We start from the raw sequence: 57671 nt of genomic DNA on the forward strand, positions 1-57671 counted from the left end.
TTAGACTTATGCACCTCTACGACAGCTTCTTGAAATAATTCGTGCAGATGTAGGGGTACACTGGCAATTTCTGGTAAATCTGGCTTGAGGGGTTTATTAAATTCTTGCAGTAAGTTATCTAAGTCATGATTGAGATTAAATTCTGGACGTTGTAAATAATCTTGCAATAATTTTTCTAAAGAATTGGGATAATTTTGGGCTAAACGATGCCAAATAAATGCGTTAATGGTTTTATCTTCTAGGTAATGACGAATCAGTTTTTCAGCACCATCAATACTTTGCCAATCTTCTGCTGTTAATAGTGTTGCAAATTTACTATAGGTTGGTAAAAACATCTGTCCCCAACGGGGATGAGAAATGGCGGTGACTTGTTCGGCTTTTTTGAGTTCCGCAGGTAAATCGACTTTCGGCATCACCATTTTACTGGTGCTACTCTGATGATTAAATATCTGAGACACTAATTTTGTGTCAGCACCCGCTTCTTTGACTGCTGCTTGAATTTCTGCTTCAGAAACACCAGATTCTGTTGCTAATTCACTCAGAGATTTATTTTGATCAATTCCTAATGCTGCTAGGCGTTGCTCTGTGATGATCTCTTGAAATTCCCCAATTTTTTGATTGAGTTGATATCCAGGTAAAGTAACTTCATCACTACCGAAAAAGTCAATAAATTGTTCGTGGTATTGGGATACAGACTGCCAAGCTGCTGCTAGTAAGTCTGGTGCATCACTGTAAAGATAATTTGTATAATTTTCTTTGAAATTACCAATAGCTACCGCTAATTTTGGTTTACCAAGTTTGCCTAGGAGGGTATATTGCCCAAAAAATGTCCAGTAATCATCAGTAATAGGTGCAATTCTAGTTAATAATATTTCCTCTAGTTTTAAGCGTGAAATTGTCTTCAACATTTGAGAATTATTAGGCTTAATTATATAATATTTATCAGTTAACCAGTTTCTTAACTCTAAGCGATCGCTCTCAATTTTCGTAATTACAAATAATCCCATAAAACTGCGATGCCAACTAGCAAGTAACTGGCGATCGCTCTCTGTAATATCTGTATAATGTTGAATAAATAAATCTATTGGTGATTGTTCCCTAACTTTACCTTCAATAAGAAAGTTATCAATAATTAAATCTTGCTGTTGACTATCTCCACTCCCACGGCGTGACTGTGCGGCTGCATAGGTTTCTAATGCTTGTGCTAGTTCTCCTTCAGCATCCAAAACAAAATCTAATAAAGCTTGTTTAAGTTCCTGCGATCGCTCTAATATTCTATCCACAAGTCTATCTCTCGGTGCAACAGTTGTAGATTAAGGCATACAACAGAATCACAACATCTAACAACAGCTAGATTTGCCATAATATACATTTAGTAAGTTGACTAATTAACCATAGTCAACACTCAATAGGTAATAGTCATTTTTCCCTAAACCCCTTGAAATTCAACAGGAAATATACTTAGCTAGTATAGACTTTCGTTGTGCGATCGCAGACGTATATGAAGATGTAACCTTTGAAATACCCCAACCCCCAGCCCCAGAAATTCCATTGATAAATTAATCAAGTTTATCTGGAATTACCCATGCCCAATGCCCAATGCCCAATACCCCATGCCCATAGCTTATGATGAACTGAAGACACCACAAGGCGTAAGTTTATGACAACTGTTGTTCAATCACCCTACAGCAGCGAACAGATAGCCGCTTGGTTGCGGGGACTGCTAACCATAGCTTGGGCTGATGGTAACTTTGACGAACAAGAACAGCAATTAATTGCTAGTATCACCAAGGATGAATTAGCTCCTTGTTTAGAATGGGACTCACTAGAAGTCATTACCCCAGAAGAACTGGCAACAGTTTTAGGTAAGCATACACCAGCTGCGGAGAATTTTCTGCGTACAGCTGTAATGGTAGCGATCGCAGATGGTACATATTCCCCCAGTGAAGATCAAGTCCTCCATCAATTTTGTCAAGCCCTAGGCGAACCAGAAGACATCCTAACAGCACTACGTCACACCCTAGAAGGCAAACAACCAGCAGATCCTATCGTCGTCGCCACACTCACAGCCCCACCACCGGATGCGCTGACACCCCTGCGCGACTGGCTAGATGGGTTAGAAGTACAAGATCCCAGAGTTGCCCGGTTTTTGTGTAAAATGATTCCTTCCCAATGTCCTTTTGAGCGAGATGTCACCCTATTTGGGCGCAAAATCGTCCACATTCCGCCATTGTGCAAAATTAACCCCATATATGAACAACTCGTAGGGTTACGCTTCCGCGCCCTCTCCTATTTAGCCGATGAATGCCAAGAGGATGTCTCGGAATATATCTAGTTGCTAGAGACGCGATTCACCGCCTCTATTTGGCATAATAGTAGTAAGAAGGTCTAACACAAAAAAGACTAGTTAAAGAACATAGAATGTTGAAGGTGCGTGCATGGTAATGACGCACCATTATTATCAATAGATAAAATTTCAGCAACTAAATAACTATTGACCTTTGACCATTGATCATTGACTAATTATGCAATTTATCGACCAAGCAAAAATTGAAGTTGAAGCGGGAAAAGGTGGGGATGGTATTGTCGCCTTCCGTCGAGAAAAATATGTACCGGCTGGTGGCCCCTCTGGTGGGAACGGTGGACGAGGTGGTTCAGTAATTTTCTTAGCAGTAGAGAACCTACAAACCCTGTTAGACTTCCGTTACAACCATCTATTTAAAGCCGACAATGGCGGACGTGGCGGCCCCAATAACTGCACGGGTGCATCAGGAAAAGATTTAATTATTAAAGTTCCCTGTGGCACAGTAATTTATGATGCCGAAACAGGTGATTTTATAGGAGATTTAACTGAACCTAACCAAAAGCTAATTATTGCTGAAGGTGGTAAAGGTGGTTTAGGAAATCAGCACTTTTTGAGTAACCGTAACCGCGCCCCAGAATACGCTCTCCCAGGACTACCAGGGGAAAGAAAACTGCTACGTCTAGAATTAAAACTGTTAGCAGAAGTAGGAATTATTGGTTTACCCAATGCTGGTAAGTCTACCTTAATTTCCTCTTTATCAGCTGCACGTCCCAAAATTGCTGATTATCCGTTTACCACTCTCATCCCCAATTTAGGTGTAGTCAGAAAACCCACAGGTGATGGTACAGTTTTTGCTGATATCCCTGGACTTATTGAAGGTGCTGCTGAAGGTGCAGGTTTGGGACATGATTTCTTACGCCACATTGAACGCACACGGGTACTGCTGCATTTAATAGATGCTACTAGTGATGATGTCATCCGAGACTACACAACAATTCAGCAAGAATTAGCAGCCTACGGACGCGGTTTGGAGCAAAGAATGCAAATTTTGGCATTAAATAAAATTGATGCCGTTGATAGGGAAACTGTAGATTTAGATGCACTGGCTACAGAGTTAAATCATCTATCTCATGTTCCTGTTTTCTTGATTTCTGCGGTAACTCGCACTGGCTTAGAACCGATGTTACAAGAACTTTGGCACATTCTCGACCAAATCAATGCTATGGAAGCAGCAGAGGTTTTGATATAGCAAAAGAAGTCAATCAATTTTAGATTTTGCGGAAAGTTCTGTAGGCGGGTTTCCCGCCGTAGGAAACTTTTCAAGACGGATTTTAGATTTTAGATTCAATTGGCAATCCAAAATTTAAAATCTAAAATTCGGAGGGTCAATTAGTCTAGCTTGACTCCCCGAATTATCACCCGTAACCACAGCCATCCTAACCCACAGCCAATAAAATAATAGGGGAAATCTGCCCAAGTAAAGGCGTTACCGATTAACATTTTGCCCCACCAAAATGAGCGTATAAAAACTAAAAATGGTGGATGCCACAATTGCATAAACTCCAATAAGCAAGTAATTACTAATACCCATAAAGGAATTTTCCAAACAGCAGAACGAGTACAAATAAATAGAAAGGCGAATAAACACCAAAATATCTCATAAAAAATTCCTCCTATTTCTTGGTTTAACCATAAAGCAGAATACCGATATTTGCTGTACAAAAGCCCAATGGGAAGAATAATAGCTAAAGAAAAAATACAACGCCTGCGAATTTTGGTAAGTAGTGGCATTATCTAGAGTTTCCAATAAATTATAGGACTTACAGCATTTTTGAAGTAATTGAGGTACAGCATGAGTAATGAGTAATGAGTAATGAGTAATGAGTAATGAGTAATGAGTAATGAGTAATGAGTAATAAGTAATGAGTAATGAGTAATGAGTAATGAGTAATGAGTAATGAGTAATAAGTAATAAGTAGGACTTACGCAACTGGGATATTTTTTCTGTAGGGTGCGTGACGCAGCAAGAATATTTGAACGTAGTCATGAGATTTATAGCGTCACGCACCAACCATAGATGGTGACACTTGGGTAAGTCCTGAATTAACGTGAGTTCGACGACTGGAAAAAACCCCTCTCCATAGCTTGCTTCTCGTAGAGTACCTCTCACGCCAGTTGCTTCTCTACGAGACGCTACGCGAACAAGTCGGCAAAGCCGCCCAACGCACTGGCTCCCCTGCAAGGAGAGAGGCTTTAAAACCTTGATTTTTCCTTGATATATCATGCTTTTTACTCCCCTCTCCGCGTCGGAGCGAAAAGTCTGAGCGGAGGTTTCCTCCGATGGCTTCGCCAACGCCAAGGGCGAACAGAACTTTTCAAGAGAGAGGGGTTGGGGGAGAGGTCAGAAAAGACTTGTCGAACTCACGTTGAATTATTTTCCCTCGCTAAAGGCTACGATATACACACAAACGAAGAATTGTCAATATTGATACTCCGAATTTTAGATTTTAAATTTTGAATTGCCAATTGAATCTAAAATCTAAAATCCGTCTTGAAAAGTTTCCTACGGCGGGAAACCCGCCTACAGAACTTTCCGCAAAATCTAAAATTGATTGACCAGTATTAAGATGCACGTTTAACTACTCTAGAGCAGTGAAATTACTCACCCCAACGATGCCACTGACGAAAATTAGTGCCAGCACTCATAGCTAAACCAATTTGATGTTGTGAAGATAGTTCATCATGACCACCTTCATTTGCACCAATATAATACATACGGAAACTACCATCATCTATTGGGACTATACAAGGTGTACCAACTGCCCTAGCATCCCAACGACCAGAACCTTTGGCAGCATGGGAAAAGATAGCACCTCCAGTTAGTTCGCCTGGCTGTTTTTGCCAATGAATCCCGTCCTCAGAAATGGCTAAACCAATGGAGTGATAACCACTGCTATTAACACCTTCATAAAACATGACGTACTCTCGATTAATTTTTAAGACATGACGAGTGCCAATACCTCTTTCATCAAAACTTCCAACTTCACCTGCTCCTAAAATTTCACCCATTTTTTCCCAGTGAAAACCATCGCTAGAGACGGCTAAACCAACTAAGAATCCTCTTTGTGGGTTTAAGGTGTGATAGTACAATTTCCATGTGCCATCATCATCAGGCAAGACTTGAGGCCAACCGCAAAATAAAGTATCAAACTCTCCCTCCTTGCCTATATCAAGAAATGCTCCTCGATAAGTGCTTTCTAAACGTACCCAATTGATCCCATCACGGGAGATAGCACAACCAGGACGCATATTTAAGCCTTTAGCTTGAAAGCTTCCCATCCCTACAACTGTATTGTCGCCACCAAAATACCACATCCAATACAGACCATCGCGGAAATAGACATTACTTACACCCACATGGGCTGAGTCAAAGCGATGAGGATCTGGGTGCGGCTCAAATACAGCCCCCATAGTTAATGATCCCTGGACGCGTTGCCAATTAATGCCATCAGTAGAAATCGCTAAACCACAGCGACCAGTGGGTAAATTAATTTGCCTATCAAAAGAGGCATCCCGTCCGTAATACCACATTTTCCAAGTTTTATCAGGACAGTACAAAACCTGTGGTGAAGAAACTCTTTCGGAATCCCACCAGCCGTCTGAACCTGGGGCGAGAACTAGTCCGGGTTGATGAATTGGGGTTTTTGCGTCACTCATGCTCAAATTAGATGGTTATCTGCTAAATATGGATTATAGGTATAAAGCCACTCTTCAAATTGGCGATCGCTTAATTGGGCTTTCTCCATGATCCCACGCAGATATACCTCACTATCAGTTTTATAGGCGCGGTTAGCCTGTACAGCATTGCGGATTTGAATGATTTGTGTACGGGGTTTACGTCTAGTTTCATAGCTAGCTAGGGCAGCTGCAAGGGGTTCACGGGTAAGAAATTGAGAGAGTTCCCAAGCATCTTCAAAGGCTGTATTTGCTCCTTGTCCTAGTAAGGGAACCATTGGATGGGCAGCATCTCCTAACAGCGTTACCCTACCTTGACTCCAGGTGGCTAAGGGTGGTCTATCACAGATTGGTCGTTCCACAATTGCCTCAGCATCAGTAGCTTGTATAATTGCTGGTACTGGTTCTGCCCAGTTAGCAAAGTAATCTTGGACGCGAGACTTAACATCAGCAAGACTTTGGTTAATCGGTTTTTCGGGTGATAAAGCCGCAGCACTCCACATGATATATCCATCACCCAAATCAAAGAACCCAAAGATTTTGCCATCGGGTGCTGTCATTGACATCACTTCCTGGGAATGCAGGGTTTCATGATTGTACTGAAGAACAGCCCGCCAAGACATCCTGCCAGCATACCGGGGTTCTCCATCACCAATCAAGGTTTGTCTAACTATTGAGTTCAAACCATCAGCCCCAATCAATAGTTCTGTCTCTACTGTCTTTTTTCCCTGAAAGTAGACTTTCACACCTTGGTCATTTTGTTCCCAACCAATGCACTGATGATTCAGATGGATATTTTCAGTTGGTAGTGCAGAAGCCAGAATCTCTTGCAACCGCGACCAGCGTATTTGTAACATTGGCTGACCATATTTTTCCCGTAATATTACGGCTTTTTGGGCAATGATTTCGCCAGTGCTTTTTTTTAAAGTCAACATTTGAGTTTCACTACCTGCCTCTTGAAGCAAGTCAGTGATTCCGGGAGCAATAGCAGCGAGACTATACAAGCCGTTGGGTAAAATACTTAAACCCGCACCAATGGGGCGTAAACAACGGGCTTTTTCGTATATTTGGGCATTTATACCTTGTTTATGAAGTGCGATCGCTACCGCTAAACCGCCTAGTCCAGCACCAATAATAGCTACTTTCTTAACCATAATTCTACAGATGAATATAGGAATTATCGTCACTTCTCTACGAGACGCTACGCGAACGCTTCTAGATGTGGGGAATACCTTGAAAAATGTTCACACCCCGCCGGGCAAGACAACGTTAGCGGGAAGGGACACTTCGTGAACAAGTTATCCGAAGGGTATCCCCATCTACCCGTACCCTACACCCTGTTCAATTCTTTCTAAAAGAACTTACAAAAAAAATCATTCCTCTGATGATAGATTTATTGATAAGTCTTTAGAGATAAACAATTCTCAAGACTAAAGTCCTGGCTATGAACTTGATGAGTATAATTTGACGCTGGTTGAGAAGTGCTATTATGATCAGACTCTAATGAACCAGTTTTGGCGATACATGATCACAGCCACAACCCACCATAAGAGAACAGTGACTAGGGCAAATAATAATGAACCGTTGAAAGTTCCTGCCCAGGAAGCAAAGATGTTTTGATATATCCAGTTGTAGGTAGTGATGGCGGTTTCACCTGTGCCGATTTTGGTTCTCACTAAGATTTTAATTAGTAAAACTGATGCGACAAAAAGAGCGATCGCATTTAAACCCATAATTTCAAAAGGTTTACTCCACCGTCTGATTAACCTGACTTCAATTAACTCATAACAACCAGCCAGTAGCAATAATGCCCAACCGCTAGTAAACACAACATAGGAACTTGTCCACAGTTTTTTATTAATGGGAAATACCCAACCCCACGCCCAACCAATAATTAAGCAACCAATCCCAAATAAAGCCAATCCGATGCTCGTGCGTGTTTGTACTGGTTGTTTGCGTATCCAATCGCCCGTAAAGTAACCAGCCATCACACTGGCGATCGCAGGTATTGTACTAAAGAGTCCTTCGGGATCTCCCAGAAAATTAAATCCATCCCCCTTATACAGATGGGCTTTGGGGATAATCAGGCGGTCAATATAAGCCCCAAAGTTACCTTCTCGTGTCAGCACACCAGCCCCATAATCAGGTACAGGAATATACATCATTGCTAGCCAGTAACCCAGGAGTAATCCACCAGCTAATAGCCATTGTCCTGGCCGTGGTAATTTTAGCACCGCTAAGGAAGCCAACAAATAAGCCAGACTAATACGTTGCAATACTCCCATAATGCGAATGCTGCTGAAATCAAAAGTCCAAATTCCTTGATTCCAAAAGCCATTGAGTAGTAAACCTAAAATAAATAGTATCGCCGCCCGGCGAAATATCCGCCAGTAAACCGCCGGGGTGGGTTTGTTATCTGGGGTGTATTTAGATAGAGAAAAAGTCATTGCTACACCCACAATGAACAGAAAAAACGGAAAAACTAAATCAGTCGGGGTGCAACCATGCCAATCAGCATGAGTTAAGGGAGGATAGACATCATCTGCAACTCCCGCCATATTAACGAGAATCATACCGGCAATGGTAATGCCACGAAAAACATCAAGTGAGGTGAGACGCATGGACAGAATTTTATGGTTAATGAGGATCTAAACTACCGCGCTTATTCGTGCTAATCAATTAAGATTTACATTACATATCAATACCAAGATGATGCACCTAGTTATACCAATTTTGGATTTTGGATTGAAAGCCTATATTCATGGGCTTTAACGTCATTAAACAGGAAATTTATTATGATTGTAGTCATGAAAGTTGGTTCTCCCGAAGCGGAGATTAATCGCATTAATGAGGAACTCAGTAGTTGGGGTTTGACACCAGAGAAAATTGTTGGTAAACACAAAGTAGTAATTGGTTTAGTAGGTGAAACTGCGGATTTAGACCCACTACAAATTCAAGAAGTCAGCCCTTGGATTGAGCAAGTATTGCGGGTAGAACTGCCTTATAAACGCGCTAGCCGCCAATATCGCCACGGTGAAGCCTCGGAAGTAGTAGTTAATACCCCCGATGGTGCGGTGGTGTTTGGTGAACACCATCCCTTGGTAGTGGTGGCTGGCCCCTGCTCCGTGGAAAATGAGGAGATGATTATTGCCACGGCGCAACGCGTCAAAGCAGCCGGAGCGAAATTTTTACGCGGTGGTGCGTACAAACCCCGGACTTCCCCTTACGCCTTCCAAGGACATGGGGAGAGTGCCTTAGAATTACTAGCCAAGGCGCGGGAAGTAAGTGGACTGGGGATTATTACAGAAGTCATGGATGCGGCGGAACTAGATATCATTGCAGAGGTGGCTGATGTTATTCAGGTAGGCGCAAGGAATATGCAGAACTTTTCCCTACTCAAAAAAGTGGGAGCGCAACCAAAACCAGTCCTACTCAAACGAGGAATGGCCGCTACCATTGAAGATTGGTTGATGGCGGCTGAGTATATTTTGGCCGCAGGCAACCCCAATGTAATTTTATGCGAGCGTGGTATTCGTACCTTCGATCGCCAATATACTCGCAACACCTTAGATTTATCTGTAGTGCCAGTGCTACGGAAATTAACCCACCTACCAATTATGATTGATCCCAGTCATGGCACAGGTTGGGCTGAGTTTGTTCCTTCTATGGCGATGGCAGCGATCGCAGCTGGTTCTGATTCTCTCATGATTGAAGTCCACCCCAACCCCAAAAAAGCTTTATCAGACGGGCCGCAATCATTGACTCCAGAAGCTTTTGACCATCTCATGCAAGAATTGGCCGTTATTGGTAAAGCCGTAGGACGTTGGCCACAGCCAGCCGCAGCTTTAGCTTAACAATGTTCGTAGTAAGCACTTGTGTTGATGGTTCTAAGCACTAAAGTGCTTACTACAAACTTGGAGTGAAGCATAATAAAAATTAAAAAGTTATTCTTTTAGCTAATTTATGAGTAACTTACAAACAAAACTACCGACTGATGCTTGGGTAACAGCAACTTGGGATGAATATATTCAAGTCATCGAAAATCCTGCTTATCAACAAGCAAAGGCATACTACTACAACGGTAAAATGAGGGTTGAAATGCCACCAGTAGGAAATGATCATGCTAGCGACCATACGGTTGTTATCTTAGCAGCTAGTAACTATGCAGCTATTAAAGGTATTCCCATGAATGGGAAAGATAATTGCAGCTATCGTAAAACTGGTTTTAAGGAAGTACAACCTGATGTGTCTTACTATATTGGCGACAATGCCGATGTAATTCCTTGGGGAACTTCTATTATTAGTCTTGATGATTATCCGCCACCAAATTTAGTAATTGAAGTTGCCAATAATTCCCTAGCAGATGATAAAGGTGAAAAACGTTTACTTTATGAAGAATTAGGAGTAGATGAATATTGGATTCTTGATGTTCAGAATATTCAAGTGATTGCTTTTGCTATAGAAAATGGTGGCAGTCGTCGAATTAAACAATCTCAAGTTTTACCAGGATTAGAAATTGCTATTTTAGAAGAAGCCTTTCGGCGGACTCGTCAAATGAATCAAAGTCAAGTTATAGCTTGGTTGTTATCACAATTTAGCGGGTAATAACAATTCAAAATTCAAAATTCAAAATTCAAAACAGTTGGAGTCGGGGATTTAAAACCAAACTCAACTGATACTACGTGTAGACGTAGGGATCTTAAACCGTTGAATTGACGATAAACTGCAAGACTCAAATACCCATTTTTAACCATGCAAAAACTTGATTGACAGTTAGCTTCAGTGGAATTTCTGGTAAAACAGGTAAGGAATCTTCTCCTTGAAGTAAGGTTGGCTGTTTTTCTGGTAAAAAGATCAAAATACTGAAGTCATCGGGGTCAAGAAACCATCCTAGACGGCTACCATACTGGAGACAGTGAAGGATATTACCAATTACTTTGTTAGGTTTTTGCTCAGGTGAGAGGATTTCAATTGTCCAGTCTGGTGGTATTTGAAAATTATCAGGTACATCACCATCAATAGTGAAGGGGATGCGTTCCCATTGAAATACAGCTAAATCAGGAACAATTGAGCGATTACCAAAAGTACACCGTAATTCAGGAAATCCGTAGGCGATTTTCTGCCCCTCACTAACTTGATTAATTACCTCAATCAGTTTACCTTGCAAGCGGCTGTGTCTACCTTTTGGCATAGGTTTTGGAAAAATCTTACCATTGATATATTCACTGGCTGGTTTTGTTTCTGGGAGCTTGAGAAACTCTTCTAGAGTCAGTGTTTGGGTAGTTGTAGCGTTCATAGCTCCTGAAAGCTGGGGGATGATTTTAGTTTAGCAGGCTGATTTAAAACGCATTATCTCGATATGAGTAGCGATCGCCAATATTGATATTATTCTGCATCAAAAGGGCGATCGCACTATCCAATTATATGTAACTACTTCATACCTCAACAGCGCGGATATATTCTACACCATCTTTCATCTCAGTTTTTTTAACTTCAAACTTAGTCCCAGGCATCAACAGCACCTCTTCTTCGCTAGGTATTTCTGAAAAATAAGAGATGTCTCTACCACCTTTTCCTGTTAGTTGCAATTCCAGCAATACGGGATGGGATAACTTACCACCAGAATATCGTTGAGCAAAATCTTTGGCTTGACCAACGTCTTTACTAGTACTTGTAAACTGTTTAAAAGAAAGTGATTTACCACTATACATTAAGGAGACACTTCCTTTCCAATCTCCTCGATAAACTGTAATTCCAGTAGCCGGTGGGAAACTTTGGAGTGCTTCGACTGTCATATTAGCGTGCAGTTTCAACTCCGAATACAGAGTTTCAGCGATTTGAGCAATTTGGTTGTCGAGACTCCTGCGCTCTATCTCACGCTCATCAGCAGAAAGTGTAATATCTGCAAGCTCATTCTCCACTTTATTCTCGAGTGGATCTAACGATGCTGTCCATTCCTCATAGTGTTCGCCTAGATAATCCAACCTCTGTTGTAATTTATCTATCTCTACCTGTAATTGCTTTTTCTCCTCAGGATCTATGGAGAAATTAAACTTATCCTGCAAATCATTTCGCTGATTTTCCAGAAGGTTAACCTCGCTGTGGTGATCTACAACACTATGTAGCTTATTCCTTAATGTGAATTTAGCCATAGGAGCAGGCATTGTCATAACTGCATTTAAAAGTGCGTGCATTCCCCCTGTATAGCCACCTATCGCTGTCAGATGGGCAGGACTTAACTTGCCGTACAATTCTTGCGGGTTAGTACCTTGTTTTTCTAACTCTTTAGAAAAATCGCTTCTGTTAATATCAGTCGGATCGTAGTTACCCGCCTCTTGTTTTAGAGCTTCGTACCTGTTTTTAGCATTATCTACAATTTGTTTACCTGGTTCGATTAGCCTTGGTTTATTGTCATCAGTTTCCTCTGCCATCTGCATATACAAATACTCATGGGGGAACATCCGATCCTTGCACACAGAACTCCGTAGTTCTGCTATGCTCAGGGGCGGAATATTCATATACATATCTATGACATTTGATGTGGTTTCTTGACCACCATTGACACCAACAATATGAGAACCTCGGAAAATCTCATACAGTGAGTGATCCCATGAAGTTAGCATCCATCCCATAATAGCCAAGCGAAAGTCTAGCTCGCTGACCCCTGGCACATTTAACCATTTAAACGCACTCAGCATTCGAGAGGTTGTGCCGGAAACACCTGCAACTACAGGCGCGCCCAGTTGGTCATGTACCTGTTTATACCAACTAGAATTAGGATCAATTGTAAACCAAGCCGTTCCCTCTACCCATTCCAAAGGCAACTCAGGCCCCTCTTCACCCGGTTGCAGATCGGATTGCCGCACGTTATTGATCGTTTTTGACGCAGGTATAATCTTCAAAACTTTCTGAATTTTGGGCTTACCTTTGTCATTCAACACAGGTTTTTTATCAACCCCATATTCATATTGAACTTCAATGCTTCCTCCTTCAACCTTGAACTTGTCTAACAAAGCATTGCCATCTGCGTCATATTCGATTTGGTCGTTAGGGACTTCTTCGATATCAAATCCCATCGTCGTCAATGGTTTGTTTTGTGCAGTCAGAAATTGCCTCTCTCGGTCGGAAAGCGGCGCACCCATGAGTTCGTAATCTCTGGGAGTTTTCTTCTCAGGCCCCATTGCCTTATCTTCTGCTGAACGGTCTTTGCGATCCTTTTGGCTCATTGTCATCTCATAGGTAGCCCAGGTATCATTTGACTGGGCAGTCAAGTTACCTAGAGCAAAAATGTCTTGAGTATAGTTGTAAGCCTTATCAGGTTTGAAGAAATTTACAATACCGTGTTTAATTGCTCGACCTGTTCCTTTGAGATATGCAGATTGACTACGGAGAGCAGTTTCATTCAGGTCAAGGTCTTTAGCTGCCTGCCAATTGTCATTGAGGGTGATATCGTGCAAGATAGCTTTAAAACTTTCACTCAGGTTTGCGCCATAACCTCCCTTATAATAAGCTGCATTATAAAAAGCAGTCATTAGCTCCCGAACATTACCATTGTCAAATAGGTCTTTGATGGCTGCACTACCGAGAGCTTCACCCACCTGTCCGGCACTGGTGGTATCATCTTTGAGGAATGCCTTTTTCTGAATCTCTTCTTCTGTGAGTTTATCTTTGTAATACTGTTGCAAGACAAGATTGAGCTTGTTCACAGACGCTTTAGCAGCAGCGCGAGATTGAGAATGATTGAAACAATAGCCACCGAGTCGTTGTTCAAAATTTTCAGCTTCTTGATACCACTGGGGATGTTGGAGAACCTGTTGATACCCTTCATTGAAGGGACGCTCTCCCATAGCTAATCGCTGAATAGCTGTACTGTTACCATTTTGCTGCACCACATGGGTTAATTCATGTGCCAACAACTCTTGTCCGCTCTGACTTCCAGGGTTATATGTTCCTTGGCGAAAGAAAATATCTTGCCCTGTAGTAAAAGCTTTTGCCTGAATGGATTTATTCAATTGGTCAGATTGAGTATCAGTGTGGACTTTCACCCCACTGAAATTAGCTCCAAATGCCTGTTCCATTGGTTCTCGGATACTGTCTGCTAGTGGCTGTCCACTACCCCTTAAACCTTGGATTGATGCTTCTAAATCCGGTGGTGCAGCCATACCACCTGCATTCGACATACGCTGCACCAGTGGTTTCATTTGCAGTTCATCTTCATCTTGTGCTAGTTCCTGACGCTGCACGGGAAAATTCTCAGGTGCATTAATCCTTTGGACTACATCTGCTGCTACCCGATCCGCTTCTTGTTCATACTGATCCCCTACTTTACCAATGGTAAGCTTCATCTGTATTGGGGATGGCGATCGCTCACCATCTGGCGGCAAAATTGATATATTTCTCAATAAACTATCAGACGGTGCTAATTTCTCGTCCTGAGCCTGTAAATCTGGTGTTTGTGGTCGGGGTTGGACGACAAAGCGACGTAATTCTAAGGGATTTGAGGCTGGTGTATCGGATGACTTGCTAGAATTTTTACGTGTTTTGTATTGTCTGCTATACATTGATTTCATGCTCCCAGTATTTTGCGGTGTGCTTTGTCGTCCAGATATAGCTAGTTATGATCATTACACGATACATCAGGAAGATGTTAGCGATCGCTATTATTTGTCATATAACCAATCAGTAAAATTACTGCTTTGCTTACAATATGTGAACAAATATGTTTAAATTTTAAATTATTGATATGAGTCAACAATAATAAATAAGGGGCTATATGCCCCTATAAGTTTGAATTTTATATTTAGTTGTTTTCCAAAAAATCAACAGAGAAGTTTTTCATATTCTCAATTGATTAGCGTCTCCTGCCAAAACTGCTAGGACGACGACTGGAAGAACGACCACTACCAAAACTGCTGTTACTTGGGCTACGTCTGGTGTTAGTTGATCTACCGGAGGATTTTAACGTACTGCTGCCAAAACCAGAACCGGAGGGGCGAGTTGTGCGTGTTGTAGAACGAACATTAGAATTACCAGAAGACCTTCTAATTGTGCCTGTGGTTCTAAAAGCTGTGCGATTTTTTACGGCTGCTGGTGCTGAATTATAGCGAGTGCGGTAACTATCAACAGCTTGGTCGTAGGTTCTACCATAGCCGCCATAACCAGTAATTAATCCACCGGGTTGATATACGGGAGGGACATAATACTGGGGTCTAAATAACAGGCTACCTAATGCTTGACCAGCTAACGCACCAGTAAAGGGGGCCCAAAAACCACTTTCTCGACGCACTACAACAGTTTCTTGTTGTCCAGTATTGGGGTTGGTTTTAGTTTCGGTGACGTTGTGGACGTACTCAATTTTAAAATCTTCTGTTAAGTATAAAACTGGCTGTCCGTTGTCTACTTTGAGATAGCTTTTCTTACCCTCTTTGATTTCATCATCAGTTAGCCTGGCCATTTGCAAGTTTTCCGTTGCAAAGGTGGGGGGTTTACTGTTGAGTAAAAATAAAGTGTACTCCCCAGAGGCATCATCATAAGTAGCTTGTTGAACTGGGTATTGACCATCGCTCAACTTAGTAGGAGCAGCAGTTTGGCTGACTTTGGGATTTGTCGAGGTAGTTTGGTTTCCTCCTCCACAAGCAACAGTCGTCAAGCACAAACTCACAGCTAAAAGCAAAACGGTAACTTTGCGTAATATGGACATGATCATGGCATTGTTATCTTATCTTTGAGCTTAACAAGTTATCACTGGGGATAGTGTAGGGACAACCCTACCAGTAAGTATAAGCAGGGTGGTTTCATACAATGTTAGAAAAATGAGAATACTAATAAAGATATTTAAGCATCTATGGTTGTACAAGTTTGACATCCTCCCACCGCTAACCCTTGCGGGTGTAGCGGGGGATTCCTAAGACTCACGACTTAGGTTTCTGTTTCCTTCCCTTACGGGTTTTTCGCAGTTGCCCTTTAACACTATGGTTATCAGGTCTTACACTCGCTTCACAGACTGTAACGGTGTGTCCCACCGCCAAAATATTTTTAGCCGCATTGATAACCTACACCTGGATTTCTCACGAGTGAGAAATCCAGGCAGCGTAGGGAGTGTGGGGAGAGGGAACGAACGGACGAAGTGTTCCCCGTTGCTTCAACCCCCAACCCTCTCCCGTTGGCGCAGCCTCTCGTAGAGAAGGGAGTTGAAAATTTAAATTAAGAATTACAAATTTTGAAAAGATAGGGTGTAGATATAGGATGTATATTTAGGGCAAAATTATTAACTTTTTAGAATATTTAAAAATAATAACGTTACTAAAAAATTAACAGCCAAGTTGATTTATATTTGTAGTTCGCTGTCAAGGAAAGGTTCGTGGGATTTTTGAATATCTTTTAGGCTGAATCCCCACCCATCAAATCGCTACAACATTATGAGGGGGAAATGATCATGACGATCGCCACTAAGTTAGCATTAGTCTCAGGAGAAGTTCCACCAAGCCAGGGAATTGCATATTGTCTAGTCCATAAAGTTCCAGGGAGGGTGAGATTTCGCATTCCTTTGCTAGCTCGTGATTCCTATTATGCCCAACGCCTACAAGATTTACTAGAGTCTGATAATCGCATCATCAAAGTGCGTGTAAATCGTGCGGCTGCATCTATTGCTATTGAATATCAATTATCTGATGCTAATGCTGACTTAATTACAGCGTATTTAGCGCGGATGTTGCCAGTAGCTCGGACAAATCAACCGCTAAAAACCAAAAAGCAACCAGTAGAAACCTCAGAAGATGGGGGCTTAAAATTGCCTGTTTTCGCTACGGTTTTGGCTTTATTGGGGTTGGGTTTGCCGATTCCCCCAGCGATGATTGCCGCAAGTGTGGCATTAGCGGCTGTACCCATTGCTAAACGCGCCTATGCAAGTATTACCCAAGAACAGAAGTTAAATATTGATTGTCTGGATTTAATGGCGATCGCGTTAAGTTCTAGTCAAGGTAATCTCCTGACTCCGGCTTTAGTGATGACACTGCACGAAATTGGCGATATGATCCGCGATCGCACCGCCAGAGTTACGGAAAATAACGCCGCCGATTTACTCAATTCCCTCGGACATTTTGCTTGGGTACAACAACCAGACGGAGACAAAAAACGCATCTTAGCTACAGAAGTGAAACTAAAAGATACAGTCATTGTCTACCCTGGTGAGCAAATACCCGTAGATGGTCAAATATTGCGCGGTCGGGCTTTAATCGACCAGCAAACACTCACAGGGGAATCTATGCCAGTGATGCGAGAGGTAGGACAAGCGGTTTATGCTTCTACTTTAGTGCGGGAAGGAGAGATTTACATTCAAGCCGAACGTGTAGGTAATGCTACCCGTGCCGGGGCTAGTATTGAGTTAGTGCAGAAAGCCCCCGTTCACGATACCCGCATGGGTAATTACGCCGCCGAAGTTGCAGATCAAGCCATTATGCCTGCGTTGATTTTTGCGGGATTGGTATTAGCTGCTACAGGTAGTCCCGCTAGGGCGGCATCAATTCTCACCCTCGACTTTGTAACGGGTATTCGCGTTTCCTTGCCCACAACATTTTTAGCTGCATTACACCATGCTACTAGACACGGGGTGCTGATTCGCAGTGGTCATGCGTTGGAAAAATTAGCACAGGTAGATACTTTAGTATTTGATAAAACAGGCACATTAACCAAAGGCGATATTGAAGTTGTGGAGGTAGAAACCGTCACAGGCAGAATGTCTAAAGAAAGATTATTACAACTCGCTGCCGCCGCCGAACAACGCCTAACTCATCCAGTCGCCGCCGCCGTGGTAAATTATGCCGATAAATTAGGTATAGAAATTCTCCCCCGTCAAGAATTTGTGTATGAAATTGGTTTAGGGGTGAAAGCAGAAATCGATGGCGAACAAGTCTTAGTAGGCAGCGATCGCTTTTTGCGTAAATATGGAATTACCTTAGATTGTTTGTATGAAGCCCATCAATGCAACCATGCAGATTGTCCCCAGCATCTCAACTGTCGCATTTCTGCCGATGATTCCTTATTGTATGTAGCAGTTAATCAACAATTCCAAGGCGTAATTTATTACACCGATCCTCTACGTCCAGAAAGTCCCGCCATCATTGAACAATTACAAACAGAATACGGCATGGAAATTCACCTATTAACAGGGGATAATCAACAACGGGCTATAGCAGTCGCCGCCCAATTAGGTATTCCCCTATCTCAAGTTCATGCCGAAGCCTTCCCAGAACAAAAAGCTGATATCATCAAGAAAATACATCAAACTGGCAAAACAGTAGCATTTACAGGGGATGGCTTGAATGATTCCATCGCCTTAGCCTATGCTGATGTTTCCATTTCCTTTAGTAGTGGTTCAGAAGTAGCCAGAGAAACAGCCGACGTTGTCCTAATGGATGATAACCTGAGCAGTTTTGTCGAAGCAATAGCGATCGCCCGTGAAACCCAAACCGTCATTCAGCAAAACATCGGTTTAGCCGTAGTTCCCAATTTAGCAGCATTAGGCCTAGCTACCACCGTAGGACTACATCCCCTAGCCGCCACCGTCGTTCATAACGGTTCAGCCATTGCAGCCGGGTTGAATGGTTTGCGTCCCCTTATGCACCAAGATCCACCGAGGTAGGGGTGTGGGGGTGTAGGGGTGTAGGGGTGTAGGGGAGACAAGGGAGACAAGGGAGACAAGGGAAATTTTTAACCCCATGCCCAATGCCCAATGCCCAATGCCCAATGCCCCATGCCCCATGCCCAATGCCCCATGCCCAATGCCCAATGCCCAATGCCCCATACCCTATGATCAAACTTCTACCTGAACATCAGCAAACTATCTTTAATCATGCTGAAAGTACTTACCCTGATGAATGTTGTGGGTTAATTGTGGGATATGTGGCGGATGGGGTGACAACTATAGTTGAGGTGATACCAACGGCAAATGTTTGGAATCGGGAAGCAGATAACTTTACAGCTGAGACAAGCAACTATAGCACTGAACGAAGATATGCGATCGCTCCTGAAGTGATGTTACAAGTACAAAAGTCAGCACGGGATAAATCACTCAATATTATTGGTATTTATCATTCTCATCCTGATTGTGCCGCTATTCCCTCAGAATGCGATCGCCTCTATGCTTGGCAAGGATATTTATATATAATTGTTTCCGTGAAAAATGGTGTAGCTGTTGACATCAAAACTTGGAGTCTTGATCACAATCATCAGTTTCAATCTGAAACATAAATCAATTAATGGACGAACTCAAAGCCAAAGCCTTTGAACCTCAACGATGAACCTTTGAACCTCAACGATGAGCCTTTGAACCTCGACGATGAGCCTTTGAACCTCAATTACCAGCTTAAAAACCAATCTGACTTTTCACGTTATGTGGAAAAGTTAACGCAAAACCTAACCCCCTAACCCCCTTCCCTAGTAGGCTATCCATTAGTCACATCTTTCTTAATAAAGGCTGAAAAGCAGTTATAGAGGGAATTACAGGAGATGGGGTTGCCATAAAGATTAGACAAAATTCAGAAAGTATGCGTTGAGATTTGATGGGCTAGTTTCCAAGTGGCAGCAATATCGTGCAATCGTCGTAACCCTCGCCAAATAGTCTTGACACCGGGTTCCCCATCACCTTTACGACCCAGAAAACCACCAAGTCGAGCAATCATCCGTACAGCTTGTGTTAATGTTGGTGGCTCGGCTGGTGGAATTGGGTTCTTGTTCACACTCACACATAAAGATGAGCCAGCGCCGTGGGCGGGTTTCCCGACTTGAGGCGACTGGCGTTGCCATTCAACTGTAGTGAAAACCGTTTGACAACTTTGTTCTGGATTGTGCCTGGCTTGGTAAGTTAACCATAATAATCGCCATGCCACAATCGAATATGTAGCTAATGCCATAGATAGCCGTTTTCCTGTCTCCAGTTGTAATTCCTCGATGCGACAACCGCTTTTCAACGTATAGTGATAACGCTCGATTAACCAACGATATGTATACCATTCAACACATTTTACGGCATCTTCAAGGCTATGAATTTCCCATGTCGTTAACAATAACCAACTTATTGATTTTACATCCGGTGGTGGATTCTTTTCTTCTGCTAAGATTACCTGTAGTTTTACTGGTTTTAGTTGAGAACGCCCGAGCTTATTTTTTGGTACTTCTATTTCAATAGTTTCGTATCTAATTGTTAATTTTGCTATCCGTTCTGGTCTTTGTGGATTCCTTTTTACCGTGACTTCTACTTCTCCCTGTTTTGGACTTGACCGTATCGCTTCATGCAGATAATTCGCTGTATGGTTGACTTTTCTATTGTGAGTTCCTCGAATTAGTAAGTGACTATTTTCTGGTCTTTCTTTGTTAAATAAATCAAATATATCTGCTTCCGAATCTGCTACTGTTATGATTTTTATGCCTGCTGGTAACAATTTATTCGTTCTCTCTACCCCTTCTAACCATCGTTGGCTTTCTTTTTCTTCTGTTTGTCTTTTTCTCCGGGTTTTTGCTATTCCTAAATCTTCAATATTTCTTGACCACACTTGTTGGTCTATTACTCCCAGTGGCACTCCTTTTTTGCTTGATAATAATGTTGAATGCACTTTTAATCCTAAACTTTTTCTATGGTCTAGATATCCGATTCCTTCTGTTGCTGGATGACTTGTTACATCCAGGTTTGTTGTATCTTGTATTGCTAATACTATCTCTTGCTCTTTTGCCCTTTCGATGTTGATAACTTTGCTGCAACATCTGTGTGATTTGTGCGGAGGGAACGGGACGACTAAAGTAAAATCCTTGCCCTTCGTGACAGCCACGTTTTTGCAGATAATCAAGCTGTGCTTGGTTTTCTACGCCCTCAGCTGTGATTTTTAATTGGAGACTCTTGGCTAAAGCAATAATTGCATCTGTAACGGCGGCACTATCAGTATTAGAGTCTACATCCTGTACGAAGGAGCGGTCAATTTTGAGCATATTCACAGGAAAGCGTTTGAGATAGTTGAGTGAAGAGTAACCAGTCCCAAAATCATCTAGGGCTAGCCATACACCTAGTTCTCGTAATTGTTTTAAGGTGGTGACAGAACGCTGTATGTCACTCATCAAAAAGCTTTCTGTCACTTCTAGTTCTAGGAAAGATGGGTGTAGTTGAGTTTCTTGGAGAATTTGCTGAACTCGTTCTACTAATTTGGGTTGTTCAAACTGTCTTGCTGATAGGTTGACGGACATTCGCAGAGGGGGATATCCAGCAAGTTGCCAAGTCCGATTTTGAGCGCAAGCCTTTCGTAATACCCATTCACCAATGTCGATAATTAAGCCATTGGCTTCTGCTATGGGGATAAATTTGGCGGGGGAGACTAAACCCCGTGTGGGATGTTGCCAGCGCACTAATGCTTCCACGGCTTTTATTTGTCCACTGGGCAAATCTATGAGGGGTTGATAATAAACTATGATTTCGTTGCGTTCTAATGCCCCGTGTAATTCATTTTCTAGTGCTAACCTTTCTTGTAATTGAGCATTGATTTCAGGGGAATAAAACTGAGATTGACTACGGCCTTGCTGCTTAGATTGATATAAGGCTATGTGAGCCTGTTGCAAGAGCTGATCAACATCATGGCAACTATTCATGGTAATACCGATGCTAGCTGTGATGCGAATTTGAGTATTTTGAATAGTCAAGGGTTTGGCTAGGGTACTCAAAAGCAATTGGGAGAGTTTGACAATGCTTTCTAATGATGGTATCTCTGTGCGTGCGATCGCAAATTCATCTCCATTCAAATGAGCCAAGATATCATTCGCACCTATGCAACTATGTAACCGCTTCGCTACTGCCCTTAACAACAAACTAGATTGCTCAGGTTCTAGGGCATGACTTACACCTGTAAAATCATCAATAGCCAGCACCATCACCGTTATGACTTTATCAGCATCTTGGGGGCAGATACTTTTCTCTAGGCGATTAATGAATAGTTCCCGATTAGGCAGTCCTGTCACTTTGTCATAATGGCTAATCTGGTCAATCAACTCATCTAATTTGTGTAGCGTATGAGAAGTATCTGCCATGAGTGTACCTGCTTCGTCTACAAAGTTGGTAGGTAACTGCGGCAAAGTTTTGCTATTGAGATAATCTTGTAATGCTTTGGATGTCAAATTGACGGGAGTTAGCAAGTGATGTAGTGCATAGAGTGTAACTGCTGTACCTGTCAAAGTTGCTATCAAAGCTATGACTAAAACTCGAATTGCCATCTCCCAAGAATAGGAATTAGAGACAACAAAACTAAATAGCAATGCCAATAGCGGTATGTGAGTACCCAGAAAAGCTACAGACATGATTTTCGCAGTATAACTTTTCTGGAGCAATTTACAATGAGCTAAGAAAGAGTATAGGTAAAGCTTTTGAGTCAGCTGCATAGACTATATTATGGGTGTTGATAGTTAGCTGGTGATCCTGTGCCACAAATCAGCTTGTATCGGATTCACCGGCTCAACTGTATTTGGTTCTTTCTTATACTACTCATAACAAAAGTTCACAATATTCTCATTTGAAGATCTTCTTAATATATTTAATTTAGGCATTTTTACAAAGATATTATTTAAGTAAAATTACTTAAATCACTTTAAAATTGATTATGTCTTTACACAGAAAATAATTCGTAAATATCCGATAAGGTTCAGAACACCTCAAAATCTTGGTGTCGAGACGCGATTAATCGCGTCTGTATCGGGTTTCTACTGACTATTTCACTAATAATTCTGCAATTTTATCTGGAATTAATTGCTCAACATTACTGAAAACCACTGCTGCACCTGCTGTTAGTAATGTTTGTGTATAAGCTTCACATCGGCTTGTTGTTTCTTGCACATGAGGCGGTAATATACCTACACCAACCCAATTGCGGTGCGGTTGCAGTTCTCTGGCTTTAGTGACAGTGTACATATCTGCGACGGTATCACCAACATAGATTACAGTTGAGGATGATTCTAAACTGTTTTCTAACTGACTGAGAGTGGCAAACAACCCTGTAGGATCTGGTTTACCCGGTGCATCTTCCATTGCAATTAACACAGGAGACTGTAAGCCAAGACGTTTTTCTAACACATAGGTAGCAGAGGCACGAGTAGCACCACTGAAAAAACCCCAAGGAATACCAGCTTGTGTGAGTTGCTCTAAGTAACTAGCTTGTAATAATAAGGGTTCATCACAAATATATCCCGTCCAGTTGTTGGGATCTGTGCCACGATAACGAGATTGAAAAAAGGCAACTATCGTTTCGTATGTTAGTGGTAACTGTTCACGAGGCTTTCCTTGACTAGCAAAGTAGCGATAGATCAATTCTTGGGAAGCATCCCAGTCATTATTCCAGATACCTTCTGATTTGAGTTGGTCAATTTCAAGGGATGTAGGACGATAGGCGTTATCAGTAAAATACTCTACCGTATCTGCTAGGGCGCGACGATAGGAACTACCAACATCACGCACAACTCCGTCAATATCAAATACAGCGATCGCTTTTTTTGTCATCATAATATGGGGAATGGGGAATGGGGAATGGGGAATGGGGGATGGGATAGAGTTAAACTGTGTACCTCTGCCTTGTCTGGATTTGTCGCTTCTTGTATTTGGTGAAAGTTTCTATTTTCTAATTTCTATTGCCTATAGATTTTAAATAAGCATTTAGTTTGGGTAAGAGCTGGTCAAGGATGGGTTTAAATGTTGTGACATCCTCATTTTGCAATAACTGCCTAGCATAAGCTAATCTTAACCAGCTAATTGTTTCGTACAAAGAACCTCTGGCAATTTTGATAAAACGCCGATTTTATTGGTCACTATATCTGCCTCGTCCTTCTGCAATGTTGGCACAAATACTATCAGCAGAACGAATAATTTGCTTGCCAACAGTATCTTTAGCGAAATTATCCCATGTCTTGACAATCTTCCAAATTAGATTAGCTAATTTTTCCGCAAGTTGATAAATCTCCAAGTCCTCAAAATCAGGTCTATTCACAACTATCTCTATGTATAAAATTATCTTTAATATTTAAAATGCCCAATTCCCCATGCCCAATGCCCAATGCCCAATTCCCAATTCCCAATTCCCAATTCCCAATTCCCAATTCCCAATGCCCCACTTGGTTAATTGGTGGGTATTGCGTTAAAATAAGCGATCGCAAACTTAGTAATTAATAGCCGGATATTCCCCGGAGGTATAATTGTCCAAGTTCATTTTGAAAATTCTTTGGCTAGACGAGAACGTTGCCCTGGCAGTTGATCAAGTTGTTGGTAAAGGTACAAGTCCTTTGACTAAGTATTTTTTCTGGCCGAGAAATGATGCCTGGGAAGAGTTAAAAAAAGAACTCGAATCCAAGCACTGGATTACTGATATAGACCGTGTTGAGTTACTCAATAAGGCTACAGAAGTAATTAACTACTGGCAAGAGGAAGGTAGAAACCGTCCAATGGCGGAAGCACAGTTAAAATTCCCTGAAGTTGCTTTTACGGGTAGTGCTTGATTTAGATATGGGGCATTGGGCATTGGTGGTTGGGTGTTAGTATTTTTACAACTCAACAATCAACACTCAACTCCCATAATTTGATGGTTTTGTCCCGGCTGCCACTAGCTATGAGTTGTGTAACTTGGCTAAGGGCAACTGTGGATACTGAGTCTACATGACCAAAAAGAGTTGTGATTTGTTGTGTTGTGTTGACTTGCCAAAGCTTGATGGTTTTGTCCCAACTTGCACTTATCAGGGTTTTGTTGTCGGCGGTGAAAGCTAGTGCCACTACTGTCCAGGAATGGCCTAAGAGTGTGCTAATTAGCTGACAAGTGTTGACATCCCACAATTTAATGGTGTTATCATCGCTGCCTGTGGCTAGAATTTTACCATCTGGACTCCATGCGATCGCTAAAACCGCCCTTGTATGACCTGATATTTTTGCTAACAGGTTATAACATTGGCGGTTTTTAAATTGCCAGAGGCGAATTGTTCTATCAAAGCTAGCACTAGCTAAAAGTTCTCCGTTTGGACTAAAGGCGACTGCACTCACTTGTAGTTGATGCCCTGATAACTGACAAATTTGTCTACCAGTTTCCACATCCCAAAGTTTAATTTGTTTGTCCCAACTCCCACTAGCGATAATTTCCCCATTAGGACTAAAATCTACTGATTTGATAGCGTGTGAGTGTCCAATTAAGGTGTTAATTGCTTGTGATGTGGCTAAATTCCACAATTTCACGGTTTTATCATCGCTAGCTGTAGCTAAAATCTCACCGTTGGGACTGAAAGCAACCGATGTCACACTTTGAGAATGTCCTGCTAAAGTCTGAATTAATGTTTTTGTGTTTAAATCCCATAATTTAATGGTTTTGTCTTCGTTGCCACTAGCTAAGATGTTGCCGTGAGGACTGATAGCGAGGGCATTAATACTATGAGTTTCTGTAAAAGTATGGGTGCATTGCCACAGACTTGGAGGCTTGAAACTGCTGCTAGAAGTAAATTTATTAGTAATACCCATTGCCAACATCAGAGCATCAGCTGATTGATAACGTTGACTAATGGTTTTTGAGATTAACTGATTGAGGATTTGGCAGAGGCGATCGCTAATCTTAGTGGTAAGATATTGTTGCCACACCCAACAATCATTGGCAATGTCGAATAAATCAAAGGGTGGGATTTGAGTCAATAGATAAATACAAGTTACACCCAAACTATAAAGATCACTAGCAAATACTGGCTTACCCGCGATTTGTTCAGGTGCAGCATATTCAGGACTAGCCGTCATGGTATAATTGTACTCCGCTTCTGAAGCAATTTGAGCATTGGCAAAATCGACCAAGACAAACTTGCCTGAGTTAGTGCGGATGATATTTTGGGGCTTAATATCACAGTGAATCAGATGGCGATCGCTAATAAATTTCAGAACTGGTAAGATATCTTGTAAAAGTTGCCAAACTTGAGCTTCATCCCAAGCACCTTCTCGTGCCAATACCTCAGCCAAATTCCCACCCGATATAAATTCTTGTACTAAATAAAACTCATTATGTTCTAAAAAGTCTCCTAATAAAGCTGGAACTTGAGGATGTTCTCCCACTTCCCTAATTAAATTTACCTTTTGCTTAAAACCATCTAATTTTTGATGTTCATAAAATAGCTTCTGTACCACACAAACCACAGCCGGAGATTTACCCTCATCTACAGCCAAGTAAGTTTGACAAAAACCTCCTTGACTAATTAAATTAACTATACGATAACGGTTTTGTAAAATCTTCAAAATACCTCTATCCCCAATCAAACCTCCGCGCTCCTCCGCGTTAACCTTTGCGTTCCTCTGCGTTTCCAAATCAACCTAAATTACTCACCAAAATCCCACTCCCTGCCGAACTTCATCTAAATCTAAATAATCATAAACAAAAGCCTTTCTTAAAAGTAAGTGAGGAATAAACTCATCATACTTTTGCATTGACGGGGCTTCTGCCGAACTCACTAAAGCTTCAGGAATAATTCGTTGCTCACACAAAGATACAATTTCTTGACGAACCTCCTTAAATTTATTTTTACCTAATTTCAAAGTTAAATAATAAGGATTAACCCCACCAATACTACTAATTTCCAAAGACTCCCGACAAAAGTTATTAATTAACCTTACTAAAGTCCGATAAGCAACCGTTCCCATCCAAGGAAAAATACAGCATTTACCTTTATCTATTAGCAAAATATTCTGTTTATCTAACCCAGCTTGCCGTACTAGCTCCCGGACTTTCTCTAACCGATAACGCGCATTATTTTGCAAATAGCTATATTCTACATCTTCTAGTAAAACCTGCCGCATTCTTTGCAAAACTTTAGTATGAATCGTACCCCCACCACCGCGCCAGTAACTACTAGCTTTACCTGCCACTGGCTGCACAACAATATTTCTTTTTTTAAAGTCAACTTCTAATACTTCCCAACTTCTACCAGCCAAAGCAAACTGACTACCAACAGTAGGCGGCATAATAATACTACCAATAGCTGTAGAACCTTGTTTGACAGTATATTCTTGGTTATCAGCAAACACAGCATAAAATTGAAATCTACCAACTACTTTCTCAGCAGCTAAACCCAAAATTAACTTTCCTTGCTCAGTTCTTTGAATATGTCCAAGATCAATTAAATACCGCAGCAATAATTTATAATCTTCCTGAGAAATATCCGCAAATGGTGACAGATTTAAAACCTGTTTAGCTAGTGCAGCCGGAGAAATTTCCTCGGCTGCTACCAAAATACTCATTGTTTGGTGATACAGTAAACTTAAAGGATATTGAACTGGCTTAATTGGTTCAATCCAACGTTCTTCTAAATAAAGTTGAATAATGGCAATACACTGTAAAAGTTGCCAAGGAATTTGTTCTGGTAAAGATGTTTCTGGTAATAGTTCATCTTCAGCACAAACAAATCGCATATCAGCCGCTTCGCCTCTTCTGCCTGCACGTCCTAAACGCTGTAAAAAACTAGCAACAGAAAGCGGTGATTCTAACTGAATAACCCTCTCTAAATGACCAATATCTATCCCTAATTCTAAAGTGAGAGTCGCCGCCGTCACAGCAGGTTGGTGAGGTTCGCGCATGGCATTTTCTGCCACCTGGCGTAAACTAGCAGAGATACTACCGTGATGTACATGATAAATGTCTGGTAGTGATTTATCAGCAGCGATTTGACGCAAAGATGCAATAATTGACTCAGTTTGAGTGCGATTATTTCCGAAAATTAAACATTTACGTGATTGACTCAAATTAAAGATATATTGCTCATAGTCAGTTATTTCTGATTCATTATTATGAAGATAAAAATGCTCTAAGGCTAGTTTAACTTGCCGCTTTGCTGCTGTAATTTTGGGTGTAATTACTTGCTTATCAGTACCAGAACGTAACCACTCTTCAGCCATTGCATAATCACCGAGAGTTGCTGATAAACCAATCCGACGATGTTGTATTTGTGTTAAATTCGTTAAACGCTGTAATTGACAGATAATTTGACAACCGCGTTCAGTCCCCATAAAAGCATGAATTTCATCAATGACAACAAACCGCAAATCACCAAATAAGCGCACTAAATCTTTGTGTTTATTAACCAATAAACTCTCTAAAGATTCTGGCGTAATTTGTAATACCCCTTGAGGATTTTTTAGTAGCTTATTTTTGCGACTTTGAGGCACATCACCATGCCAATGATAAACCGGAATATCGGCAAATTTGAGTAAATCGTTGAGCCGTTCAAACTGGTCATTAATTAAAGCTTTAATAGGGCCAATATACAATGCACCTATAGTTTTACTAGGGTTGTTATGTAAAACAGTTAATATAGGTAGAAAAGCGGCTTCTGTTTTCCCCGCAGCAGTAGCAGCAGCAATGAGTAAATGAGCATCCGTATTAAATATCACTTCACAAGCAGCCGTTTGGACTGGTCTTAATTCCGTCCAATTGTGATGATAGATATATTCTTGAATAAAAGGTGCAAGTCTGTTAAAAGCATCACTCATACTTATTATTTCTCACCCCTCAACTTCCAAAACTCCGCGCCCCCTACCCTGTGGGAACACCTAACAAAGAATGGGTGAACCTCCGCGCACCTTTGCGTTTAAGAATAAAATAAATCTCAGGACTAAAGTCCTTACTACAAACTAAATTCGGCGGCATTATCTTCGTTCAAACCTGAATCCTTACCTACAGTAGTAGGATGAAATTGAGAACCATGAATTAGCTCACTAAATTGAATTGCTGGATTATGATGTAGGATATTCAAAACACTAATAAAATCGCGGATAATTTCCCCTGGGGTGAGTAATGCTTCTGCTCCTAAACGGGTGACTATTTCTTGGACAAACTCCTGTAATTGCCGATTTGTTAAAGTCTTCTCATAACTAAAATGAGTAGCATGAATCTCTGTTAAACGTTGCAATAAGCTGAGAATTTCTACTTCGCTTAAAGGGTTAAGTCGGATAACTGGCCCTAAAAATCCTTGCACATCCGCTTGGCTAGCAAAACGGCTTTCTTTGGTGCGTCTGCGCCAGGCTTGGTCTGCAAATAGTCCTCGGTTGGGGTCTTCTAAAAACTTAGTTGTCCCACCCATAAAAATCCCTAAATGTTCGGCTTTGCACTGCATAGTATCATTAAACATTGCTAGCAGTCGGTTATAATTTTTCTCACGAGTGACTGTAGTTGAGATTTGGTAGATATTAACTGCTTCATCAATTAAAACTAACAATCCTTTATAGCCAATTTCGGCAACGAATTTAGCTAAAAGTTTAATATAATCATACCAACTATCATCATCAATAATTACACGCACTCCTAGGGCTGCTTTTGCTTCAGTTTTAGTGTTAAATTCTCCTCTAAGCCAACGTAAAGCAGAATTTTTTAAGTCATCATTATCTAAACGATAACCACGCCAGTAAGCAATAATGACAGTACCGAAGTCAAAGCCATGCACTAGGTCTTCTATATATTGAATAACTTCTCTAATTTTTGCCTCAATTTGGTCATCAAAACCTTCGTCATGAGGACGTAATTCAGTTTCTTTAACTACTTCTTGTTGAATTTTATTAATCCAGCCTTCTAAAATTGAAACTAATGCTCCCCCATCAGGACGAGTTTTAGTAGAAAGGTGACTCATTAATTCTCGATAGGTAGCCAACCCTTCATTGTTACTTCCTGCTAGGCGACGTTCTGAAGATAAATCAGCGTCAGCTACAACAAAACCTTGCTCAATGGCACGGTTACGAATCATTTGCAGCATGAAGCTTTTGCCAGAACCATAGTTACCAATGATAAACCGAAATGCGGCGACACCTTCTGCAATATCATCGAGATTTTGTAATAGGCTTTTGAGTTCTTTTTCTCGACCAACTGCTATTTGTTCGACTCCTATTCTGGGGACTACGCCTGCACCTAGTGAGTTAATTAAAGCAGTTGAAGTTTTTTTCGAGATTTTGAGCTTTGCCATGTATTTTATTTTACTTGATGTCAATGCCAAGGTAAACGGATATATTTATGTTAATACTTATTTTACAACGAGAAATCGTATTTTAATTTGATGAGGCGTGTCTGGTCATCAGGTTTTCATACAAGGCAATCATTTTTCTAACATTAGTGATATGCTCTGGATAAATTTCTGGTTTCTCCAAAGTTGGATCAATGATTAATTCACCTATAACATTACTCGCCCGTTCATTGATAGCATCAATTAAGATGTTAGGCATGGTAATATTAGCTTCGGAAATCTTTTTAATAGTTGTGTGAGGGTTATCTTGCTCTGCTATGGCTTTTAATACTTGAAATTCGTGTCCTGGTAATTGATTAAAAAATCTATCCCATGTTTCAGGTAGAATATCAGAGTCTACAGTTTCTATTAAGTCAGCGAAAGGAAATACTTCGATATTTTCTACTTCTTCAGATATAGCTTCTTGATTAAATGTTTCTACTTGGTGGAGTAGTTCCCAAACTTGGTTTTGTAATAAGTCGCGCTCCTGTTGCAATAGAGAGATTTCATTTTTTAATTGCTGTAGCTGTTCTTGTTGCTGTGATTTTTGGTTTTGTAAGGAATTGATTTTAGCTGCAACGTCATCTTTTTCATGGGTTGTTTCTATCAGGATTTGATTTTGTTGATTTTTCTCGGATTCTAAGTTTTGAATTTCTAAGCGTAATTCATATAACTTTTCTTCTAATTGGGGCTTAATGCGACCTAAAAGAGTTAAATTACTCTCAAGTTCTTTTTGTTCTTGTTTTAGTTCATATATATGAGTTTGCAATTGATTAATTTCTGCATGGGAAGTATTGTATTGCAATTCAAGGCGACGTTTTTCTGATGTCAAAGCCGATAAAAAGTTATGTAATTCGGCTTGATGTTGTTCTAAATCATAAATTTCTGTTTTTAGGTTGCTAACTTCGGATTCTAGTTGTTTCTTTTGAGCAGCAAAATTTCCTAGTTCTCTATGTAAACTATCTCTTTGATTACGACATTCAAGGATGTGGTTTTGCAGTTGTTTGGTTTCGTTATAAAGTAAATTACGATGGGCTTCGATTTGCTCAATTTCTCTAACGACGCGATATTTTAGTGCTTCCCTTTCTTTAATACGTTTGCGGAGAGAAGCTAAAATTAGGAGTTCATGGGTTCTTCGCCGTTTATCTACACATAAGGCGGCTGCATATGTAGCAATGACTGTAATTACTCCAGTGAAGAAAGCTTGGTTAAAATCCCATTTTGGGACTAAACTAAGACCAAAACTAACACTAAAGGCAATTATACCTAGGATGAATCGATTACTAAACATTACTGACTGCATATTGTAATTCGTAATTCGTAATTCGTAATTCGTAAGTTTTTGTATCGGTTTGTGGGTTTTAGGATTTGGTATTTAAGAGTGATAGTTCTGCTTTTAAAAAGTCAATGAACTGTCTGGCTGTTCTTCCAGAACGTCCATTATGACGGGTAGCCCATTGTAAGGCTTGAAATTCTAAGTCTTGTTGGTTGAGATTAATTTCAGCTTGTGTTGCTAGATGTTGAATAATTTCTAAATATGTCTTTTGGTCGGCGGATTCAAAGGTTAAAGTTAAACCAAAGCGATCGCTAAACGAAAGTTTCTCCTGCATAGTATCCCAGGCATGGATTTCTTCATTATCTTTGGGAGTCGGTCTATCGCTAAAAAATTCCCGAATCAAATGGCGACGATTTGATGTAGCATAAACAACTACATTCTGTGGTTTGGCTGTTAAGTTCCCTTCCAAAACTACTTTTAAGGCTTTAAACGCGTCGTCATCTTCTTCAAAGGATAAGTCGTCCACAAAAATAATAAATTTCTGTGGCAAGCCCCGTAACTGTTCCACAATAGTTGGTAAGTGCTGTAAGTCTGATTTTGCCACTTCCAACAAGCAAAGATGGCGATGACTGTATTCATTTAACAAAGCTTTGACTAAGGAAGATTTCCCTGCGCCACGACTACCATATAGTAATACGTGCAGTGCGGTTTCACCCGCTAATAAAAACTCTGTATTCTTGATGAGGGCATCTTTTTGGGACTCATAACCGACAAGATGATTGAGCTTTACAGAGTCAGGGTAAGGTATGCCGATAAATTGATTGTTTTCCCAGCGTAATGCCCGATATTGGGCAAATAAGCCTGTACCAAATTGGCGATAGTAATTTGCTAAATCTTCGACAATATTTGCCCAGTGTTCTAAATGGTGCAGAGACAATGCTAATTCTGGTTGAGTGGTGATGTCCTCTGGTTCAACGTACCACACTACAGGAGACACGGCTAAATGGGCTACACCTTGTACCCATTCACTTAAAATAGCACTGCTGCATTCATACAAACTCTGTAAGATTTGTAAATCATGCTGGGCTGCGGCTACTAAAGCGGGTGGTAAATCTGGAAAATCTCGCTGTTGAGCCAGCTTTGTAAAGGGATTTTCTGCTATGAGAATTTGACTGATGAGGTAGTCTTCCCAAGTTTGCTGTTTATCGGCTAAGGCATGAAAGTAAGTGCCGTAAGCTTGCAAGCAACCCCGCCCATCAGCATCACTATAGCGGATAGCTTGCAGCAGCTCTAGAAAGGAAATACCTACTTGATTTTGCAGCACTGATTGATAAAGTAAAAGTGATGCTGCTTGGCGTTGCAGCAGTTGAACCTGGGCATAGGAAGAACTAGTTGCCGTGGGCATGGCTAAATTATCCGTCAATCAAAGAAATTCAAAATTCAAAATGAAGAACTGACCATTGATCACAATTCTGGCTACACACTGTATATAGATTCCATGTGGAACAAGTTGATTTCCTGGAAGTTTTGGGTAGCAAAAGCAAAATCTACATAGGTTTTAACTATGAATTTAAGTATAATTGCTGCGATCGCCTATGGTATGTTAGCCATTATTGGTGGCATTATTGGCTACTTTCAGGCAAATAGTCAAGTTTCCCTCCTCAGTGGTATCTTTACTGGCTTACTACTAATTATTGCCGCTTACTTGCAACTTCAAGGACAAACTTGGGGTTTGATGCTAGCAACTTGCATTACGGCTGTTTTAGTCTTATTATTTGCATTTAGACTGGCTAAAACTCGCAAATTTATGCCTGCTGGATTAATGACTATTTTAGGTATGCTGGCACTGACAGTTATGGTTAAGCAATTCTTTAGTGTTGGGTAACGCCGTGTGCAACTTTCTCTAAAACCTAACCCCCAACCCCTTCCCTTGTAGGGAAGGGGAGCAAGAATCAAAGTAGAGACGTTGCATGCAACGTCTCTACAGTTACAGGGGAGAGGTACTCTACGAGAAGAGCTTTGCTCTATGGAGAGGGGTTTCAAAAATAAGTTGCACATCGCGTTGGGTAACAATTGTTTACCTCTAGATAGTACATTTATATTACTCTACACCAAAACTGAAACTATAGCTGATGGTTTTATACCAATTGCTAGAAGGCGTTGGTATACCCACCACACTACACCTGATAATTGATACAGCAGATTCGATGTTTATGAGGTACAGCAACTGATTGAAAAAAGTAATGAGTAATGAGTAATGAGTAAGAAATTTACTTATTACGCACTACTTATTACTGATGGTGTACCTCACTTGTTTCAAGTGTATTTTATTTATCCAAGGTGTAGTCATCATCTAAGTAATTTTTTCTTGAAAAGAAAGTTTTATTTTATACACATAAGTATTTATTTATTATAATATTACGTCTGGATACCCTTTAAAATTAATATATTTACAAACATATTAAGCAATATTATTTAATTAATCCAGTATAGAAAGTTACCAATAAATTAAATTTCCTAACCTTATCATTAACATTATCTCTAAAAAAATAATTACTCTCTACGAAAATATCCGGTTTGTTTGGCGTGATGATGATAAATAAAAATATAGCTGTCGAGTATCTAAGTTGTATATCTTTTGCTGTTGGCTGTTAACCGTCAACAGTGAACAAGCATAATTGATCAAATAAACCCTAAATTGATATTTATACTGCACAATCTCATAACATAGCAAAACTAAAATAATCTCTGGGAGAGAAAGTAATAGCATTGACTTACATCTACCTAGAGATAGTTTTTGTAGTAGATGCTGATTAAAGCAAAAAAATTTATAAGACTGAAATACTATTATCAGTTATTATTTAAAATCATGCAAATTGTGTATTAAATAATACAAATATATTTAAGTATTAAGCTAAAATTTGATAGTGACATGAATCTGTGAATAGCTCTAGACAAAGAATAAATAGATGTAATTAGCTAAAAATTGAATTATGCAACCTCTAAAAAATAGGGTATAATTTTAAACGCGAACACAATATTTTCTTGGGGTAAAAGTGATATAAAATCTGAATTTAATCGTTTTATTTTTTAATTAATTAAAAAATATAGTATAAAGATTCAGTACAGAAACAATTAAAAAATAAAGTAAAATTAAAAGTAATTACTGCCATATTGGCAGGTTTGATTACACTAGATGAGATATGAATATAAGAGATTCAAAAAATACTGATATATAAATACTTGTTGTTATCTACCTCAATTGCTACAGCAAAAATCTGCCTGAATTGCAGAGATTTATCGGCAATCTTAGAAACTAGGAAATAATATTATGTTATCACCACTATCTGCTCAAAATGTTATCCAGTATCTGCACACAGCAGGTCTGTGTAGCTTAGTAGACGGCACTTTTGAGGCTTTAAATTTGCCAGAAACTAATAAGAAGAATCGTAATTTAGTGGTGAAGTTAGGAGATAATCGCCAAGTCCTAGTTAAGCAAGAACGCCAGATTGAAACTGATATAATTAATCATGAATTGTTCAATGAATGGCTGTTTCAGCAATTACTGCAAAAGTTTCCAGTTTTAGGTAATATTTCTGCGATCGCGCCCTTAGTGCTACATTTTGATGAAGAAAACTCCATCCTAGTGCGTAGCTATCTCAGTGAATACTTAGATTTAAATAGTTTTTATCAACACCAGAATATTTTCCCTGTAGAAATCGCTTCAGCTATCGGGACAACATTAGCAGCACTACATCGTGCTACTTTCCAAGGTAAGGAATACCGCGATTTTATGGCGACTGCACCCCAAGGACAGTTTCGCTATAGTTTTTACAACCCCGCACAAGGGATAGGTTCAATTACTCCAGATATTTTCGCTAAGATTAAAAGCGAAGCAAGGCAATTCTATGCGTTCTATCAGAATTGTGAAAGTTTAGAAGCAGCCATTGCGGATTTAGCCTATGAATGGAATCCTTGCTGCTTGACACACAACGATTTAAACCTACACAACATCTTAATTCATTCCCGATGGAATCAGTTAGATAACTGTTTAGTAAGATTAATTGATTGGGAAGCTTGTGGATGGGGAGATCCCGCCTTTGATTTAGGAAATATATTAGCGAGTTACTTACAAATTTGGCTTTCTAGCTTAGTTATAGATCCAACTTTGGAGTTAGCAGAATCTCTACAATTAGCTATGACTCCATTAGAGGATATTCAACCTTCATTAGTCGCATTATTACAAGCTTATCTTAATACTTTCCCGATGATTTTGGAGTATAGCAGTGATTTTTTAGGCAGAGTTATCAAATTTACAGGATTAGGATTAATTCATCAAATCCAAGACATTATTAACAATTGCCAAAGCTTTGATAGTTCTGATATGTATAAGTTACAGTTCGCCAAAAATATCCTGACTATGCCTGAGAAATCTATAGTCAGTATTTTGGGAATTAATGAATTAGAAATGATCAGTTCTGTAGTTAATAAGAATAAAATACCCCAACCAGAAAAGGAAAACCAATTAATTCCTCTATATTACGAAAAAACTCGTCTGCGTGGCTGCTAAGTAAGGTAAAAGGCACTATTCCCCCAAGCCTGTTTCCCCAACCCTCGAATGTAATTAATGCTAAACTATTCTGCTAGAACGATGCTAAATTACTTGAGCGATATTGCTACCAATATCCAAATCGAACCCAATTTTTGTATCTATCATCCGAATTATCAGCCCTTTGCTCTACCCTCTAAAGTAGCAGATAGATTTCAGCATAATTCGCCTGACATCCAACATAAATACCTCAATTTATTATTACGTAATTTTATTTACGGCATCTATTACAACGGAGCTTTACAAAGCTGCTTGGCAGTTGATTCTAGTAATGCTAACTATCAAGTTTCACACAATTTAGCAACTAATTCGGTTGTAGATATTGACTGGAAATTTTACGAACAACTGCAAGCTAGTAATCATGGTAGAGGTTATTTTGACCCTAGTTGGGAAGTGCTGCGAAAAGAACCTGATGGTAGTATGGCAGTAGCTAAAGATGGTTTAACCTTATATATAGAGCCAGATTGTCATCTCAAACCTGGAAAAAAATCTGCTCAAGTTGGGGAATCAGTAGCAATTTGGATGCCGAATAATCGCTTGCAAAACGGCTATTATCTAGCTGTGAGTGATGTGGGACAAGAACAGCACAGCAGTCCAGATGTAAATTTAGGCACAGGTAGAATCTATTTTAATTTTAGTGCGGCTGGTGCGATCGCGCTCATGGATAGTCTCACCCAGCAACTCAACGCCAATACTATTCCTTTTACCTTTCAAGTCCTTTACAATCCTAGTGCCTACGAACGCTACGATGCTGGGGTACTTTATTTTGAGCGTCATGACTATTCAGAAATTCACAAAATTTTGCAATCGGTTTATCGAGAAAATCAAGCTTATTTTCGCCGAGAAATCCCGTTATTTACCAAGTTTTTAGCACCCGGTTTAGGACTAGCTGAAGAACCGACTCAAAAATTTACCGCACAAGAAAGTTTTGGGATGAACCGTTGTCAAATCTTAGCGAATGCCTTACTAGAAGCCTGGCAAAAAGGTAAAAACGCTGTAGAAGAACGGATGAAAGCTATTCACCAACATTTTCAAAGTCATTCCATTGATTTGCAGCGTCCCTACCTCAACCCTACATCTGAAGATATATATTTACCCATCAAGTAATTTGGATTGACATTACAGTAAAATTAACCATGAGAGCAGGTATAGCACCTGCTATTTTTTTATGGTTGAAATTTATGTCTTTTAGTTATCATCGCACTGTTCGCTTTCAAGATACAGATGCAGCCGGTGTAGTCTACTTCGCCAATATTCTGAGTATTTGCCATGAAGCTTATGAAGAATCACTCAGAACATCAAGTATCAATCTCAAAGATTTTTTTACTGCTCCCGAAATTGCATTTCCTATAGTTCATGCTAGCGTCGATTTTCTGCGTCCTATATTTTGCGGAGACAAGTTATTAGTTAGCCTAATGCCGCAAAAAATTAGTGATGAAAAGTTTGAAATTCACTATGAAGTTGCCTTGAGTGATGTAGTGGTAGCTAAGGCAATTACTCGCCATGTTTGTATTAGTGCCAATACTCGTAATAAGCAAGCATTACCTACTAATATCGTTCACTGGTTAGAAAGACATCGTAGAGAAACAGAAGAGGCGGAAAGAAGAAAAGCCAGAGAAGTTATTTCATGAAATAATTAGGTTTGTAGTAAGGACTTTAGTCCTGAAAATATTAAGGACTGAAGTCCTTACTACAAACTATAGTTAAATTTGTCGTATTATAGCGGTGCGTTACGGCTATATTTCATTTGTTAACACCCTCAAATCCTTGCGTAGCCGTAACACACCCTACTCATGATTTAGTTGAGTTTCTCAAAAATTCCATAGCGATTTGTTGTAATGTTTGACGATTAATTTTACCTTGGGCATTACGCGGTAATGTATCTAAAGAAATCCAATATTTAGGGATTTTAAATTTGCTGAGTTGATTTTTTAGTGCAGTTTTAATTTCCTCAGCAGTAATATCAGTATTTTGCGGAATATAAATAGCTGTTAATGCTTGTCCCCAATCTGGATCAGGTATACCAATTACACAAACATCATTAACCATTTGTGTTTTGAATATAGCAGACTCGATTTCTATGGGGTAAATATTTTCTCCACCGGAAATGATTTTATCACTATTACGTCCAACAATTGTTAAATAACCTTGCTCATCTAAATAGCCTAAATCATCTACAGAAAAATCATCTTTTTGATGCCAAAAATCTGGATAATAACCAAGAGCTAAAGATTTAGCTTGAATTATAATATTACCGATTTGATTAGGCGGTAAAATTTCTCCTTGATTGTTGTAAATCTTCACTTGAGCATGGGGAAGAATTTGTCCACTACCAGTTTTACCATTGAAAAAATCATCTGGTTTAAGGGTGACAATTTGAGAAGCTGTTTCTGTCATCCCATAGGTTGGTGCTAACCTAATACCGTGAAACTTAGCTTTTGCTAATAATTCCTCTCCAGCAGGCGCACCACCTAAAAGAACAGTTTTAAATTGAGCGAGCCATGCAGTTAATGCTTGATTTTGTAGCAGTCTTTGTAATTGTGTAGGAACTAAAGATATAAAAAAATCTTGATAGTTAATTTGGTATTTTAAACCTAATTCTATTGATTTAAAAGGCAGAATTACTAATTTACCGCCAGTAATGACAGCACGCATAAACTGCATTAAACCGCTAACATGATACAACGGTAAAACACAAAATGAGTTAACGTTTTCTAACTGAAAATATTCTTTAAACCCCTGTACCGATGCGGTGAGAGTTTCCCAAGTGTGCATGGTAAATTTTATCTTGCCCGATGAACCTCCGGTGGGAATCATGATTAGGGAATGGGGCATTGGGCATGGGGCATGGGGGAGGCAGTGCGTTGCGGAGGTTTCCTCCGTTGTAGCAACTGCCGTCATGGGGCATTGGGTATGGAAGAATTTAGGTAGGGTTTCTATGCCTAAAATTATGTCTGGTTTTACTAAGTTAAATACTTGCTCCCATTCTTGTTTTCCCCAGTCGGGATTACATAAAAATATTTGGCAATTGGCTGCACAGGCGGCGATAAAACTAGCTAGAAATTTGACTGGTGCGCGTTCGGCTAGGATAATTTTGGGTGAGGGATTTAATATTGATAATTGGGTGAGTTTGGTGTAGATTTTGGTGGCAATTTGCTGAAATTTTTGGTTGTCTTCACCAATTAGTAAATCATGGTGAATTAGCTGATGAAAATAAACTTTCTGGCCAGGTGTCATCTTCTGCTTGGGTAAAAAAATGATTGATGCCAAAACCAACAGCCCGATCGCGGTGAGATAATTCTGCTGCTAATCTGAGTGCAGCTTGTCTAGCGATCGCAGTTTCAAAGACTGATGAAAATACTGCGTCAATTTCATGCTGTTGGCAAAATTTCCTCAAACGGGAGGGATAACCCGCAATAGCTGGTTTAATCACAAAAATTCCCCGCCAACCCTTCTCATAACAAGCCGCAAGTTGTTGCAGTGTGGCAACAGATTCATCTAAAGCGATCGCAGTATCATAAGACTGACTCAATACCAACATCGCGCCAAAATCAGCGACAGGTAAGGGTTGCTCAATAAATTCAATTTCAATTTGTGATTTAGGTTTTTTTCCCAAATTATCGCAAGTTTTCAACCATAATTGCGCCTGTTCATAGTTCAATCCCCCGTTAGCATCTAAGCGCAGTTTGGCTTTAGCTGGTAAAGCTTGTGTCAGTAACTCAAACATCGAGAGTTCTTGACTAATATCATTTACCCCAATTTTCCATTTAAACGTGCGATATCCCTGCCGCCAAAGATTCTGCCATTGATGTAACGCTGCTTCTCCAGATGGCAGTAAGGCACTGTATTGGGCATTGGGCATCGGGCATTGGGCATTGGGGAGGCAGTGCGTTGCGGAGGTTTCCTCCGTTGTAGCAACTGCCGTCATTGGGGTAAATATTTCTCCCTTGTCTCCCTTGTCTACCTTGTCTCCCCCTGCACCCCTGCACCCCTGCACCCCTGCACCCTGCTCCCCAGTCCCCAATCCCACCAACGCTGATTCAAAGCCAAATTGACAGGCTGGCAAATCATCGGGAATAGAAAAAATATTTGCCTCTGTAATTACTTGGGGGAGTTGGTGACAGAAATCTAAAGCTTGTTCTAGAGTTTCCGAACCGAACCAACTAATGGGGGCGATTTCTCCCCAAGCGACGTTACCGTTAGCATCACACAACCTGAGAATAATCGCTTCCCGTGTTTCCCAAATCCCGTGACTAGTGACAAGCGATCGCACAAATTCCTGTTTTATGCTACGAAAATCAAATTGGTACATCGTATTGGAAACTGCGTAATAACCTCCCCCTGCACCCTGCCCTCTACCTCCTCACACTCCTGCGATCGCAAATCCTACACCCAATAACAAGCAACTCCAAAAATGCACAGCGACGGCAATAAATTTACAATTACTGACTTTTTCGGGGTGGTTGTGATGTTTTTGAACGTGGCGACACAATTTGAAGGCGTAGGGAAGACTGAGCCAACTTAAAAGTGTCCAGACGGGGAAAATACCCAATACTACAAACAGCAAATTCAGGGGGTAAATGCTACCTGTAAACCAAGTCAGGACTTTCGCGCCTGTGGCTGTACCTAAACGAACAATGGGCGATCGCTTCCCGGCGGCAATGTCATCTTGGACTTGGTGAAAGTGTGAGCAAAATAACACTAAACTGGTGACAATACCGACAATTACGGAGACGGCTAAAGCGGTAAGTGACCAAGTTTTAGTTTGACTGTAGTAAGCGGCTGTGATGCCCAAAGGACCGAAGGCAAAAAAGCAGAGGATTTCGCCTAAACCTTGGTATCCTAGACGAAAGGGAGGCCCTTGATACATATAGCCTAAACCACAGCACATCAAAATTATACCGATGACCGTGGGGTCTTGTTGCCAGATAGCGATCGCTAATATCCCCAACAACCCCCCAATCAAACACAAGTTTCCTAACCAAAATACTAAAGTCTTCTTACCAGTTAAATTCACCAGCGAGTGGTGTTTATTTATATCAATACCTGTTTCCGAATCAAAGACATCATTACTAATATTTTCCCAGGCCAGAATCAAAATTGCAGCTACTACAAAAGTAGAAAATATTCCTACGTTAAAACTTTTAGTTTCTGCAATTGCTACAGATGTGCCAACCCAAATTGGCATAATTGCCACGCTGTACATCGGCGGTTTAATTGCTGCCATCCATAATTTACTCTTGGGACGAGAAATTTGTTTTGTAGTCATCAGTCCTGATTAATTAAACTAACAAAAATTTACTCATAATTTATTTAGATTGAGTGATGCGTAATATACTTTCTATTTAGTTGAGTGTATTACTTGAAAGTAGGCTGAATACATTTTCTCTAATCACTCAGAACCCGCTACCACTAACCGCACTATGTTACAACTTCTTAACCTCCCCGTGGCAAATTTTACATTTCTTAGTTGGCAGGGCAAGCATCAGCCTTGCTTGTCAGGGTTTGGGAACACCCTCAACAAAGCAAGCCATACTCTGGTGAAATGGTGACTGAATATGCTACCTGTAGAAATACGACCACGTTTAATTACACTTTAGGAAGATAACTTAAAAAAAATTTACTATTTCTAGATTTATGACAGTTTCACCATGTCGTAGTAACTTTGTAGTAGAGCAAAAAGACCTCTACCAATTTTTGTTAGCTGTTCAAGAAAATTGCATCAAAAATAATTGTCGGCAAATAGTCAGCATTTCCCTAGAAATTGATTTAGTTGATCCGCTAATAGTATTGGATAAATTAGCGCAAGCAAATGAAATAAAATTTTACTTTGAGCATAAAGGCAAACGAGAAGCGATCGCGGCCATCGATGCAGTCAAAAAAATCCAGATTAATGGCGAAGATCGCTTTAATCAAGCTGAATATTTCATTCAATCTCATGTCAAAAATATAATTACTTTCGGTGATACAAAAACCGGATTTACTGGAGCGCACTTTTTTTGTTACTTCAGCTTTTTTGATCAACCCCACCAACTCGATTATCCCTTTCCCTCGGCCACGGTTTTTTTACCCCGTTGGCAAATCTCTGTGAAAAAAGAACAATGTTTTTTAGTAACCAATACTATTATTAATGCTAATTTTAATATTCAGTTATTCTTACAAAAACTCAGTCATAAAATAGAAACTATTAATTCTTTAAAGCCTTATTCCCCTAATATCGATTATTTTCCAGCAATTTTAACGAAAAAATCTGTTAAGAATACAGAACATTTTAAGCGTTCTGTAGTTTCAGCTTTAGAAAAAATTAATTCTAGTCATCTCAGTAAAATTGTCCTAGCAGATGTCTTAGATGTCAATTCCAATCAGAATTTCAATTTATTTAACTCCTTAAATAACCTCCGCAAAATTCATCCTAATTGTTATATTTTTTCTACTAGTAATGGCAAGGGACAAAGTTTTATCGGTGCAAGTCCAGAAAGATTAATTAGTATTCATAATCAACAATTAATTACTGACGCATTAGCAGGTTCTGCACCTAGAGGTAAAACCCCAGCCGAAGATGCAGTTAATGCGAATCGCTTACTTAACAGCGAAAAGGAAAGACATGAACATTTATTAGTGATGAATTTCATTACCCAACGCCTCACGCAACTAGGTTTATTACCCCAAGTATTAGCCCCACGTCTCAGACAATTATCTAACATTCAGCACCTGTGGACACCAATTAGTGCGATCGTTCCCGCTAATGTACATCCTTTAAAAATTGTCGCCCAATTACACCCCACACCAGCAGTAGCCGGTGCAGCCAGAGATGTCGCCTGTGCAGAAATTCGCCGTTATGAAAACTTTGAGAGGGGTTTATATGCTGCGCCTTTGGGTTGGGTAGACTCCCAAGGTAACTGTGAATTTATCGTGGGGATTCGTTCTGCCTTAATTGATGGCGATCGCGCTAGACTTTATGCAGGTGCAGGTATCGTCGCCGGTTCTGATCCTGAACGAGAATTTGCGGAAATTCAACTCAAGCTTCAGGCGTTGTTAAAAGCATTAGTTTAAACGCAGAGTAGCGCAAAGGTTCACGCAGAGGGGCGCAAAGTGCTATTCTCCGCGTCACTTTGCGTTTACCTCCGCGTTCCTTTGCGTTAAACTAAATCTCTATGAGTAAAAGCTTGAGCATTTGCCCCGGTGTAGGTGGCGACAATATGTCCATCACCAGTCAATTGATATTTATATGTAACTAAACCCTCCAAACCAACAGGGCCGCGGGGAGGCATTTGTTGAGTGCTAATTCCGACTTCTGCCCCAAAACCATAACGGAAACCATCAGCAAAGCGAGTAGAACAATTATGAAAAACTCCGGCAGAATTAACTAAGCCAAAAAATGTTTCTACCGTCGCTAAATCTTCAGTAACAATCGCATCTGTATGCCGAGAACCATATTCATTAATATGAGCGATCGCACTCTCCAACGAGTCTACAATTTTCACCGCCAAAATTAAATCACTGTACTCTGTTTCCCAATCAGCATCAATAGCAGGAGCGATATCAGGCAATATCTTTAAAGTCTGTTCATCACCTCTTATTTCCACATCAACTGCTTGCAATGCTGCGGCGACTTTCGGTAAAAATTCTGGTGCGATCGCCTGATGTACTAACATAGTTTCAATGGCATTACAAGCAGCAGCATATTGAATTTTAGCATCAACAGCAATCTGCACAGCCTTATCAATATCAGCCGCTTCATCTATATATAAATGACAAATTCCATCAGCATGACCAAGTACAGGAATGCGAGTATTTTCTTGTACAAACCTCACAAAAGAATTAGAACCTCTAGGAATAATTAAATCTACATATTTATCTAACTTTAAAAGTTCTAAAGTTTCTTCTCTAGTTGTGAGTAATTGCACCACATCAGGACTAACATCTGTTTGTGATAAACCTTGTTTAATCGCTTTAACTATCGCCTCGCAAGAGCGTACAGCTTCCTTACCACATTTGAGAATTACCCCATTACCAGATTTAATCGCCAGCGAGACAATTTGAATCGCCGCTTCTGGGCGCGCTTCAAAAATAATTCCCAACACCCCCAAAGGACAAGTTACCCGCTTAAGAACCAAGCCAGAATCAAGCTCACGGTGAATTTGCACCTGTCCCACAGGATCAGCTAGCTTACCAACATCCCGCACCCCAGCGATCGCATCTCTTAATTTATGTTCATCCAACTGCAATCTTTTATAGAGGGGTTTAGCGATACCCGCAGCCGTCGCCGCTTCACAATCAGCAATATTAGCTGACACAATCTCATCCTTAGCCGATTCTAACGCTTGGGCAACAGAGGCGATCGCTTGATTTTTCGCATCAGTCGAGAGAATAGCCAATTTACTAGCAGCTTGGCGAGTTTGTTGGGCAATGGTAGTCAGAGAAAAAGTAACTTGCAGAGTAGTCATGATTAAACAAAACTGTGATTGATAGCACAAAACTTTAGCCTTTCCCCATCCTATCAACACTGAATATCTATTAGTCTGCCTGACTCTGACTTTTCCTGGATTTGGTTGGGAAACGCCTCTCCATAGAGCGAAGCTCTTCTCTACGAGACGCTGCGCCCCGCACGGGTACACTAAAAACCGGGTGAGAGAAAAAAGGTGTGGGGAGTGTGGGGAGTGTGGAGGGTAATTTTTTGGATACTTAGCTAGAAATCCCACACAAAATTTCGTTCACCCCTAAAAACCTTTAATTATTGACTCTGTTATACCTAGCGCAACCTTCTAAAACTGTGTTACCCCTAATAAAGATAGCTGAATAGGGATATTTGATATCAGACATTCCATCGCTACAAGACGATACTTTTTGAAGTATCAAAGTATTGTTTATATTGTTTTTATCTCTCAATTGATAAACTCTTACTAAGTCTACAGGGCGACCAGATGCCTGTAATGGCGCAACATAAGGAAAGCTTTGGCGATATTCTGGAGTAGCATAAATAATTTCTTTCTTGCTGACTGTCACACTCCAAAATGGCTCTGTTCCACTAGCAATAAATTCTTTTTTAATGTGATTTTTATTGTTAACTTGACCCAGTAATAAATTATTATTATTTGCTATACTGGGAAGGCTGGCTAGTAAACTGATGCTAATTCCCATGAATAATACTGGTGCGATTAATTTTTTCATGGTTCTCTGTAAATAACTCTCAATAAATATAATCAATTTGTTTAGAGACAATTTCGTAAATTCATCATATAAAAGTAATTATTTTCTCAATTGTTTAGTTTTGTATAATCATCTGTGCTACTTTCTCCATAATTTGACTAAAGGGATGCTCTGGATGTCTTAAACAAAATAGATCGCTACTAGCTAGTTGAATCAACTCTTCTGATAGAGGTAAAATACCCGCCACAGGTGCGTTATATGTTTTTTCTACTTGTTGACGTAAAGCATCAAAATCTAGTGCTGGCAGGGCTTTATTAATTAGCAGTAGCATTTTTGGTATTTCTAATTTCCTGGCTACTTCTACTGTGACGGCTGTACCTTGAAAATCTTGGCGATCGGGTCGGAGAATTAATACTAAAATGTCAGAAATGGCAATAGAAAGTAATGTTTCTTCATTTAATCCTGGGTGAGTATCAATAAATAGATAATCTAAATTTAAAGTAGTGAGTAAATCTTGAAAGCCTTGATTCAACAAATTAAAATCTAATCCTTCTCTTAAAATTTTAGTGATATCTCTGGCTTTAATACTGGATGGGATTAAATAAATGCGGCTGTTTTTGCTTAAAGCTTTATTTAATACCGAGGTAACGTCATAAGCTGTATCTTCAATAGCACAACGTCCCCACAAATAATCGTTGAGGGCGTATTTCATTTTTTGTTCATCAAATCCAAAGAGGACATGAATACCTGGGGATTGAATATCGGTATCAATAATCCCGACGCGATAACCAGCACGAGCAACTATTCCGGCTAAATTAGCAGTAGAATTTGATTTACCTGTACCACCGCGAAATGAGTGGATAGAAACAATTTTCGGCATGATGATTTAGTTCTTAGGAATTGGGAATTGGGTAAAAATTAAGTAGAACAGGGTAAATAATTAAAGGTTCGTAGTGGGAACTTTAGTTCTCAAATAATAAGGGTGTAGGGGTGTAGGGGACTTTTTTATGATGGCTAGTTAAGTATCTAATTTATCCCAGATATTTTGAGGTAGGTTACTTTTTTTTGATTGGATCAAATGAGGTTTATAGTAGGTGGTATTGCTATCACTTACACACTGAATGAATCCTTGGGATATGAGGGTTTCAATCTGCTGTTTGGCTTGTTGTTCAGGAATATTTTGAACAGTTGTAATTTCAGCTAAAGTTACTTGTTGTTGGCGAATTATCCAATTCATTAATTGGCGTTCTTCATCGGGTAAGTTCGCTATATCAGTGAGGGTTTTAGTTGGTGGTGATTCCATTTCTTTCAAACGCTCCAGACGCAGAGTTTATTGTTTATGTTCTCTGAGTTTTTTGGTTCTGTTTTGTAGTTGTTGCCAATATTCTATTTCTTCTTGTTCTTCTACTGGTGTGGGTTGTGGTGTGACTTCTAAGTTATCGGTATTATTGTTATTTTCTTCGAGATGGCGTTTGTTGCGTCTGTCACGCACTGGTTTTAAATAATCAATTTCGCCAATTGTTGTGATTGATTCAGTTAGTTTTGGTGGCAAAATTTCTTGGGGAGGGAGATTTTGGATTGGGGAATTTTCGACAATATCCGGTGTAGGTGTGGGTTGACTCTCTCGATTCCGCAAGTCTTTGGCTTTTTGCTGCAATTCTAAAAAATAATCGCTTTCGGTGATGGCGGCTACTTCTTCATCTTTTTTTTCTTCATCAATATCAATGTTGATTTTTAAGAAGCCTTTGACGGTTTTAACAATGGTGGCTGCATATCTATCTATTAAGACTACACCGCCAGCTGTAGCTAGGAGTCCCAAGGCTGGGGGTACTAGGGGTATCCATCCAGCTTGGAGAAATATCAGATAAGTACCGCCAAGTAATAGCGCGATCGCAATTCCACCACCTAAAATTAATAACCAAGGTTTGCGAATCCGCCAGGCTAAAAAGCCTCCTACTAATGACCAAGCAAATATCCATAACCCTTCAGGTAGCTCATGCCAATGCCACAATAATGGTCGTTTGTCTAGCACTGCACTCAATATTTGACTCGCATTTTGCGCGTGAATTACTACCCCTGGCATTTTTTGGCTATCGGATGCCCCTGCACTATAAGGGGTGTAAAATGTATCTTTAACAATGGCGGCAGTATAACCAATTAGGACAATCTTATCCTTAATTAACTCTGGTTTAACTTGATCGGCTAACACATCCCTGAGAGATACTTGTGTCACTGCTTGCTTCTGTGAACGATAATTCAACAGCATTTGATAATCGCCGGTATCTACTTTGTGATATCCGCCGGCGTTGGGTGTTAAGCGTCTGAGAACCGTGTTACCTAATTTAATTTCACCAGACTTGGTAAGTTCTGGTTCAATTCCCATCTCTGCTAGGTAACGTGTTGCTAGTTGAAAGCTGAGAGATGGTAGTTGATTTTCTGCACTAACATAATTGCAGATATGTTCACTGGGTGCTGGTAGTTTTGAAGCCTGGGGAATTGTGAGGATCATTCCTTGGCGTACAGTTCCACCAGGATCTACAGGAAAATCTGCCACGCCAACCCGCTCTTCAGGAATCCCCGGTGCGGCTGCAATACCGGGGGAGTCAGCTTTACTGATAGCACAAACAGCAATGATGCGATCGCTTTTTGTTAACAAGTTCACTAATTCGGCTCTACCAGTGGCACTACCTTGCTTCACGTCCCTTAAAATATCTATGCCAATAACTCGCGGTGCTTGCGCCTCTAATTTCTCTAATACCTGAGCTAGTGTCCCATCTTCAATCGGGTACTCTTTACGGGTTTGGATATCTACATCATCAATACCCACCACTAAAAACCGATTATCTTCTTTTTCATCAGGACGCGATCGCATTAACCAATCAAACGCGCCTAACTCCATCCCTTCTAAGCTACCGAAACTCCGCAACCCTACAATTAACCCGGTAATTACCAAGCTAGTCAGCACTACTGTACCACTAGCAGTCAACGCTGCTTGGGAAAAATTACTAAATTTTGACTTGAGATTTTGCATCTGTGTTTTGTCTCCTCAACTACAGCTAGGGTGTAAATAATTCCGATGGCCTCCCTAGCCGGAGAAAATCAATCAATTTGGGATTTTAGATGGTATCCAAAATTCCAAATTCCACATCTCAAATTCGGTCGGTCATCAGTCAATTAGCTAGCACTTACATAACTCACATATCTTTTATGTAGGGGAGGCAAAAAGCAGTGTGGACTTTCCTCCCCACCGAACTTTAGATTGGCGGCCGCCGCCGCTCTGAGTTCTCGCTTTATTGCCGTTGTGTGACGCTGTCAACGTATTTGAACGTAGTCATGAGACTGATAGCATCACCCACCAACCATCAATTGTGACACTTGCGTATTAGCTCAATTGATATTTTAAGTAATGTTAACTAGTAACTTATTGATATCTTGGTAATTTTATAACATTTAATTGGCTATTTCTTAGTAAATTTCTAAAAGTTTTTATGGTATATCTACTGATATGACTGCCATATCGGAACTTTCTAGTTTATGGGAAAGTCACTAATAAGTAATTGTTGTTAATAAAACTCATTAAATCTTTAACAGATTGAATAATTGCCAAGGCTGACTATTATCAAAAATTATGCTAAAAAAGACTCTGCTATTAATCACACTAAGTTTAACTTTAGCTCCACAGGTGTTGTTGACTACACTTACAGCCACGGCAACATCAACAACTAACAAAACAAACTTAATTTCCCAAATTCCACAACCCAGGTTTACCCCTCGTCGTCGTTCCCTATTAAGATTTAAAGTACCTGGAATTAGAGGTTCTCGCAATTTAGAAGCAGGAGCAGCAAGAGGTCAATGTACACCTGAAGCTATTGGTGCAGTCTTACCGACTAAACCCGCCGAAATGTCAGCTACAGAAATTCCTGTAGAATTAACATTAAGCGATCGCCCGACATTTTTTGTCAATGTCCCTGAAACCTCTGCTCAACAAGCTGCCTTTATGTTACGGAATGAGTCAGGAGACGAAATCCTACTAGAAAAGACATTGACTCTCAAAGCTAACAACGGCATCATGAGTTATACCCTACCGGCTGATTTTTCTGGGTTAGAGGTAGGTAAAAAATATCAATGGCGATTTTCCTTATTATGCGATCCCACAGGAGGCGATCGCAGTGGCGATTCTATAGCCAGTGGTTGGATAGAACGAGTAGAACCCACCGCCGAAATAGCTACACAATTGCAAACATCAACACCCAAGCAACGGGTATTCATCTATGCAGAAAACGGTTATTGGCATGATACCGTCAAAGCCTTAGCTGATTTACGTACAGAAAAACCCAATGACTTTACTTTAATTAGAGATTGGATGGACTTATTTAAATCAGTAGGTTTGAGTACAATGGCCAATCGTCCCATAATTGCACTCACAACCGATTAAATCAGTTATTCAATTTTAGATTTGGGATTTTAGATTTTAGATTCAATCCCAAATGCAAAATTTAAAATCTACAATTCCGAGAGTGAACAGTTATCAGCTATAGTTCAAGATTCTTTGCTGATAACTGATAACCGTCAAAACCCTCATCTTAATTACGAATTACGAATTACCAATTATTTCCGCCGACGCAATAACCAGCCAAACATCGGTATAATTCCCAAACCAAACATAGCACCAGGCTCAGGAACTAAAGCAGAACGTACTTTAAATGCCGTGTCGGGATTATCGCTAAATACCCCATCAATGCCAGTCTTGTAAAACTGTCTGTACTCTTCTTCGGGATTATTTTGTAAATTCGCAGGTAAGAAAACATTCTCATCCCGAAATGTCCAAGCGTGAACGAGTAAACCAGCCGCATGAGCATCATCAACTAAAGTTGTCGGAGAAGATAAATTACCCCCAACTCTAGGAATAATCAAATTTTTGTTAGCACCAATCCCATTAGCATAGGTAGCGATTTCTGCCAACCCTAATGGTGTAATTAAATCAGCATAAGTACGAGCATCTCCACTCAGTACAAAATCATAGGGTTTACCACCACTACTAACAAGTTGTACTAAAGAGACATCAGTTAATGTATTCAAATCTTTTAAATTGCTGACTTCAAAAGATTGAATGTAAACTGGTGCAGTTTCATCAGTATAGCCATTGGCATTTAAAACACTGACCAAAATTTCTTCCATTGATAAGCCAATAGAATCAAAGTAACTGGGGTGCTTAGTTTCAGGATAAATACCAATAGTACGTCCCAAGGATGCGCTTTTTGTCTTGGCTAAATCAATGACTTCTTGCAAAGTTGGCACTTCAAACAATCCATCAAAAGCCGTGTTATCTGGACGAATAGCGGGGATTCTTTCAATAGCGCGGAGAGTTTTCAACTCAGCTAAGGTAAAATCTTCTGTAAACCAGCCTGATATACTTTGCCCATCAATCACTTTAGTTGTGAAACGGTCAGCAAACTCAGCAATGCTAGCAACGTTGGTTGTTCCAGAAATTTCGTTTTCGTGACGCGCTACCAAATAACCATCTTTAGTGGCGACCAAATCAGGTTCAATATAATCAGCCCCCATTTCAATCGCTAGTTCATAAGCAGCTAAAGTATGCTCAGGACGATAACCACTAGCACCTCGATGTCCGATGACAATAGGGGGTTGACCCGTTAATGTTCCAGCGAGAACTTTTTCAGTTGGCATAATAGATATTGTAGCCATTCCCAGCAAAAAAGCTCCTAAGAAATGCCGCATGATTTCTCCTCACAAGTATTTGGTTACAGGTAGATGACTTAAATCAGTTGTCAGTTATCAGTTATCAGTTATCAAAGGGATGGTGTGGTGTGGAGAGCGCACTAACGCCTACCAGCACTAGGGGACTTAGCTCCAGGGATTTTACTGATAACTGTTTACTGTTCACTATGGGTAAGTTTCCGTAAAAACACTTGAGTTAGATTAGAAAACAAACGTTAAAACTCAATTAAACTTTAATTATGTAAATCTTAAATTTATCATCCAGTACAAACTATAAGAGTTGATTCGTAAAAACTTGGATATTTAGTAGAGTACGTAAGTACTGACGCACCATAGATTTTGGGTATTTCTTTATCTGCGTCTATCTGCGTACATCTGCGTTTAATACTCATTACTCATTACTCATTACTCATTACTCATTACTAACTGCCTCAAAATATTATTAATGAACATTTTTGAGTTTCATATAAATCAACCTAAGTTACTTTTTAAATTACCAATAAGTGATTATTAATAATATTTATATTCTAGCCAAGATAATGGTAATTTTAATCACAAATTAACAATTAACGAATGTTGCGATCGCACATTTAAATATTTTGTATATGCCATATACTAAAACAGCAAGGAAGGATACATTATAAAAGACTTGTTTTTGCTAATCAAATAAATTTAAAAAAAATTTGAATAAGTTTTGACAAGTATTGAAAAAATCCTTAAGCTAATAGATAGGTCTCCCTAAATCAACAAACAACAGCAATTTTGTTAGGTAAATTAAAAATCGTTGTTGTAGCTTATCAGTATGAACAAATCAATTAAACTCAATCCTTGACTATAAATAATAGCCTCACAAAATGTGACAACAAGTGGGCTAATCATAGGGTGATCAGATTTCGCTACGACTATCTGATTCACTAATTCTGGTCATGGATGAATGCCTATCTTGATATGAGTTGATGCCGATTATTGAGATGAAACTGAGGTGAGGCGATATGCCTAGGAGAGTAGAATGCTTGATTATCTTACATCTTTGAATGACCACAATTTACCCTACCCAGACACACTTCATCCTATCGTTGTTCACTTTGTGATTGCGATGGTTTTGTTTGCTTTCGCCTGTGATGCCATTGGTTTTTTTACAGGTAAAAGCCGTTTTTTTGAAGTAGGTTGGTGGAATCTATTTGTAGCAACCATTGCCATTTTTGTGGCCATTATTTTTGGTCAATTTGAAGCTGGTTTGGCAAAACCCTACGAAGTGGCTAAGTCAGTGCTAAACCTACATACACTCATTGGCTGGTCACTGTCGGGTATTCTGGCGGCGATAACAGCTTGGCGTTATGTTCTCCGCATCCGTGACCCCCAAAGAATCCCCGTTCACTACTTGGGAGTCGGGTTAATTTTAGTCTTACTTGTGGGTATGCAAGTCTACCTCGGAGATGAACTTGTTTGGGTGTATGGGCTGCACACAGTCCCAGTTGTTGAAGCTGTCAAGGATGGAATGCTGCCATGAACTCAGAACTAATTGACCAATTAAATATCCAATTAGGAGCTAACGGATTACCTTACACCATTCCGATTCATCCTAACCTAGTCCATTTGACTTTGGGCTTATTCATCATTGGCATTACCTTTGATATCGTTGCTGTTCTCTTTCCCTTCCAGAAATGGGTGTTCAAATTTTTGGGGTTGAGTGTAGAACGGGAAAACCTCTTTGATGTTGGTTGGTACAACATGGTAGGTTCAACCGTCATCACCTTTTTCACAGTAGCCGCAGGCTTTTATGAAATGTTCCTCGCCACCCCAACCCCTGATATCAAAAGTGCTTGGGGATTACAAGCCATGCAAACGATGCTTTGGCATGGAGTAGGGGGTGTATTTCTCTTAGGGTTGATTGCTTTGATGACTCTATGGAGAGCATGGCAGCGTTATGTATGGTCTGACGGCAAAGAGCAACAAGTGCAGTGGGGCTATTTAGCCGCAGGTGTATTCATCATGTTCATTATGTATCTCCACGGCACTTTAGGAGCGCAACTAGCTGCTGAATTTGGCGTACACAACACCGCCGATAGCCTACTGCGCTTGGGAGAAAACCTCAACACCGTACTTAAGTAGAAGAAAGCAGAGGGAGATAAGGGAGACAAGGTAGACAAGGGAGACAAGGTAGACAAGGTAGACAAGGTAGACAAGGGAGAAATATTTACCCCAATGCCCAATGCCCAATGCCCAATGCCCAATTCCCAATGCCCAATGCCCAATGCCCAATGCCCAATGCCCAATGCCCAATGCCCAATGCCCAATGCCCCATGCCCATTGACTCGTGACTATTGACTATTGGACTATGAAAATCCCCCAATTTCTCAATATTTTGATATTGGTAGTAGGAGCGATCGCTATTTCTACTATCAGTCTCTGGATAGGTAAAGTAGCCTATTCCTGGTTGCCCCCCCAAGCTGCTGCTGAATCTCACCTGATTGATGATTTATTTAGCTTTTTGGTGACTCTGGGCGCGTTTATCTTTCTGGGAGTAACAGCCGTTCTGTTTTACTCCTTACTGTTCCACCGGGCAGCCGCAGACGATTTGAGTGATGGCCCTCACATTGAGGGTAATGTCACCCTAGAAGTAATTTGGACAGCTATCCCTATTTTCTTGGTATTTTGGATTGCTGGCTATAGCTACCAAATTTATGAACAAATGGGGATTCAAGGTTCTACAGCCTTGGTACACCTACACAACCCAATAGAAATGAAGTCAGCTTATGCTGCAACCAATGAAGAAGATGAAGCAGGTTTAGCTGCACCCAGCGAAAAAATTGACGTTCTCGCTAAACAATGGGCGTGGGTGTTCCACTATCCCGAAAAAGATGTTACCAGTACAGAGTTGCATTTACCAAGCGATCGCCGTGTACATTTAGCTTTACAATCCCAAGATGTCCTCCACGGCTTCTACATCCCTGCATTCCGCGTCAAACAAGACATCGTTCCCAACCAAACAATTGACTTTGAATTTACCCCCATCCGGGAAGGTCAATATCGTCTGACAGATTCCCAATATAGCGGTACATACTTCGCCACTATGGAGGCGAATGTAGTTGTGGAATCTCCAGAAGACTATGACAAATGGTTAACTAAAGCTGCCACTCACAAACCCATGCCAGCCTACAACCAAGCTGCGGCTGAATATGCTCAAACAGCCACTCAGTCAGTCAAAACAGGTTGGGAAACCGTTGCACCCGCACCTGCACCTTTGGTTAATTATCCTGGCTAGGACAATTCGTAATTCGTAATTCGTAATTACGTTTTGTAGCGGGGATTTTAATTAGACATCACAACGGGAGATTTAAACCTCCAAACTTGGTTAAAAGGAATTTCAGCGATGACAAATATCCCTATAGAAAGGCTTAATCTCCCTGTGGAGAAGCCGCACCACGGTTCTGGCGGTGACTGGAGAGAGTATTTTAGCTTTAGCACCGACCACAAAGTTATAGGTATTCAATACCTTGTTACTTCTTTCATTTTCTTTCTCGTCGGCGGTATATTCGCCATGATTCTGCGGGGAGAATTGATTACCCCCGAAGCAGATTTAGTTGACCGTACCGTCTATAACGGGATGTTCACCATGCACGGCACTGTGATGCTGTTCTTGTGGACTTTCCCTTCTCTAGTTGGTTTAGCTAACTACTTAGTACCCCTAATGATTGGGGCGCGGGATATGGCTTTCCCTCGCCTCAACGCTGCCGCCTTTTGGATGGTTCCTGTTGTGGGGATTCTCCTCATGGCTAGCTTTTTTGTCCCCGGAGGCCCAGCCCAAGCTGGTTGGTGGGCTTATCCCCCTGTGAGTATCCAAAATCCCACAGGCCGCTTATTTAATGGGCAAGTAATTTGGCTATTGGCAGTTGCTATCTCTGGTGTGTCCTCAATTATGGGGGCTGTGAACTTTGTGACTACCGTAGTCAAAATGCGTGCGCCAGGGATGGGCTTCTTTCGGATGCCTCTGTTTGTTTGGGCAGTATTTAGCGCGCAGATTATCCAATTATTTGGTTTACCTGCCCTAACTGCCGGTGCAGTCATGTTGTTACTTGACATCACCGTTGGCACTGGCTTTTTTAACCCCAGTAATGGCGGTAATCCGGTGATGTTCCAGCATTATTTCTGGTTCTACTCTCACCCTGCGGTTTATGTAATTATTCTGCCCATTTTCGGGGTATTTTCAGAAATTTTCCCAGTTTACGCCCGTAAGCCTCTATTTGGCTACAAAGTAGTTGCCCTTTCCTCGATGCTGATTGCTGTAGTCAGTGCCATTGTTTGGGTACACCATATGTATGTGAGTGGCACACCAGCTTGGATGCGGATGCTGTTCATGATGACTACGATGTTAGTATCTGTACCCACTGGGATTAAAGTATTTGCTTGGGTAGCAACTATCTGGGGTGGCAAAATCCGCCTGAATACACCCATGTTATTCGCTTTGGGTGGTTTGATTATGTTTGTGTTTGCGGGTATCGTCGGGATCATGCTTTCCTCTGTACCCGTTGATGTTCATGTTAATAACACTTACTTTGTTGTTGGACACTTCCACTATGTCCTCTATGGAACAGTGACGATGGGAATGTATGCAGCCATCTATCACTGGTTTCCCAAAATGACTGGACGTATGTACCACGAAGGTTGGGGCAAAGTACATTTTTGGTTGGCATTTATCGGTACGAACCTCAACTTCCTGCCAATGCACCCCCTAGGATTACAAGGGATGTTACGCCGGGTTGCTTCCTATGCACCAGAGTATCAAGACTGGAATATTCTTGCTAGCTTGGGTGCATTCTTATTGGGTATGTCTACATTACCCTTCATCTTCAATATGTTAGTTTCTTGGATGCAAGGTGAGAAAGCACCTGATAATCCTTGGCGCGCCATTGGTTTGGAGTGGTTGGTATCTTCTCCCCCACCAGTAGAAAACTTTGAAGAGATTCCTGTAGTGATTTCTGAACCCTACGGTTATGGTAAATCTGAACCGTTAGTTGCAGAAGCACATAGTCATCAAGATTAGGAAGATGTAATTGAGGAAGAGTTTCCAGACGAGAAGAATGAGTTTTTTCGTCTGGTGTTTCCCTAACAGCACTGACTGAACTAAGACAATTAGCATGATGCAGCAAGGAGTTGTAGGTTGGGTTAACGGAAGGAAACCCAACATGGATATTGGTGTTGGGTTTCCCTTCATTCAAATGCCACTCGCCCCAAGCCAGGAGATCCATCCAAGGCTACATCTAATGCACTAACAGAAATTACAGTACACAACTAATAATTGCACCAATGGATAGCTCTATTGTTTCAGATGAATTGCAACAACCGTTGCATCACGCAGGTGGTGAACATGGACACGACGAAGAAGGCAATAAAATGTTTGGTTTTATTGTGTTCTTGTTATCTGAGAGTGTGATTTTCTTAAGCTTTTTTGCTGGCTATATTGTCTATAAACTCTCAAATCCTGATAATTGGCTACCACCCGGTATTTCTGGTTTAGAAGTTAAAGAACCGGCAATTAATACTGTGGTACTGGTTGCTAGTAGTTTTGTAATTTATTTTGCAGAAGTCGCCCTCAAACGCCACGATTTACGATTATTCCGCATCTTTTTATCAATAACAATGCTGATGGGTGGCTACTTTTTAGTAGGACAGGGCATTGAATGGAGTAACCTAGAATTTGGGTTTACTTCTGGTACATTTGGCGGGATGTTTTACCTGCTCACAGGTTTCCACGGTTTGCACGTTTTGACCGGGATTTTGTTACAGTTGATGATTCTTTTGCGATCGTTTGTTCCTGGTAACTACGATAATGGCCACTTTGGTGTTAATGCTACTTCTTTGTTCTGGCACTTTGTTGATGTGATTTGGATTATTTTGTTTGTCATGCTCTACATTTGGCAGTAGAGTTTACCAGGGTGTAGGGAAGACGACGTTGGTGGGGGACTTGTAATACCATTTCACAAAAAATATGATGCAAATGTAGGTTGGGTTGAGGAACGAAACCCAACACATCAAAGTCTTATGATTGTTGGGTTTCACTTCGTACCCCTACGGGGAAGCAAGCTACAACCCAACCTACGCATCTGTTTCATTATTTTCATGAATTGGTATAACCCTATGGTTGTTGAGTCTGTCTATCCACCCTAAACCCCGCACCCTACCCCCTACACCCTGTTCATAATTGCGTCAGTCTTGCTTAAATTAAGCAGTGAAATATTTCGCTATTGGGTGATAGCTAATAATCGCTGTTGTAGACTGTTCTGGATAAAGTTGCTCACTTTCATCCATATATAAATTAATTCTGTCAGTCTGCAATAACTCCAGCTGCTTGTACTGGTCTTGAATATTCGGACAAGCCGGATAGCCAAAACTATACCGTGAACCACGATAACGCTGTGCTAAGATATCTCGAATATTATCCGGTTCTTCCCCATCAAAACCTAACTCACAGCGAATCCTGGCGTGTGTCCATTCAGCTAAGGCTTCCGCGACTTGCACAGCTAAGCCGTGAAAATACAGGTAATCTGTGTATTGATTATCTGCAAATAATTTTTGTGCGTATTCCGTAGCAATTTCCCCGACAGTTACCGCCTGCATGGGGAAAACATCAATGATTCCTGAGTCTTTAGGGGCAAAGAAATCTGCAATACAGAGCCTTTTTGATGACTTTTGGCGAGGAAATTCAAACTTAGCTACTTCTTGAGATTGTGGATTATTGCTTTCATAGATATACAAAGTATTACCCTCAGATTGACAAGGAAAATACCCGTAAATTACTTGGGGATGCAATAGATTTTCAGCAATAATGCGCTGTTTCC

General features: G+C 40.4%; 45 protein-coding genes and 2 pseudogenes (2 of these 47 cut by a window edge). 20 read left to right on the top strand and 27 right to left on the bottom strand.

Going from position 1 to position 57671, the window contains the following annotated elements; genetic code table 11:
• Nucleotides 1–1283 carry the 5' portion of a DUF7986 domain-containing protein gene (locus tag ACPZ3T_RS28610; RefSeq protein ID WP_490272802.1) on the bottom strand. It extends 52 nt beyond the left edge of the window, so 1283 of the gene's 1335 nt are visible here — the first part of the coding sequence; its start codon is at nucleotides 1281–1283; the stop codon falls past the left edge of the window.
• Nucleotides 1284–1660: 377 nt separating this feature from the next.
• On the opposite strand from ACPZ3T_RS28610, the gene ACPZ3T_RS28615 reads away from it, so the two are divergent.
• Both ACPZ3T_RS28615 and obgE read left to right on the top strand, forming a co-directional pair.
• The gene (locus tag ACPZ3T_RS28615; protein ID WP_490272803.1) at nucleotides 1661–2335 is read left to right on the top strand and encodes a Mo-dependent nitrogenase C-terminal domain-containing protein; all 675 of its coding nucleotides are present in this window, start codon (nucleotides 1661–1663) and stop codon (nucleotides 2333–2335) included.
• A 190-nt stretch (nucleotides 2336–2525) separates the two neighbouring features.
• The gene (gene obgE / locus ACPZ3T_RS28620; RefSeq protein WP_490272804.1) at nucleotides 2526–3554 is read left to right on the top strand and encodes a GTPase ObgE; all 1029 of its coding nucleotides are present in this window, start codon (nucleotides 2526–2528) and stop codon (nucleotides 3552–3554) included.
• A 140-nt stretch (nucleotides 3555–3694) separates the two neighbouring features.
• On the opposite strand, the gene ACPZ3T_RS28625 is transcribed toward obgE, so the two are convergent.
• From ACPZ3T_RS28625 to ACPZ3T_RS28640, 4 genes are all read right to left on the bottom strand, one after another.
• On the bottom strand, nucleotides 3695–4096 hold the full coding sequence (locus ACPZ3T_RS28625; RefSeq protein WP_490272805.1) for a ribosomal maturation YjgA family protein: 402 nt from the start codon (nucleotides 4094–4096) through the stop codon (nucleotides 3695–3697).
• Between the two features lie 867 nt (nucleotides 4097–4963).
• The gene (locus tag ACPZ3T_RS28630) at nucleotides 4964–6022 is read right to left on the bottom strand and encodes a glycoside hydrolase family protein (RefSeq protein ID WP_490272806.1); all 1059 of its coding nucleotides are present in this window, start codon (nucleotides 6020–6022) and stop codon (nucleotides 4964–4966) included.
• A gap of 2 nt (nucleotides 6023–6024) precedes the next feature.
• Entirely contained in the window at nucleotides 6025–7194 is a 1170-nt protein-coding gene (locus ACPZ3T_RS28635) for an FAD-dependent monooxygenase (protein ID WP_490272807.1), read from the bottom strand.
• 339 nt (nucleotides 7195–7533) lie between these two features.
• Nucleotides 7534–8661, bottom strand: a complete 1128-nt coding sequence (locus ACPZ3T_RS28640; protein WP_490272808.1) for an acyltransferase family protein — start codon at nucleotides 8659–8661, stop codon at nucleotides 7534–7536.
• 174 nt (nucleotides 8662–8835) lie between these two features.
• Here ACPZ3T_RS28640 and aroF point away from each other — a divergent pair, with 174 nt between their 5' ends.
• Nucleotides 8836–9894, top strand: coding sequence for a 3-deoxy-7-phosphoheptulonate synthase (gene aroF, locus ACPZ3T_RS28645; protein ID WP_490272809.1), 1059 nt, complete (start codon nucleotides 8836–8838; stop codon nucleotides 9892–9894).
• A 109-nt stretch (nucleotides 9895–10003) separates the two neighbouring features.
• Complete coding sequence (locus ACPZ3T_RS28650) at nucleotides 10004–10645, top strand: Uma2 family endonuclease (protein ID WP_490272810.1); 642 nt, start codon at nucleotides 10004–10006, stop codon at nucleotides 10643–10645.
• Nucleotides 10646–10772: 127 nt separating this feature from the next.
• On the opposite strand, the gene ACPZ3T_RS28655 is transcribed toward ACPZ3T_RS28650, so the two are convergent.
• The 3 genes from ACPZ3T_RS28655 to ACPZ3T_RS28665 form a co-directional block, all read right to left on the bottom strand.
• Nucleotides 10773–11336 (bottom strand): Uma2 family endonuclease, encoded by a 564-nt coding sequence (locus ACPZ3T_RS28655; RefSeq protein WP_490272811.1) that lies wholly within the window; start codon nucleotides 11334–11336, stop codon nucleotides 10773–10775.
• Between the two features lie 139 nt (nucleotides 11337–11475).
• Nucleotides 11476–14601 carry an eCIS core domain-containing protein gene (locus ACPZ3T_RS28660; protein WP_490272812.1) on the bottom strand — a complete coding sequence of 1042 codons (3126 nt, stop codon included), beginning with the start codon at nucleotides 14599–14601 and terminating at the stop codon, nucleotides 11476–11478.
• A 290-nt stretch (nucleotides 14602–14891) separates the two neighbouring features.
• Complete coding sequence (locus ACPZ3T_RS28665) at nucleotides 14892–15746, bottom strand: hypothetical protein (RefSeq protein WP_490272813.1); 855 nt, start codon at nucleotides 15744–15746, stop codon at nucleotides 14892–14894.
• Between the two features lie 729 nt (nucleotides 15747–16475).
• Here ACPZ3T_RS28665 and ACPZ3T_RS28670 point away from each other — a divergent pair.
• Nucleotides 16476–18680: a heavy metal translocating P-type ATPase gene (locus tag ACPZ3T_RS28670; RefSeq protein WP_490272814.1), complete on the top strand. Its 2205-nt coding sequence runs from the start codon at nucleotides 16476–16478 to the stop codon at nucleotides 18678–18680.
• A gap of 167 nt (nucleotides 18681–18847) precedes the next feature.
• A complete protein-coding gene (locus ACPZ3T_RS28675) occupies nucleotides 18848–19288 on the top strand; it encodes a M67 family metallopeptidase (protein WP_490277403.1) in 441 nt (146 codons plus the stop codon).
• Between the two features lie 287 nt (nucleotides 19289–19575).
• On the opposite strand, the pseudogene ACPZ3T_RS28680 reads toward ACPZ3T_RS28675, so the two are convergent.
• From ACPZ3T_RS28680 to ACPZ3T_RS28695, 4 genes and pseudogenes are all read right to left on the bottom strand, one after another.
• Nucleotides 19576–20775: pseudogene (locus ACPZ3T_RS28680) on the bottom strand (IS4 family transposase); the annotation flags it as partial.
• On the bottom strand, nucleotides 20669–22453 hold the full coding sequence (locus ACPZ3T_RS28685) for a putative bifunctional diguanylate cyclase/phosphodiesterase (protein ID WP_490272815.1): 1785 nt from the start codon (nucleotides 22451–22453) through the stop codon (nucleotides 20669–20671). The pseudogene ACPZ3T_RS28680 and the gene ACPZ3T_RS28685, both read right to left, overlap by 107 nt.
• 325 nt (nucleotides 22454–22778) lie before the next feature.
• Nucleotides 22779–23564: a TIGR01548 family HAD-type hydrolase gene (locus tag ACPZ3T_RS28690; protein WP_490277404.1), complete on the bottom strand. Its 786-nt coding sequence runs from the start codon at nucleotides 23562–23564 to the stop codon at nucleotides 22779–22781.
• 118 nt (nucleotides 23565–23682) lie between these two features.
• A pseudogene (locus tag ACPZ3T_RS28695) lies at nucleotides 23683–24048 on the bottom strand (four helix bundle protein).
• Between the two features lie 38 nt (nucleotides 24049–24086).
• Between ACPZ3T_RS28695 and ACPZ3T_RS28700 the strand changes: the two are divergent.
• Both ACPZ3T_RS28700 and ACPZ3T_RS28705 read left to right on the top strand, forming a co-directional pair.
• Nucleotides 24087–24227: a hypothetical protein gene (locus tag ACPZ3T_RS28700; RefSeq protein WP_490272816.1), complete on the top strand. Its 141-nt coding sequence runs from the start codon at nucleotides 24087–24089 to the stop codon at nucleotides 24225–24227.
• Between the two features lie 26 nt (nucleotides 24228–24253).
• A complete protein-coding gene (locus ACPZ3T_RS28705; protein ID WP_190699551.1) occupies nucleotides 24254–24553 on the top strand; it encodes a 30S ribosomal protein PSRP-3 in 300 nt (99 codons plus the stop codon).
• Nucleotides 24554–24605: 52 nt separating this feature from the next.
• On the opposite strand, the gene ACPZ3T_RS28710 is transcribed toward ACPZ3T_RS28705, so the two are convergent.
• The 5 genes from ACPZ3T_RS28710 to ACPZ3T_RS28730 form a co-directional block, all read right to left on the bottom strand.
• On the bottom strand, nucleotides 24606–26312 hold the full coding sequence (locus tag ACPZ3T_RS28710; protein WP_490272817.1) for a protein kinase domain-containing protein: 1707 nt from the start codon (nucleotides 26310–26312) through the stop codon (nucleotides 24606–24608).
• 84 nt (nucleotides 26313–26396) lie between these two features.
• Nucleotides 26397–28559 (bottom strand): DEAD/DEAH box helicase, encoded by a 2163-nt coding sequence (locus tag ACPZ3T_RS28715; RefSeq protein WP_490272818.1) that lies wholly within the window; start codon nucleotides 28557–28559, stop codon nucleotides 26397–26399.
• 134 nt (nucleotides 28560–28693) lie between these two features.
• A complete protein-coding gene (locus ACPZ3T_RS28720) occupies nucleotides 28694–30022 on the bottom strand; it encodes an ATP-binding protein (protein WP_490272819.1) in 1329 nt (442 codons plus the stop codon).
• Between the two features lie 82 nt (nucleotides 30023–30104).
• The gene (locus ACPZ3T_RS28725) at nucleotides 30105–31361 is read right to left on the bottom strand and encodes a tellurite resistance TerB C-terminal domain-containing protein (RefSeq protein WP_490272820.1); all 1257 of its coding nucleotides are present in this window, start codon (nucleotides 31359–31361) and stop codon (nucleotides 30105–30107) included.
• 58 nt (nucleotides 31362–31419) lie between these two features.
• Complete coding sequence (locus ACPZ3T_RS28730; protein WP_490277405.1) at nucleotides 31420–32739, bottom strand: ATP-binding protein; 1320 nt, start codon at nucleotides 32737–32739, stop codon at nucleotides 31420–31422.
• A 159-nt stretch (nucleotides 32740–32898) separates the two neighbouring features.
• Between ACPZ3T_RS28730 and ACPZ3T_RS28735 the strand changes: the two genes are divergently transcribed.
• The 4 genes from ACPZ3T_RS28735 to ACPZ3T_RS28750 all read left to right on the top strand — a co-directional run bounded on the left by ACPZ3T_RS28735 (nucleotide 32899) and on the right by ACPZ3T_RS28750 (nucleotide 37574).
• Nucleotides 32899–33219 (top strand): TMEM14 family protein, encoded by a 321-nt coding sequence (locus ACPZ3T_RS28735; protein WP_490272821.1) that lies wholly within the window; start codon nucleotides 32899–32901, stop codon nucleotides 33217–33219.
• A gap of 1446 nt (nucleotides 33220–34665) precedes the next feature.
• The gene (locus ACPZ3T_RS28740; protein WP_490272822.1) at nucleotides 34666–35904 is read left to right on the top strand and encodes a phosphotransferase family protein; all 1239 of its coding nucleotides are present in this window, start codon (nucleotides 34666–34668) and stop codon (nucleotides 35902–35904) included.
• Nucleotides 35905–35961: 57 nt separating this feature from the next.
• Complete coding sequence (locus ACPZ3T_RS28745) at nucleotides 35962–37050, top strand: T3SS effector HopA1 family protein (protein ID WP_490272823.1); 1089 nt, start codon at nucleotides 35962–35964, stop codon at nucleotides 37048–37050.
• A gap of 74 nt (nucleotides 37051–37124) precedes the next feature.
• On the top strand, nucleotides 37125–37574 hold the full coding sequence (locus tag ACPZ3T_RS28750; protein WP_490277406.1) for an acyl-CoA thioesterase: 450 nt from the start codon (nucleotides 37125–37127) through the stop codon (nucleotides 37572–37574).
• A gap of 160 nt (nucleotides 37575–37734) precedes the next feature.
• Here ACPZ3T_RS28750 and ACPZ3T_RS28755 read toward each other — a convergent pair whose 3' ends face one another.
• Genes ACPZ3T_RS28755 through menA form a run of 3 tightly spaced genes read right to left on the bottom strand, consistent with a single transcriptional unit; the run spans nucleotide 37735 to nucleotide 41212 of the window.
• Nucleotides 37735–39180, bottom strand: a complete 1446-nt coding sequence (locus ACPZ3T_RS28755; RefSeq protein WP_490272824.1) for a 2-succinylbenzoate--CoA ligase — start codon at nucleotides 39178–39180, stop codon at nucleotides 37735–37737.
• Complete coding sequence (locus tag ACPZ3T_RS28760) at nucleotides 39134–40255, bottom strand: o-succinylbenzoate synthase (protein WP_490272825.1); 1122 nt, start codon at nucleotides 40253–40255, stop codon at nucleotides 39134–39136. The genes ACPZ3T_RS28755 and ACPZ3T_RS28760 overlap by 47 nt, the downstream gene beginning before the upstream one ends.
• Nucleotides 40256–40306: 51 nt before the next feature.
• Nucleotides 40307–41212: a 2-carboxy-1,4-naphthoquinone phytyltransferase gene (gene menA, locus ACPZ3T_RS28765; protein WP_490272826.1), complete on the bottom strand. Its 906-nt coding sequence runs from the start codon at nucleotides 41210–41212 to the stop codon at nucleotides 40307–40309.
• 368 nt (nucleotides 41213–41580) lie between these two features.
• On the opposite strand from menA, the gene ACPZ3T_RS28770 reads away from it, so the two are divergent.
• Complete coding sequence (locus ACPZ3T_RS28770; RefSeq protein WP_490272827.1) at nucleotides 41581–42996, top strand: isochorismate synthase; 1416 nt, start codon at nucleotides 41581–41583, stop codon at nucleotides 42994–42996.
• Between the two features lie 86 nt (nucleotides 42997–43082).
• Here the strand turns inward: ACPZ3T_RS28770 and ACPZ3T_RS28775 are convergent, their stop codons facing one another.
• The 5 genes from ACPZ3T_RS28775 to ACPZ3T_RS28795 all read right to left on the bottom strand — a co-directional run bounded on the left by ACPZ3T_RS28775 (nucleotide 43083) and on the right by ACPZ3T_RS28795 (nucleotide 48124).
• The gene (locus ACPZ3T_RS28775; protein ID WP_490272828.1) at nucleotides 43083–44390 is read right to left on the bottom strand and encodes a glutamate-5-semialdehyde dehydrogenase; all 1308 of its coding nucleotides are present in this window, start codon (nucleotides 44388–44390) and stop codon (nucleotides 43083–43085) included.
• A gap of 283 nt (nucleotides 44391–44673) precedes the next feature.
• A complete protein-coding gene (locus tag ACPZ3T_RS28780; protein ID WP_490272829.1) occupies nucleotides 44674–45114 on the bottom strand; it encodes a COG3650 family protein in 441 nt (146 codons plus the stop codon).
• A 94-nt stretch (nucleotides 45115–45208) separates the two neighbouring features.
• Nucleotides 45209–45973, bottom strand: a complete 765-nt coding sequence (locus ACPZ3T_RS28785; protein ID WP_490272830.1) for a MinD/ParA family ATP-binding protein — start codon at nucleotides 45971–45973, stop codon at nucleotides 45209–45211.
• A gap of 138 nt (nucleotides 45974–46111) precedes the next feature.
• A complete protein-coding gene (locus ACPZ3T_RS28790; RefSeq protein ID WP_490272831.1) occupies nucleotides 46112–46396 on the bottom strand; it encodes an ArsR family transcriptional regulator in 285 nt (94 codons plus the stop codon).
• A 27-nt stretch (nucleotides 46397–46423) separates the two neighbouring features.
• The gene (locus tag ACPZ3T_RS28795; protein ID WP_490272832.1) at nucleotides 46424–48124 is read right to left on the bottom strand and encodes a CHASE2 domain-containing protein; all 1701 of its coding nucleotides are present in this window, start codon (nucleotides 48122–48124) and stop codon (nucleotides 46424–46426) included.
• 597 nt (nucleotides 48125–48721) lie between these two features.
• Between ACPZ3T_RS28795 and ACPZ3T_RS28800 the strand changes: the two genes are divergently transcribed.
• The gene (locus tag ACPZ3T_RS28800; RefSeq protein WP_490272833.1) at nucleotides 48722–49528 is read left to right on the top strand and encodes a DUF928 domain-containing protein; all 807 of its coding nucleotides are present in this window, start codon (nucleotides 48722–48724) and stop codon (nucleotides 49526–49528) included.
• A 173-nt stretch (nucleotides 49529–49701) separates the two neighbouring features.
• Here ACPZ3T_RS28800 and ACPZ3T_RS28805 read toward each other — a convergent pair whose 3' ends face one another.
• The gene (locus tag ACPZ3T_RS28805; RefSeq protein WP_490272834.1) at nucleotides 49702–50832 is read right to left on the bottom strand and encodes a glycerophosphodiester phosphodiesterase; all 1131 of its coding nucleotides are present in this window, start codon (nucleotides 50830–50832) and stop codon (nucleotides 49702–49704) included.
• Between the two features lie 1009 nt (nucleotides 50833–51841).
• Here ACPZ3T_RS28805 and ACPZ3T_RS28810 point away from each other — a divergent pair.
• The 6 genes from ACPZ3T_RS28810 to ACPZ3T_RS28835 all read left to right on the top strand — a co-directional run bounded on the left by ACPZ3T_RS28810 (nucleotide 51842) and on the right by ACPZ3T_RS28835 (nucleotide 56757).
• Nucleotides 51842–52342 (top strand): DUF2231 domain-containing protein, encoded by a 501-nt coding sequence (locus ACPZ3T_RS28810; protein WP_490272835.1) that lies wholly within the window; start codon nucleotides 51842–51844, stop codon nucleotides 52340–52342.
• Entirely contained in the window at nucleotides 52339–52944 is a 606-nt protein-coding gene (locus tag ACPZ3T_RS28815) for a DUF2231 domain-containing protein (protein ID WP_490272836.1), read from the top strand. The genes ACPZ3T_RS28810 and ACPZ3T_RS28815 overlap by 4 nt, the downstream gene beginning before the upstream one ends.
• A gap of 93 nt (nucleotides 52945–53037) precedes the next feature.
• Nucleotides 53038–53160 (top strand): hypothetical protein, encoded by a 123-nt coding sequence (locus ACPZ3T_RS28820; protein ID WP_490272837.1) that lies wholly within the window; start codon nucleotides 53038–53040, stop codon nucleotides 53158–53160.
• 10 nt (nucleotides 53161–53170) lie between these two features.
• A complete protein-coding gene (locus tag ACPZ3T_RS28825) occupies nucleotides 53171–54097 on the top strand; it encodes a cytochrome c oxidase subunit II (RefSeq protein ID WP_490272838.1) in 927 nt (308 codons plus the stop codon).
• A 108-nt stretch (nucleotides 54098–54205) separates the two neighbouring features.
• Entirely contained in the window at nucleotides 54206–55876 is a 1671-nt protein-coding gene (gene ctaD, locus ACPZ3T_RS28830; protein ID WP_490272839.1) for a cytochrome c oxidase subunit I, read from the top strand.
• A gap of 263 nt (nucleotides 55877–56139) precedes the next feature.
• Nucleotides 56140–56757, top strand: coding sequence for a cytochrome c oxidase subunit 3 (locus ACPZ3T_RS28835; protein WP_490272840.1), 618 nt, complete (start codon nucleotides 56140–56142; stop codon nucleotides 56755–56757).
• A 297-nt stretch (nucleotides 56758–57054) separates the two neighbouring features.
• On the opposite strand, the gene metH is transcribed toward ACPZ3T_RS28835, so the two are convergent.
• Nucleotides 57055–57671, bottom strand: the end of a protein-coding gene (gene metH / locus ACPZ3T_RS28840) for a methionine synthase (protein WP_490272841.1). The gene runs 2914 nt beyond the window's last position; the window shows 617 of its 3531 coding nt (coding positions 2915–3531); the start codon falls outside the window, past its right edge; its stop codon occupies nucleotides 57055–57057.

The organism is Aliinostoc maniaoense, from assembly GCF_058172895.1.

Excerpts from the sequence above, each read along its gene's own strand:
- ACPZ3T_RS28725 (WP_490272820.1), bottom strand. The coding sequence starts at position 31,361 with ATGCAGTCAGTAATGTTTAGTAATCGATTCATCCTAGGTATAATTGCC.
- ACPZ3T_RS28690 (WP_490277404.1), bottom strand. The coding sequence starts at position 23,564 with ATGACAAAAAAAGCGATCGCTGTATTTGATATTGACGGAGTTGTGCGT.
- ctaD (WP_490272839.1), top strand. The coding sequence starts at position 54,206 with ATGACAAATATCCCTATAGAAAGGCTTAATCTCCCTGTGGAGAAGCCG.
- ACPZ3T_RS28795 (WP_490272832.1), bottom strand. The coding sequence starts at position 48,124 with ATGCAAAATCTCAAGTCAAAATTTAGTAATTTTTCCCAAGCAGCGTTG.
- ACPZ3T_RS28740 (WP_490272822.1), top strand. The coding sequence starts at position 34,666 with ATGTTATCACCACTATCTGCTCAAAATGTTATCCAGTATCTGCACACA.
- ACPZ3T_RS28700 (WP_490272816.1), top strand. The coding sequence starts at position 24,087 with ATGCCCAATTCCCCATGCCCAATGCCCAATGCCCAATTCCCAATTCCC.
- ACPZ3T_RS28825 (WP_490272838.1), top strand. The coding sequence starts at position 53,171 with ATGAAAATCCCCCAATTTCTCAATATTTTGATATTGGTAGTAGGAGCG.
- ACPZ3T_RS28655 (WP_490272811.1), bottom strand. The coding sequence starts at position 11,336 with ATGAACGCTACAACTACCCAAACACTGACTCTAGAAGAGTTTCTCAAG.
- ACPZ3T_RS28660 (WP_490272812.1), bottom strand. The coding sequence starts at position 14,601 with ATGTATAGCAGACAATACAAAACACGTAAAAATTCTAGCAAGTCATCC.
- ACPZ3T_RS28805 (WP_490272834.1), bottom strand. The coding sequence starts at position 50,832 with ATGCGGCATTTCTTAGGAGCTTTTTTGCTGGGAATGGCTACAATATCT.
- ACPZ3T_RS28815 (WP_490272836.1), top strand. The coding sequence starts at position 52,339 with ATGAACTCAGAACTAATTGACCAATTAAATATCCAATTAGGAGCTAAC.
- ACPZ3T_RS28800 (WP_490272833.1), top strand. The coding sequence starts at position 48,722 with ATGCTAAAAAAGACTCTGCTATTAATCACACTAAGTTTAACTTTAGCT.
- menA (WP_490272826.1), bottom strand. The coding sequence starts at position 41,212 with ATGACTACAAAACAAATTTCTCGTCCCAAGAGTAAATTATGGATGGCA.
- ACPZ3T_RS28755 (WP_490272824.1), bottom strand. The coding sequence starts at position 39,180 with ATGACACCTGGCCAGAAAGTTTATTTTCATCAGCTAATTCACCATGAT.
- ACPZ3T_RS28750 (WP_490277406.1), top strand. The coding sequence starts at position 37,125 with ATGTCTTTTAGTTATCATCGCACTGTTCGCTTTCAAGATACAGATGCA.
- ACPZ3T_RS28635 (WP_490272807.1), bottom strand. The coding sequence starts at position 7,194 with ATGGTTAAGAAAGTAGCTATTATTGGTGCTGGACTAGGCGGTTTAGCG.
- ACPZ3T_RS28670 (WP_490272814.1), top strand. The coding sequence starts at position 16,476 with ATGACGATCGCCACTAAGTTAGCATTAGTCTCAGGAGAAGTTCCACCA.
- ACPZ3T_RS28785 (WP_490272830.1), bottom strand. The coding sequence starts at position 45,973 with ATGCCGAAAATTGTTTCTATCCACTCATTTCGCGGTGGTACAGGTAAA.
- ACPZ3T_RS28730 (WP_490277405.1), bottom strand. The coding sequence starts at position 32,739 with ATGCCCACGGCAACTAGTTCTTCCTATGCCCAGGTTCAACTGCTGCAA.
- ACPZ3T_RS28835 (WP_490272840.1), top strand. The coding sequence starts at position 56,140 with ATGGATAGCTCTATTGTTTCAGATGAATTGCAACAACCGTTGCATCAC.
- ACPZ3T_RS28615 (WP_490272803.1), top strand. The coding sequence starts at position 1,661 with ATGACAACTGTTGTTCAATCACCCTACAGCAGCGAACAGATAGCCGCT.
- ACPZ3T_RS28775 (WP_490272828.1), bottom strand. The coding sequence starts at position 44,390 with ATGACTACTCTGCAAGTTACTTTTTCTCTGACTACCATTGCCCAACAA.
- ACPZ3T_RS28780 (WP_490272829.1), bottom strand. The coding sequence starts at position 45,114 with ATGAAAAAATTAATCGCACCAGTATTATTCATGGGAATTAGCATCAGT.
- ACPZ3T_RS28790 (WP_490272831.1), bottom strand. The coding sequence starts at position 46,396 with ATGGAATCACCACCAACTAAAACCCTCACTGATATAGCGAACTTACCC.
- aroF (WP_490272809.1), top strand. The coding sequence starts at position 8,836 with ATGATTGTAGTCATGAAAGTTGGTTCTCCCGAAGCGGAGATTAATCGC.
- ACPZ3T_RS28735 (WP_490272821.1), top strand. The coding sequence starts at position 32,899 with ATGAATTTAAGTATAATTGCTGCGATCGCCTATGGTATGTTAGCCATT.
- ACPZ3T_RS28685 (WP_490272815.1), bottom strand. The coding sequence starts at position 22,453 with ATGCAGCTGACTCAAAAGCTTTACCTATACTCTTTCTTAGCTCATTGT.
- ACPZ3T_RS28640 (WP_490272808.1), bottom strand. The coding sequence starts at position 8,661 with ATGCGTCTCACCTCACTTGATGTTTTTCGTGGCATTACCATTGCCGGT.
- ACPZ3T_RS28820 (WP_490272837.1), top strand. The coding sequence starts at position 53,038 with ATGCCCAATGCCCAATGCCCAATGCCCAATTCCCAATGCCCAATGCCC.
- ACPZ3T_RS28630 (WP_490272806.1), bottom strand. The coding sequence starts at position 6,022 with ATGAGTGACGCAAAAACCCCAATTCATCAACCCGGACTAGTTCTCGCC.
- ACPZ3T_RS28770 (WP_490272827.1), top strand. The coding sequence starts at position 41,581 with ATGACAGTTTCACCATGTCGTAGTAACTTTGTAGTAGAGCAAAAAGAC.
- ACPZ3T_RS28720 (WP_490272819.1), bottom strand. The coding sequence starts at position 30,022 with ATGGCAAAGCTCAAAATCTCGAAAAAAACTTCAACTGCTTTAATTAAC.
- ACPZ3T_RS28650 (WP_490272810.1), top strand. The coding sequence starts at position 10,004 with ATGAGTAACTTACAAACAAAACTACCGACTGATGCTTGGGTAACAGCA.
- ACPZ3T_RS28715 (WP_490272818.1), bottom strand. The coding sequence starts at position 28,559 with ATGAGTGATGCTTTTAACAGACTTGCACCTTTTATTCAAGAATATATC.
- ACPZ3T_RS28745 (WP_490272823.1), top strand. The coding sequence starts at position 35,962 with ATGCTAAACTATTCTGCTAGAACGATGCTAAATTACTTGAGCGATATT.
- ACPZ3T_RS28675 (WP_490277403.1), top strand. The coding sequence starts at position 18,848 with ATGATCAAACTTCTACCTGAACATCAGCAAACTATCTTTAATCATGCT.
- ACPZ3T_RS28625 (WP_490272805.1), bottom strand. The coding sequence starts at position 4,096 with ATGCCACTACTTACCAAAATTCGCAGGCGTTGTATTTTTTCTTTAGCT.
- ACPZ3T_RS28760 (WP_490272825.1), bottom strand. The coding sequence starts at position 40,255 with ATGTACCAATTTGATTTTCGTAGCATAAAACAGGAATTTGTGCGATCG.
- obgE (WP_490272804.1), top strand. The coding sequence starts at position 2,526 with ATGCAATTTATCGACCAAGCAAAAATTGAAGTTGAAGCGGGAAAAGGT.
- ACPZ3T_RS28810 (WP_490272835.1), top strand. The coding sequence starts at position 51,842 with ATGCTTGATTATCTTACATCTTTGAATGACCACAATTTACCCTACCCA.
- ACPZ3T_RS28665 (WP_490272813.1), bottom strand. The coding sequence starts at position 15,746 with ATGATCATGTCCATATTACGCAAAGTTACCGTTTTGCTTTTAGCTGTG.